Below are 55990 nucleotides of genomic sequence, written 5' to 3'. Positions count from 1 at the left end.
CGGTGCCGCGTCCTCCTTGGCGAGCCAGGCCTCGACGTGGTCGCGCAGGTCGCGCTCGATCTGCCGGATGCGCTCCCGGGTGACCGAGAACCGCTGGGCCAGGTCGTCGAGCGTGGCCCGCTGGGAGGCGTACAGCCGGTCCCTGGCGATGGCCCGCTGCCGCTCGTCCAGGGTGGCGAAGACCTCGTCGATCAGCTCGGGCAGCGGACGATCGGGCCGGGACGGGCGGATCCTGGCGACGCTCTCCTCGGTGACCGGTTCGAGCAACCGCTCCAGCACGCCGGTGAACAGCTTGTGCACGGTCTCGCGGCCGAGCCCCTCGGGGGTGCGGACGCTGGCGGCCGGGTCGGCGAACCTGAGCAGCGGAAGGACGTCGCCGAGCATCAGGTGGCCCCAGCAGGCCAGGGCGAGGTCGGTCAGGCGTCCGGCGACCTCGGAGGTCCCGATGGTGGAACAGGCCCGGTCGAGCGGAAGCGCCTGCCACCACGCCTCGGGGAGGCGGGGGTCGGTGGCGATCGGCGCTACCTGGCCGGGGGAGGTCCAGCGCAGGGGTGGCGCGATGTCGCTCAGGCTGAGGTTCATTGAGGTCCAACCGGCAAAGGGGAATATATCCGCAGTTCAGAGACTATGTGATCAAGTAGGAAGGAAGGGACTGGCCCGTCCGGAGTGGGATACGTAGAGAAGTTCTCTGGCCCGGGTGCAGGCCACGTACAGCAGCCCGCGTTCCCGCTGGAGGTCGTGCGCCCTGGCGGCCGGGTCCTCGCCGACGGGGGTCAGGGCGCCGGGGTCGGGCACGGTCCCGTCGCTGACGCCGATCACCGCGACCCGCCGGAACTCCAGCCCCTTCATGCCGTGCAGTGTCGTCACCCGTACTCCCAGTTCGCGCAGGGCGGCCCGTGCGTCGCGCACGAGGCCGGAGGTCCTGGCGGCCACCGCTATCTCCTCCGGAGGCACACCCTCGTCCACCCACTGTCCCACCTGTGCCACCAGCCCCGTCAGCTCATCCCGTGGAGAATCGTAGGCGCGGACCGTCGGCCGCGGCCCGTACCGGACCCCCCGGAACCCGTAAAGCTCCTGCACACCCTTGACGAGCCCGTCGGCGGGACCGCCCCCGCGCAGCCGGACCCCCCAGGACAGGATCTCTCGCGGGAGCCGGTACGACACCTGCAGCCGCTGCTGGATCGCGTCGATGCCGACGGCTCCGAGCGTCACCCGGGTGTCGAAGATGCGCTGGTGCGGGTCGCCCACGACGAACAGGTCGTCGGGGGCGTGCGGCACCGCCGCCCGCAGCAGCCGCCACTGCGCCGGGTGCAGGTCCTGCGCCTCGTCCACCACGATGTGCCGGTACGGCTCCCGCACCGGCTCGGTCTCCTCCAGCAGGTCCCCGGTCGTCCGGCCGAGCAGCGTCGACGCCTCGGAGGCCAGCTGGAGCAGGGTCCGCCTGCCACGCAGCCGCAACTGCTCGGTGACGTGCCCGACCGCGTCCCAGACGACGGCCCGCTCCCGCCGCGACAGCTCGACGCTGCGCCCGGGGCGGGGGGCCTCCAGGTACTCCTCCAGGGTCCGCAGGTTCTGCGCCAGCACCACCTGCTCCCACTCGCGCAGCAGGAACGCCGGGCTGTGACCGGTCGCGGTCTCCTCCCAGAGCGCGGTCAGCTCGGCGCCGCCGACCAGCGAGGGCGGCCGTCCCTCGGCCTCGGCCACGATGCGGTGCGCCAGCCGGTCGACGTTGCCGACCTCGACCCGCTTGCGGATCACCTCGTCCTCGATCAGGACGTCCAGCCGGGCCGCGAGGTCGGCGCTCAGCCCCTGGGAGAAGGTGACCAGCAGGACCTGTCCGGTGGCGCGGGAGGCCAGGTGGGCGGCCCGGTGCAGGGCGACGAGGGTCTTGCCGGTGCCCGCGCCCCCGGTGACCAGCGTCGGCTGCGGGTAGGAGTCCCGGTAGGCCATGCGGTGCTGGGGCGGGTAGAGGAACACGCACCAGCCGGGCGCCTCCAGCACCCGGTTCAGCTCGCGCGGGTGCGGGGTGAAGACGGCCCGGTCCGGGCTGCGCAGCAGCGCGGCGCCGAAGTCCTCGGGGTTGACCGGCTCGGGATCGGGGGCGACCGCGCGGCAGTTCTCCAGCTCCCGCCAGGCCCCGGCCATCGACTCGCCCCGGGCGAGCGCGGCCAGCGGCTCGTACTGCGTGGGGGGCAGCAGCGGTTCCAGGGCCTCCAGGGTGAGCTGGTCGGTGATCTGCCGCACCAGCGGCAGGAAGCGGCCGTCGACGCCCAGCTCGGCCAGGTCGCTGTCGCAGATGTCGGAGAACAACCGGGACGTGGTCGCCTCGGCGGCCCTGCGCACCGCGGGCCTGACCCGGTCCAGCGCCTCGGCGTCCCACATCTCCACCACGCCGAGCGCGGTGTTGACCCCGAACCGGTGGCGCTGCGCGTACGCCCACGCCTCGGCGTCCGGGAGCACGGTCAGCAGCCAGTAGACGTCCCGCTGCCTGACCACGACGCCCCGGTGCCGGTCGGCCAGCCTCAGGGTCGCCACCCTGGGGTCCCTGGCCCCCCTGACCCGCTCGGGATGCGGTGCGCCCGCCACGTTCTGCAGGAACCTGCGCGCCGACACCACGACGTCGCGCCGCACCGGCTGGGCCAGGGCGGCGAGTCCGGCCGGGAACTCGGGGGAGAGGGCGAGGCGGGGCACGGGTCAGGCCAGGAGCGCCAGGAGATCGCGGTCCCCGCGTTCTCGTAGCCGGGTGAGGAGGTCGGGCAGGGCCGCGGGACCGCCCATGCCGACCCGGGTGGCGATGACCCGTACGGCCTGCTCCGGGGTCCCGCCGGCCGCGGTGTAGCCGACCAGCCGCAACGCCCGCGCGGTCGTCTCCACCTCGTCCCCCGCGGCCGGCAGGTGCCTGGCGCGCAGGACCCCCTCGTCCGACAGGGTCAGGAACAGGTGGCTGCCCTCCTTGGCGCCCACGTCCGCGAGCAGCGTGCCGAGCGACTCCAGGACGGGTCTGTCCTGCCAGTTGAGGGCCAGCTCGCCGACCGCGCTGCTGACCGTACGGCCGACACCGGGCGCCATCCCGAGGTAGGCGGCGAACCCGCTGGGCAGCGGGCACTCGGCTCCCCGCAGGTGGTCGGCGGTGACGTCGATCCTCAGCCACCAGCGGCCGTCGGGCTGCCGGAAGCAGCGCCGGGTCAGCGAGACGTCCTTCAGCGGGCGGAACGGGGCCTTCGCCGGTTCCCCGGCCTTGTGCCCGTCGGCACCGCCGCCGTTCCGTCCCTCGGCACCGCCGTCGCCGCCGAGCCGGTCGCCCGCGCCGTCGCCGGGCTTCTCCGCGGTCAGCGAGGGGGCGCCGCCGCGCTGCGGGGGCCGCTCGCCCGCGCCGAGGATGCGCAGCTGCGGGACGTTCTCCAGCCACTCCTTGGACACCTCCGGGTGGATGCCCAGGGAGGAGACCATGTCGAGGGCCTTGTTGATGGTCAGCGGCGGCGTGGCGGCGCTGATCATGTCGCGGGTACGGTGCCGCAGCTCGGTGATGTCGCCCTCCACCAGCCACTCGTCGACCACGTGGTACTCGGGCAGTGAGGCCAGCACGAACTGCCAGGCCGGTACGTCGAGCGAGCGCAGCTCCCGGGTGTGCCAGTCGGCGGCGTTGATCAGCCGCTCCCGGGGCGCGGCCTTGCCGAGAAGGTCCTTCACGCTCTCCAGGTGCTCCCGGTACGGGGCGGCCTCGTCGGAGGCGATCCACTCGGCCAGCTCGCGGCGGAGGTCCGTCTCCAGGTCGCGGATCACGTCCGGCGACACGGCGAACAGCTTGGCCAGCGCCTCCACGGTCGCCGGGACGTCGCTGAACAGCCTGTTCTGGGCCACGGCCCAGCGCCTGTCCTCGGCGTCGGCGAAGACACCGTCGACCAGCGCGTGCAGGTCCGTCGCCCGCGTCCCGGGCTCGTCGCCGGAGACCGGTCCGGACGCCTCGTCGCCGGGCTCGGACGCGTCCCGCGGGAGGTGCGGCACGGCATCGGGGACGAGGTCGTCGTCGGCCCGGTCCCCGTGCCGGTCGTGGGCCCGGCTCTCGGCCTCGTCCCCGGCCTGATCGTCCGCTCGGTCCTGGGCCGGGTCGTCCGCACGGTCCTGGAGGCGGTCGTCGGCCTGGTCCAGGGGGCGGTCGTCGAGCCGGTCGCGGGCCTGGTCCTCCGGACGGTCCTCGGGCCGGTCCTCGGGGGCGTCCCGCGTTCCGTCCGGATCCGCGTGCTCCGCCTCGGGCTCGTCCTGCGGTCCCGTCCCGCTCGCGGGTTCACCGGTCTCGGCCACGTGCCCGGCGGGAGGTCCGGTCGTCAGGGGGGACCCGGCCACCGGGACGTCACCCGGTTCGGGACCGGTGACACCGGTCTCGGGGGCGTCCTCGGGAGCGGTCCGGGGCCCGTGTCCCGTCGTGGAACCGGCCTCGGAGCGGCTCCTTCTGGCCGCGGCGGGCCGGAAGAGGGACCCGGGCGCGGCGTCCTCCTCGGCCTCCTCCGCCCGGCGGTCCCGGAGAGCCTCGGCGGCCGACGCGGCCTCGACCTCGGCACCGTGCGGGAGGGCCTCGGAGGCGTCCGAGGCCGCCCGGGTCTCCGGGGCGTCCGGAACCTGCGGGGCGTCAGGAGGCTCGGGGGCGTTCACGCTGTCGGGGGTGTTCGGGATCTCCGCAGCGTCCGGGGTGTCCGGGGTGTCCGCGACCTTCAGGGCCTCCGGGGCGTCCGGGATCGCCTGGACCTTCGGGCCCTCCACGGCCCGGGTCTCCACGGCCGTCCGGCTCTCCGGGGTCCGTGAGACGTCAAAGGCCGCGCGGTCCCTCACGCTCCCCGGTTCCAGGACCTCTCGGACGTCCTGGGCCTCCTGGACGTCCCGGACGGGAGCCGGCCGGACCGCGACGTCCGCGGAGGGGGCGGAGGCCGTCAGGCGGGTGAGGACCGCCGCGAAGAGGGTGTGCAGCAGCGGGACCGGCTGGATGAACGGCTGGTCGCGCAGGTCGTGGCCGGTCAGCGCGAGCAGTCCCGGCCAGGATCCGGCGCGGTCGAGGGCGATGGCCGTGCACGGCTCGTCCGCGTCCTCGGGGTCCAGCACGTGCAGGGCGGGGAGCACGTCGCCCACGGCGGCGGCGGGCCAGTGCTTGAGGGCGATCTCGGTCAGGATCTCCGCCAGCCGCTCCGGGCCCAGCACGGCGAGCACCCGGGCGACCGGCAGGCTCCGCCACCAAGCGTCCGGTAGGTCGGGCTGGTCGCGCAGAAGTGGGATCGTGGCCGCGTCGCTCCAGCGCAGCGGCGGCACGAGGTCACTCAGACAGAAGTTCATCCGTTCCCTTCACCAGCCCCTCAAGCCGCCCGAGACACTCCGTGTGGCCGGGGAACGAGACTCATGGAACAGACCATAGTCTGGCAAATCGCCCCGGCGCATAGAGTCGGTTCAGCGGCGTACGGCCGCGAACCTCAGCCGTACGTAGTCGGCCATCCAGCCGGTCTCCCGCCGCAGGGCGGGGGCGGCCAGCTCGTTCACCCGGCGGAGCAGCGGATCGACCGTCTCCGCGGGCACCTCCTGCAGCAGCGAACGCGCGAACATCCGCACCCAGTCGGCGGCGCCCCCCGGGCACTCGTCGAGCCGGGTCGGCCGGTCGAAGTATTCCAGGAGGCGGACGACGAAGCCGCCCTTCTCCAGCCGCGAGGCGTACTCGGCGGGCGTGGGGAAGTACCACGGCAGGTCGGGCTCGCGCAGCCCGTACTCCCGCCAGGCGGTGGACAGCGCGGCCGTCAGCGCCGCGCAGTTGCCCGCGCCGCCCATCTCGGCCACGAACCGCCCTCCCGGCGTCAGGGCCTCGCGGACGCCCGCGATCACCGCGTCCGGCTCCCGCCCCATCCAGTGCAGCGCGGCGTCGGAGAAGACCGCGTCGTAGGGCCGGGAGACGGTGAAGTCACCGCCGTCGGCGACGACGAAGTCCAGCCCCGGGTACTCCGCCCGGGCCTTCTCGATCATCGCCGGTGACCCGTCGACCCCCAGGACGTACGCGCCCCGGGAGGTGATCTCGGCCGTCAGCGTCCCCGTGCCGCAGCCGAGATCCACGATGCGTTCCCCCGGCTGCGGGTCGAGCAGGTCCACCAGGGGGGCGCCGTGCGCCGAGACGTATCCGAAGCTGTTGTCGTGGGTGCGAGCGTTCCACCTCATCAAACCCGGGGTGTCGTATCGCAAGACGATCAGCTCTCATTCTGAGACGTCAAGGCCTCTTATCGGTACTCTCCAGACACTTTAGAGCCTCTGGGCGACCCTGACCTATCAGTCCCACCAGCCCCGCTCATCTCACCTTCTTGGCCCACTCCCGCTGGAGATAGGCGCGGGCCCGGTCGATCTCCGGAACCGTGAGGACCACGGGCCTGGCCTTGACCGGCGGGAGCTTGGCGGCCAGCTCCCTGTCCAGGGTGCCGCGCATCTCCAGGGCCTCCATCCGCACCGGGCGGGCGTAGCCCTTGAGGAAGAGGTTCTGTCCCCGGTCGGAGAAGAGGAACTCCTGCCAGAGCCGGGCCGCGGCCGGGTGCGGGGCCTTCTTGTTGATGGCCTGGATGTAGTACGCGCCGAGGACGGCGTCCTTGGGGACCGCGACCTTCCACCCCTTCCCGGCGGCCGCCCGCTCGGCGTTGTGGTAGTCCCAGTCGACGACGACCGAGGCCGCCTTGGGGGCGGACGAGAGGTTGCCCGCGCTCTTGAGGCGCTGGAAGAAGTCCACGCCCCGCTCCGCCCGCGCCTCACCGTCCTGGAGCGAGGCGGCCATCACCCCGTTGAAGGCGGCCGAGACCTCCCGGGGGTCGCCGGGCAGCGAGACGCTGAGCCCCGGCTTGAGCAGATCGGTGAAGGAGGCCGGGGTCGCCACCTTGGCGGGGTCGTACCCGATCGACATGTAGCCGCCGTACGCGGCGTACCAGGCCCCCCGGTGGTCCTTGAGGTGGTCGGGGATGTCGTGCCAGTTCTGGACCCGGTAGGGGGCGAACATCTCGGCCTTGGCCACCGCGACGTCCATGCCGAGGTCGAAGACGTCGGGCTTGAGCCGGTCGGCGGCCTCGATCTCCCGGGCGCTGTTCGCCTGTGGCTCCAGTTGCTCGACCTTGATCCCGTACTCGTCGCCGAAGGTGTCGATGATCTCGCCGTAGTTCACCCAGTCGCGGGGCAGCGCGATCACCCTGAGCGTGCCCTCCTTCTTGGCCGCCTCCACGAGGCGCTCCATCGTGGAGAACCCCTCCCGCATGGAGGCCGCCTGGGCGTCGATCGGCGGGAGCTGGGCGTTCTGGGTGGCCGGGGCGCCACATCCGGCGATCACGGTCACGAGGATCACGGCGGAGGTGCCGGTGCATCTGGTACGTAGGGTCACGGGCCGAATACTGTCCGTCCGCGACCTGTGAGGTCGAGCGGCGCGGCCCTTCCCATCGCACGGCTTACACGTGTCTTGGCGAGCGGCTTACCCGGGGGGCCCTTCGGAGGTCCGGCCGCGCGGCGGGTCCGGGACGACCTTCGCCGCGGCGAGCGTCTCCTCGGCGATCTCCACCAGGGTGCCGTCACGCTTGCGCACGCCCAGCACTCCGTCCCGCCAGAACTCCAGCTCACCCACGGCGTCGCGGAACCCCTCGGGCACCCGTCTGCGGGTGGTGACCCTTTTGCCCACGTCGGATGAGGTTAGGGTGACGTTCAGGCGAGCACTGAAACCAGGGGCCATCGACTTTTGCCCCCTCGCGTTTCAGACATGTGGCAGGCACGGCAATACTAGGGCTTAGCAACCCGCGGTCGAAGTCGTGCCTAGGTGCGTAAAGAAGAAGGAGCCCGAGGTGACCTACGTCATCGCGCAGCCTTGCGTGGACGTCCTGGACAAGGCGTGCATCGAGGAGTGCCCCGTCGATTGCATCTACGAGGGTGAGCGCATGCTCTACATCCACCCCGACGAATGCGTCGACTGCGGCGCGTGCGAGCCCGTCTGCCCGGTAGAGGCGATCTTCTACGAGGACGACCTCCCCGAGCAGTGGAAGGACTTCTACAAGGCGAACGTGGACTTCTTCGAGGACCTGGGATCGCCGGGCGGCGCCTCCAAGGTCGGCAAGATCGAGAAGGACCACCCGGTCGTCGCGGCCCTGCCCCCGCAGGCCGAGAGCCACTAGTGGCCGTGCCGGAGGGGGTGAACGCGCTTCCCCTCCGGCACGCGCCACCGGTCCGGCCCTCCCGGCCGGTCCCGCACGCGCCACCGCTCACGACCCGATCCAGCGAGAGACGACGGCTGATCCCGATGTACGCCATTCCCGACCGGTTCCCCGCCCCGGAGGCCCCGGAGGCCCCGGAGGCCCTGGACTCCCCGGGCACCCCGGTGAGGTCGCGGTGACCGGCCTGCCGGACTTCCCCTGGGACCGGCTCGTCCCGTTCAAGGAGCAGGCGGCGGCGCACCCCGGCGGAATCGTCGACCTGTCGGTCGGCACCCCCGTCGACCCGGTCCCCGCCGTCGTGCGCCAGGCCCTCGCGGACGCCTCCGACAGCCCCGGATACCCGCTGACCTACGGCACCGAGCGCCTGCGCTCGGCCGCGGCCGGATGGCTGCGCCGCAGGCACGGCGTGCTCCTGGACCAGGCGAACGTGCTGCCGCTGATCGGCTCCAAGGAGTTCGTGGCCTGGCTGCCGACCCTTCTCGGCGTCCGGCCGGGCGAGCGGGTGATCTTCCCGGAGCTGGCGTACCCCACCTACGACGTGGGCGCGCGCCTGGCGCACGCCGAGCCGTACGCCACCGACGGGCTGCTCGCCCTCGGGCCCGAGCGGGTGCCGCTGGTCTGGGTGAACTCCCCGTCCAACCCGACCGGCAGGGTCCTGCCCGCCGAGCACCTGCGCAAGGTCGTCGCGTGGGCGCGCGAGCGCGGCGCGGTCGTGGCCTCCGACGAGTGCTACATCGAGCTGGGCTGGGAGGAGCGGCCGGTCTCGATCCTGCACCCGGACGTCTGCGGCGGCTCGCACGAGGGCCTGATCGCCGTGCACTCGCTCTCCAAGCGCTCCAACCTGGCCGGTTACCGGGCCGGATTCGCCGCGGGGGACCCCGCGCTGATCGCGCGGCTGCTGGAGGTGCGCAAGCACGCCGGCATGATCATGCCGGCGCCGGTCCAGGCGGCCATGACCGCCGCCCTCGACGACGACGAGCACGCCGAGGAGCAGCGGTCCCGCTACGCCGCCCGTCGCGCCGCGCTCCGTCCCGCCCTGGAGTCGGCCGGCTGGAAGATCGAGCACTCCACCGCGGGCCTGTACCTGTGGGCCTCCGACGGGACGGGCTGCTGGGAGCAGGTCCGCGCCCTGGCCGGGCGGGGGATCCTGGTGGCTCCGGGTGACTTCTACGGCCGTGCCGGTGAGCGGCACGTCAGGATCGCCGTGACGGCGAGTGACGAACGCATCAGTGCGGCGGTGCGCCGCCTCCAGTAGGATCGCGCGGCATGACCCCTGCGGTCGCCGTGATACTCGGCCTGAGCGTCGCCACGATCGTCCTGCTGCTCGTCGCGTTCTTCACGACGACCCGCCAGGACAGGAACGGTCATGCCCCGGAGGCTCCCGGCGAGACACCCCCCACCCCGGTCGAGACCGCGCCGCCGCTGCCCGCGCCGACCGCGGGCCGCGTCGGCATCGACTACCCCGACCCTCGTACGATCAAGGTCGGCGACACCATCGAGTGCCAGGGAGTGCGCAGCCGCGTCCTCGGCGCGCTGTACCTGTCCTGGCAGGGAAACCAGTGGACCGAGTACCTGCTCGACGACGGCACCCGCCGCTACCAGTGGCTCTCGATCGAGATGCGCTCCGGTACCGCGGGCGAGCCTCCGCACCTGGAGGTGCTGCTGTGGACGCCGGTGCCGGCCGAGGGGATGATCCCCGCCAAGGCCACGCTGAGCGTCGAGGGCGTCGACTTCTTCCCGGTCGACCGGGGGACCGCGGCCTTCCGCGGTGAGGGGGTGACGTCGATGCCCGAGCGGGGCCTGCTGGACTTCGCCGACTACCGGGCCGCCGACGGCCGCCTGCTCAGCTTCGAGCGCCTCCAGGGCCAGCCCTGGACCTCCTCCTACGCCCAGCCGCTCGCCCCCGGCACGATCAGCATCGAGAAGGGGCAGAAGGGCTGACCGGCCTGCCGCGCCTGCCCGGCTCGTGAAGGTCTCCCGGGTTCGAACCCGGGAGAGTTCACGAGCCCCGGACTCAGAAGAGCCGCACCTTGCCGGCGGTGAACCGGGAGTCGGCCTTCCAGCCGTCGTGCCCGTCGGCCGACACCCACGTCCGGCCGTCGTAGCCGACCCTGGCGAGCCCGAACTCCTTGGCGTGGGCGACCGCCCAGCCGGCCATCAGCCAGCCACGGCCGCGCGAGGGCGCCTCGAACGCCGTCCCGGGCCCGAGCGCCCGGCCGAGCCTGCGCGCCGCCTCCTTGGTGTCGGGAGGTGGCGGCGTCCTGCCCTCGGGGGTCGGGAACCAGCAGTGCACGGCCCCGGGGACGCGTCCGGTGAACGCCGCGGCCAGGATCTTCCCGTCCTCCTCGTGCTGGGCGTACGCCGACCCGTCGGCGGAGCGCTGTACCGCCTGGGCCGCCTCGTGCAGCGGCATCTTCCGGTAGCCCTTCACCTTCACCAGCGCGGAGAAGAACTTCCCTGCGGAGTAGACGGGGTCGATGAGCTGGTCGGGCCTGCCCCACCCCTGCGAGGGCCGCTGCTGGAACGCCCCGACCGAGTCGCGGTCGCCGCCCGAGAGGTTCTGCAGCTTGGACTCCTGGATCGCGGTGGCGTACGCGATCACGACGGCCCGCTCGGGCAGCCTCCTGCGGGCCGCCACGGCCGCGATGACCGCCGCCACCTGCGCCTGCTCGATGTTCAGGTCCAGTGAGGCCGACGGGGTCGTGACCTTGCACCCCTCACCGAGATCGACCAGTGGTGTCCTCCTGAACAGGAGGAACAGGCCCGCGGTGACGATCACCACGAGCACGACGACGATCACGACGATCGCGATGACCCCTTTTGAGAACGGCCGTTGCACGGTCAAGAACCTACAGGCCCCCAGCGATTGCCCGGTCTGTCGCAAGGTCACGAACACTAAGCTCCGGGCCATGACCCAGAGCGATGCCAGCCCGCTGCCCGCGGCCGTCGACGAGCTGTGGTGGCGCCGGGACGAGCTCAGCCCGGCCGACGGCCAGGCCCGCGCCGTCGTGGTGGAAGCGGTGGACATGCTCGACAGCGGAAAGGCCCGGGTGGCCTCGGTCTCCCGGACCGGCGAGGTGGTCGTGGACGAGCGTGCCCGGCGGGCCGTCGCCCTGGCGTTCCGGGTCCTCGGCCTGGCCAGGTCCCAGGTGGGCGACTTCCACCACCGCGACCGGGTCCCGCTCAAGACCGCCGTGGACGGGGTGCGCGTGGTGCCCGGGGCCATCGCCCGCTGGGGCGCCTACCTGGCGCCGGGGGTCGTGCTGATGCCCTCGTTCGTCGACATCGGCGCCCACGTGGACGAGGGCAGCACGGTGGAGACGTGGGTCTCGATCGGCTCGTGCGCGCAGATCGGCAAGAACGTCCACCTGTCCGCGGGGGTCGGCGTGGGGGAGGCCGCCTGCCGGGACGGCGCGGAGGACCCCGAGGTCCTCGCGGAGCGGCCCGCGGTGGCGCCCGTGGTCGTCGAGGACGGGGCGCTGATCGGCGGCCGGGCGGTGATCTCCGAGGGGGCCCGCGTCGGCCGGGGCGCCGTGATCGGGGCCGGGACGATCCTGTCGGGCTCGACCCCGATCGTGGACGTGCGCACCGGCGAGGAGGTGGACCGGGGCCACGTTCCCGACCGGTGGGTGGCGGCCGGGGGCATCCGGAGCCGCGAGTTCACCGGCGGCGCGTTCGGCCTGCGCTGCGTCCTGCTGCTGGAGCGCCTGGAGGAGGGCCACAGGCCCGGCCGGGCCGAGCTGGGACGGATCCTGCACGGCCACGGACACGGATAGGGTCGCGGGCATGAGTACGCGTCTGGACCTCACGCAGGATGTCGGGGAGCTCACCGCCCGGATCGTGGACGTCGAGTCGGTCAGCGGCGACGAGAAGGCGCTCGCCGACGCCGTGGAGGAGGCGCTGCGCCCGCTGCCGCACCTGACGGTCGAGCGCGACGGCGAGTCGGTCGTGGCCCGCACCGGCCTGGGCCGCACCGAGCGGGTGGTGATCGCCGGGCACCTGGACACCGTCCCGGTCGCGGGCAACCTGCCCTCCCGGGTGGAGGACGGCCTGCTGTACGGGTGCGGCACCGCGGACATGAAGTCCGGCGTCGCGGTGGCGCTGAAGCTGGCCACCGCGCTCCCGGAGCCGTGCAGGGACGTGACGTACGTCTTCTACGACTGCGAGGAGATCGAGGCCGAGCGCAACGGGCTGCTCCGGCTCAGCCGCACGCGCCCGGACCTGCTCGCCGGTGACTTCGCGGTGCTCATGGAGCCCACCGACGGCATGATCGAGGGCGGCTGCCAGGGAACGCTCCGGGCGCAGGTCGTCACCCGGGGCAAGCGGGCGCACAGCGCCAGGTCCTGGTTCGGGGTCAACGCGATCCACGCCGCCGAGCCGGTGCTGGCCGTCCTGAACGCGTACCGGGCCAGGAGGCCGGTGGTCGACGGGCTGGAGTTCCACGAGGGCCTGAACGCGGTGGGGATCGGCGGGGGCGTCGCGGGCAACGTGATCCCCGACGAGTGCGTGGTGACCGTGAACTACCGGTTCGCCCCCGACCTGTCGCTGGAGGCCGCCCGGGAGCACGTGAGCGAGGTGTTCGACGGGTTCGAGGTCCGCTTCACCGACGGTGCCGCCGCGGCCAGGCCCGGCCTGACCCACCCGGTGGCGGCGGCCTTCGTCGACGCGGTCGGCGGCACGCCGAGGGCCAAGCTCGGCTGGACCGACGTCTCGCTCTTCTCCGGCCTCGGCGTGCCCGCGGTCAACTACGGCCCCGGGGACCCGAACCTGGCCCACCAGCGGGGAGAGTTCGTCGCGCTGGAGAAGATCGCCGACTGCGAGCGCAGGATGCTCGACTGGCTGTCCTGAGCGACGGCACCGAGCGGCGGTCCCGAGCGGCAGGTCCCGGTAGTCGTCCCGGGGGTGATCCCGATCGGCCCGTCCCGGTGGCCGGTGGCCGTCCCGGGCTGGGCGTCCCGGCAGGGGATCCCGCCGGGCGGGAGCGGAGAGGACCCGGACACAATGAAAGTGGCTTTCCTCGCCGGCCATTTGGCGGGGAAAGCCACTTTCAGTCCCGAGCAGCACCCTCGGCAGTTAGACGTGCACCGCTCAAAATCCGGTTCCACGTTTTCATGGAGATTTTTCAAGATTTTTCCAAGGGTGGCACCTGGGGCGGCAGTACGGTGACCGGCATGAAGAAAAAACGTCCCGAGCGCCGTCAGGGGGCCGCCGTGGTCCGTGGCGACCTCGTCTCCGATTCCACCCACGACCAGCGGCTTCTCGACAGGAGAGGCCCCGCCGACTGGCTGCACATGGACCCCTGGCGGGTCCTGCGCATCCAGGCCGAGTTCGTGGAGGGCTTCGGCCAGCTCGCCGAACTCCCCCAGGCGGTGACCGTCTTCGGCTCCGCCCGCACCCCCGCGGGCACCCCCGAGTACGAGATGGGCGTCGAGCTCGGCCGGAAACTCTCCCAGGCGGGCTACGCCGTGATCACCGGTGGCGGTCCCGGCTGCATGGAGGCCGCGAACAGGGGTGCGGTCGAGGCCGACGGCGTCTCGGTCGGCCTGGGCATCGAGCTCCCGTTCGAGCAGAGCATGAACGAGTACGTCGACCTCGGCATCGAGTTCCGCTACTTCTTCGTCCGCAAGACCATGTTCGTGAAGTACTCCTGCGGGTTCGTCACGCTGCCCGGCGGGTTCGGCACCCTGGACGAGCTCTTCGAGGCCCTCACCCTGGTCCAGACCAGGAAGGTCACCTCGTTCCCCGTGGTGCTGATGGGGACCGAGTTCTGGGGCGGCCTGATCGACTGGATGAAGAAGACCCTGGTGGACACCGGCAAGATCTCCCCGGCGGACGTGGACCTGATCCACGTCACCGACGACGTGGACGAGGCCGTCCGCATCATCGTGGAGGCCGACCAGAACCGGGGCGGGAGACTGGGGGACGAGGAGAGGTCGGCCATGACCACGGTCGGCGACGCCGAATAGGATCGCCGGGTGTTCATCTGCGTATTCCTCGCGTCAAGTCAGAGGATCGACCACAGGTACCTGGAGCTCGCCGAGCAGGTGGGGAACGAGCTCGCCAGGCGCGGGCACGCCCTGGTGAGCGGCGGGGCCACGGTCTCCTGCATGGGAGCGGTGGCCCGCGCCGCCCGCGCGGGCGGCGCCCACACCGTGGGGGTGATCCCCCAGGCGCTGGTGGACATCGAGATCGCGGACGAGGAGTCCGGCGAGCTGGTGGTCACCACCGACATGCGGGAGCGCAAGGGCGTCATGGACGCCCGCTCCGACGCCTTCCTGGTGCTGCCGGGCGGCATCGGGACGCTGGAGGAGCTGTTCGAGATCTGGACCTCCCGCACGCTGGGCCTGCACGACAAGCCGCTGGTACTGCTCGACCCCTGGGGCCTGTACGCGCCGTTGCGGGAGCTGGTCCTGAACATGCAGGAGGAGGGCTTCACCCGTCCGAACGTCTTCGACGCCATCTCCTGGGCCACCACGGTCGAGGAGGCGTTCGAGCTGCTGGAGAAGACGACCAGGCACCTGGAGCCGAGTCCCGAGGAGCTAGGCGAGGCCACGGCGGGTTAGCGCGGGCGGGCGCCTCCCGGCGAGGGACTCGGTCATCTCCACCGCCCGCCGTACCTGCTCGGGGCGGCCGGTGCGGAAGACACGGGCACCGAGCCAGGCGCAGATCGAGGCCGCGGCCAGCTCCGCGGCCTCGGCGTCCGGCCCGTCCCCGTGGGGGACCCCGGCCAGGTGGGCGGGGGTGACCACCACGGTGTGCCCGGCGCGGACGAGCTTCTCGACCTCCTCGGTCGAGGCTGCCTCGACCCAGCCGGGATCGCCCTCGTCACCGGGCCCGAGCACGACGGGGAGCGCCCCCGGTGCCGGCTCGGCGGACGGGGACGGACGGCGGCTCCCTTCGGGAAACGCTCCGGCCTCTTCGGGAAACGCTTCGGGAAACGGAGGGGTCACGAGCCGATCCTAGGCCAGCGGACTTGTGGCACGATTCGTATGTGCTGGTCGTCTTAGCCCTCGCTGCCATAGCCGTGATCGCCGGTGTCACGGCGGTCGCCATGGGGCGGGGAGGTGAGCTCAAGGAATTCCCCCCCGACGTGCCCCCCCTGGACCTGCCCGCGGCAGGCCGGCTCGGCGCGGTCGACTTCATGGCCCTGCAACTGCCGGTGAGCCTCGTCGGCTATCACACGCAGAGCGTCGACGAGACGCTGAACCGGGTCGCCGGCGCGCTGAGCGAGCGCGACACCAGGATCGCCGTGCTGGAGCAGCGGGTGTCCGAGCTGCTCGCGGGCAGGCTCCAGGCGCGCCACGAACCCGATCCGGCCCTGCCGGCCTCGAAGCGCCCCGGGCGCGAGGCGCCGTACCACGACCTGCCCGGTACGGGCGGGCCGGTGGAGGTCGAGGAGCTCTCCTCCGGGCCGGTGGCCGCGGACCCGTGGCGGCCGGACGCGCCGCCCTTCGCGCGGGAAGACCCCTCCCGGTCCGTCCTGGACCCGGAGCCCGCCTCGGACCCGAGCCCTGTTCCGGACCCGAGCTTTGTCCCGGACCCCGTCCCGGACCTGGAGCCCGCTCCGGATCCGGACCCTGCCCCCGACCCGGCGCCCGCTCCGGGCCTCGTGCCCGCCCTGGAGCCCGTTCCGGACGTCGCGCCGGACCCGGAGCCCGTCCGGGACGTCGCGCCGGACCCGGAGCCCGTCCGGGACGTCGCGCCGGATCCGGAGCCCGTGCGGGACCCGGATCCCACCCCGGTCTCGGGAACCGCCGCGGCGTCCAGGGTCACACCGATCCCGGAGAGGGCGACCGCGCTCCAGGAACCGGCCGTGATCTCACAGGCCCCTCGGAGCCCGGAACCGGTCGAGACCCACGGGCCCACGGCCCCGCGGGACCCCGCCGGGACGGGGAACCCCGACGACGACCGTCCCGAGCCGCGCGGGCCCGGGGGAGCCCGATGAGCGAGCCCTCGCGCCCGGGGGGGATCACACCCCTCCAGAGCGCCGAGGGCTCCGCCGGGACGGAGCTCGTACGCTGCGGCTGGGTCACCTCGGCCCCGGACTACATCGACTACCACGATCACGAGTGGGGTCGTCCGGTCACCGGTGACGACCGGGTGTTCGAGCGGATCGCGCTGGAGGCGTTCCAGTCCGGCCTGTCGTGGATCACGATCCTGCGCAAGAGGGAGAACTTCCGGGCGGCCTTCGCCGGGTTCTCCATCCCGGCCGTGGCCGCCTTCGGCGAGGCGGACGTCGACCGGCTGCTCGCGGACGCGGGCATCGTCCGCAACCGGGCGAAGATCGAGGCGACGATCGCCAACGCGCGGGTCGCGCTCGGCATCGGCCTGTCCGACCTCGTCTGGTCCCACGCCGACCCCGGCTCGCCCGTGCCCTCGACCCTGGCGGACGTGCCCGCGCAGACCCCCGGCTCCAAGGCGCTGGCCAAGGAGCTGAAGTCGCGCGGCTTCCGCTTCATCGGCCCGACCACCGCCTACGCGCTGATGCAGGCCATCGGCCTGGTCAACGACCACGTCGCCGACTGCTGGACGCGCCGGGGCCGCTGAGGGCCGGACCCTGGGTCCCGGTCACCCCTCGCGGCCCGGGATCACCGCTCCCAAGGGCCGGATCCCGGTCCCGGCCGTCCCCGGCGACCCCGCGATCACCGGAGCCGGCGGCCCCGGGTCGGCGGTCCTGGGAAGCCACGGGTCAGCGGCCCTGGAAGACGGGCCGTTCCTTGGCGAGGAAGGCACGGGTGGCGTTCAGGTGGTCACCGGTCTTGGCGCAGGCGTCCTGGAGGTCGGCCTCCACCTCCAGCGCCTCGGCCAGGGTGCCGGTGGCCGCGGACCGCAGGGCACGCTTGGTCGCCGCGTAGGCGCAGGTGGGACCCTGCGCCAGCCGTACGGCCATCGTCCGGGCCGCGGCGTCGAGCTCCTCGGCGGGGACGACCTGGGAGACCACCCCGAGTTCGAGCGCGCGGACCGCGCCCAGCGGCTCGCCGAGCAGCAGCAGCTCGGTGGCGCGCGCCTGCCCCACCAGGCGCTGGAGGGTCCAGGAGGCCCCCGAGTCGGGGGCGAGCCCGATACCGGAGAAGGCCATCGCGAACCTGGCCTTCTCCGAGGCGATCCGCAGGTCGCAGGCGAAGGCCAGGGAGGCCCCCGCTCCCGCGGCGACGCCGTTCACCGCCGCCACCACGGGCTTGTCCATCTCGGCGATCGTCCGGACGATCGGGTTGTAGTGGGCGCGCACGGTGCCGTCCAGGCTCCGGCCGGCCTCCAGGTTCGCGGCGTGCTCGCCCAGGTCCTGCCCGGCGCAGAAGGCCCGTCCCGCCCCGGTCAGCAGCACCGCCCGTACGGTGTCCGCCCGCGACGCCTCGGTCACCGCCTCCAGCAGGGCCTCCTTCGCGGAGGTCGTCAGCGAGTTCATCGCCTCCGGCCGGTTGATGACGATGACGGCGACGGCGTCGTCGACGGAGTAGAGAACGTCGCTCAACGTGTGCTCCTTCCGGATGGTTCGGCTCTGCTCGTCCGGGTCGTGACGTCGTCGACGCCGGCCCGGGTCCGCGTTCTCCCAGGATGCCCCTCAAGATGCGTCCTGAGAGCCCTGTACGGCCTTCTGAGGGGTTCTGGGGGGTTATGGCCTGTCCTTTACGGCACATCCTGCGTTGTCGCTCTCCGTGTCCCCTGGGGCGGCCCCTCCCGCGGGCCGTCCCACGGCTCGCCGAGGTGGCGGTCGACGAAGGTGGCGGCGGCCGGGAGCAGCCGCCCGGCCTCGCGCTCGAAGTAGATCCTGGCCCTCTCCCCGGGCCAGCCCCGCGGCAGCAGCTCCGCGGGGAGCCCGGGATCGCGGAAGAGGAAGTTGCGCCAGCCGTGCAGCAGCCTGCTCCGGGTGGCGAAGACCTCGTCGCAGCCCGCGTCCGCGGGCAGGGCGTCCACCAGGTCCCGCGCGCGGGCCAGCCACTCCTCGTAGGCCGCTCCGATGCCGTCCAGGTCCCACGTCCTGGCGACCAGCGCGGCGGGGTCGCCGTCGAGCACCGCCTCGAACCGGTCCGCGCGGACGCCCTGGCCGCCCAGGATCGCGTCCAGCTCCAGGGAGGGGCGCGGCCCGATCCAGGTCGTCTCGGACATGGGCGCGTACCCGATGAAGGAGAGCTCGGCCCGCAGGCGTTCCCGCCTGGACCGCTCGCGCACGGGGTCCACCACCAGGACGTGCCACCGGCCGTTCCAGGTGATCGTCCCGACTCGGTAAATTCTCAGGGCCGCCTCGTCCAGGCGGCGCACGCACTTGGGCGTGACCTCGTACCCGGGCCCCCTGGGCAGCCGGGTGGGCGAGAGCCAGCCCTGCCGCACCATCCGCGAGACGGCGGTGCGCACGGCCGGGGCGGCGATGTCCAGGGGGGCGAGCAGCCGGACGAGGGCGGCGACGGAGGCACGGCCGCCCCGGGACCGGAGATGGTCCCCGTACAGATCGAAGAGAGCGGCGCGGGCGTTCACGAGGACAAGTTTGGTCGTCCGAGGGGGCTCGGACAACGGTCTTGATCGCCGGATGAGCCGACGCTGATACTGATCGTTCCCATTCTCCGTGCGGAGGCGGGATAATAGGACATCACAGAAGACGTGAATGCGTCGGCCACCCTCGGGTCAGTCGGAGATCCGGAGCCCGAAGCAGGAAGGGATACACGCATGGCGGCTATGAAGCCGAGGACCGGTGATGGTCCGCTGGAGGTCGTCAAGGAAGGCAGGGGCATCGTCATGCGGGTTCCTCTGGAGGGTGGCGGACGTCTCGTCGTCGAGCTCTCGGCGGACGAGGCGAGCGCCCTTGGTGAGGAATTGAAGAAGATCGTCGGTTGATCCCGATCTGACGACAGTGGTGGAGCCGGGCCCTGTTTTGAGCTTGCTCGGGGAGCATGACACCTGCGACGGCCCGCGCGACCGACGATGAACACGGCCCTGGCCGTCGGACCGCCTCACGGCGGCTCGCGCCAGGGCCGCGGTGTTCTCCGCGGACCCCTCCGTGACGTCGTCGACGGTGTTCGAGTGTCCTCCCCGTGTCCTCCCGGTGTTTTCCCCGGCGTTCTCCCTTCCGCCGGACCCGATGACTGGAGTCGCCCCATGCCCATCTCCCCCCACCTGCTCCTGCCCCGCGAGCCGTACGCCCGCGGGCTGTGGGTCACCGCCCCCGACGCCGACGCCGACCCCGAGACCGCCTCCGGAGACGCCGGCCCGTCCTTCGGGGACGCCGAGCTGCTGGCCGTCCCCTTCGACGCCGGCCTGGCCCCCGAGATCGACCTGCCGCTGCCCGCGGCGGCGCTGCTCGCCCACCACAGGTCCAAGGGCGAGGCCGGGGAGATCGTCGAGGTTCCCGTCGCCACCGGCGACGCCGTGGGCCGGGTGCTCCTGTACGGGATCGGCGACGGGTCGGCGACGGCCCTGCGCAAGGCCGGCGCGGCGGTGGCACGCCGCGGCAAGGGCAGGGACGCCGTCAGGATCGTGCTGCCCGCCGGTCCGGTGGCCGCCTTCGTGCAGGGCGCGCTGCTGGCCACGTACGCCTTCCGTGCCGGGGAGGAGCAGACGCCGGGGGTGACGCTGGAGTTCGTCGGCGACGAGTCCGAGGCCGAGGTCGACGACGCGCGGGTGATCGCCGAGGCCGTGGCCCTGGCCAGGGACCTGACCAACACGCCGTCCTCGGTGAAGTCCCCGGCCTGGCTGGCCGAGCGCGCCGGCGAGCACGTCGCGGACCGGGACGTGACCGTGCGGGTGTGGGACGAGCGGGAGCTGGCCGACGACGGGTTCGGCGGGATCCTCGCCGTCGGCAAGGGGGCGCAGAGCCCGCCCCGGCTGATCCGGCTGGACTACCGGCCCGAGGGCGCGAGCGGCCACGTGGTCCTGGTCGGCAAGGGCATCACCTACGACACCGGCGGGATCTCCCTCAAGCCGACCGGCAACATGGTCTTCATGAAGACCGACATGGCGGGCGGGGCCGTGGTCATCGCGGTCCTGGGCGCGCTGGCCGCGCTCGGCGTGCGGGTCCGGGTCACCGGCCTGGTCGCCACCGCCGAGAACGCCTTCTCCGGCTCGGCCCAGCGCCCCTCCGACGTGATCACCCAGTACGGCGGCCGGACCGTGGAGGTGCTGAACACCGACGCGGAGGGCCGGCTGGTGCTGGCCGACGCGCTGGCCTACGCCGACGCCGAGCTGGACCCGGACGTCATGGTCGACGTGGCCACGCTGACCGGGGCGATCGGCATCGCGCTCGGCAAGGGCCTGGGCGCGGTCTTCGCCTCCGACGACGCCCTGGCCGAGGCGCTGACCGCGGCCGGGGAGGCCGGTGGGGAGCCGCTCTGGCGGATGCCGCTGATCGAGGACTACGTCCCGGCCCTGGAGTCGTCCGTGGCCGACCTGGCCAACATCGAGACCGGATCCACCTACGGCGCGGGTTCGGTGACCGCGGCGCTGTTCCTGCGAGAGTTCACCGGCGGACGGCCGTGGGCGCACCTGGACATCGCGGGCGTCGGCCGCAGCGGCGCCGACGAGGGCCTGCTGAGCAAGGGCGCCACCGGGTACGGCGTGCGCCTGCTGCTGGAGTGGCTGGCGGGGCTGCCGGAACGGTGAGGGCACGCCGCCACCGGTGTGTCCCCGGCCTCGGGGTCCCGGAAAGCGGCTCCCGGCGCCGGCCCGGCTCGTTACCGGTCCCGGCCCGGGGCCGGCGGTCAGTCGGCGAGCTTGACGGCCGCCAGGATGCCGTCGCCCAGGGGTATCATCAGCGGGCGGAGCCGCTCGTCGGAGCGGACCAGCTTGCCCAGCTCCCTGATGGCGACGGTGTCCGGGTCGCGCTGCACGGGGTCGGCCACCCGGTTGCCCCACAGGGCGTTGTCGAAGACCACGACGCCGCCGACCCTCAGCAGCCGGATCGACTCGGCCAGGTAGTCGGCGTACTCGTGCATGGCGCCGTCGCAGAAGACCAGGTCGTAGCCGCCGTCGGACAGGCGGGGGAGCACGTCCAGGGCGCGGCCGGTGATCAGGCGGATCCGGCCGCCGGAGAAACCGGCCTGGGCGAAGCTCTGCCTGGCCAGCCGCTGGTGCTCGGGCTCGACGTCCACGCTGGTGAGCGTGCCGTCCGGGCGCATGCCGCGCAGCAGCCACAGGCCGGAGACCCCGCAGCCGGTGCCGATCTCCACGACGGCGCGGGCGTTGACCGCGGTGGCGAGGAAGCAGAGGGCGGCGCCGCCGCCGGGCAGGATCGGGGGAGCCCCCACCTCGGCCCCGCGCAGGCGCGCGGCGCGGAGGATGTCGTCCTCCCGGTGGAACTCGTCGGCATAGGCCAGAGTGGCCTCCAACGGACTGGGCGGCGTCTCTGCCATCGGCCTCTCCTCCCGCTTTCTCCGTACACCGTCATATAGACGCTCGGTCGCAGCCTAAGGGAGGCAGGCCCGATCGGGAACTCATGTGACCCCCGGTGCGTTGCACGGTTTAAGCGGCCTTTGCCGGTCCGGAGGACAGTCGGTGCGCACGGAGGGACGAAACCAGGCACTATGGCGATAGCGGTGGTCCCGGAGAGAGGAGTGCTGGTGGACGAGCCCGACCACCAGTCAGGAGCTCCCGTGTCTGATTGGACGCCTCCCACGTGGGAGGAAGTGGTCCGGACGCACTCGGCGCGGGTGTACCGGCTGGCCTATCGGCTGACCGGCAACGTGCACGACGCCGAGGACCTCACGCAGGAGGTCTTCGTCCGGGTCTTCAGGTCGTTGTCGAACTACACGCCGGGCACGTTCGAGGGCTGGTTGCACCGCATCACCACGAACCTGTTCCTGGACATGGCGCGGCGCAAGCAGCGCATCAGGTTCGAGGGGTTCGCCGACGACGCCGCGGAGCGGCTGCGCGGCCGCGAGCCCTCCCCGGCGCAGGTGTACGACGACGCCCACATGGAGCCCGACATCCAGGCGGCGCTCGACGCGCTCGCGCCCGAGTTCCGCGCGGCCGTCGTGCTGTGCGACATCGAGGGCCTGTCGTACGAGGAGATCGCCGCGACGCTCGGCGTGAAGCTCGGCACGGTCCGCAGCCGGATCCACCGCGGGCGCGCGCAGCTGCGCGACGCGCTGGAGCACCGCGCGCCGCGGAACGACCAACTCCCCCCGAGCGTTACTCACGGGGAGGAGTTCGCATGAGAAACCACAGTCATGACGAATGTCACGACGAGCCTCTTGGCAAGGAGTGCGCATGAGTCATCTCGGAGAGCGTGTATCAGCACTGGTCGACGGTGAGCTCAATCACCATGAGCGCGACCGTGCCCTGTCGCACCTGACCTTCTGCGCCCCGTGCCGGGCCGAGGTCGACGCCGTGCGGGCGCTGAAGAGCCGGCTGCGGTCCCTCGACGGGCCCGCGATGCCGACCGACCTGACGATGTCCCTGCTGCGGATGGCCGAGCCGGGTGGGCCGCTGCCCCCGCGCGAGCGTCCCTTTCCGCCTCCGCGCACCTTCGCGGGGGCGCCCATCCCGAGCATGCACAGCGTCGCTCCCCCCGACAACCGGCCCCGTGGCCGCGCCGGGGGCCGTCCCCGCCGCGCCCGGCGAGCCGGGTACGTCGCGGTGGGCGTCGCCTCGGCGGCCGTGGCGATCGGGACGCTGTTCGTGGTAGGCGGCACCGACCCCAACCCGCGCGTGGTGCCGCCGGTCGACATGTTCGCCAACCAGCACAGGAACACCGCGCCCTACGGCGGGTCGGCGACGCCGACCTACTCGCCCACTCCGTGATCCGGCTGCCCGTCACCCTGCTCCTGGCGGCCTTGATGCTGCTGGGGCTGGTGACGGGTGGTCCGGCGCACGCCGTCCGCTCCTCCCAGACCGGTCCGCCGGACGACGCGGAGAGCGAGGACACCGGCCTGGCCCTGCTGCGCGACGCCGCGATCGCCGGTCGCACCCGGGGATACTCCGGCACCCGGTACGTGACCGTCTGGGGCGCCTCGGGCTCCGCCTCGGTGGTGCAGGAGGTGCACAACGCCCCCGGGGTGGGGCTGACGGTACGCGCCGAGCCCTCGGGCCTCACGCAGAGCGCCGATCCCGGCACCCTCGCCGGAGGCATGTCCAGCCCGTCCGAGACGATGCTGGAGGTGCTGGCCCGCAACTACCGGGTGGTGGACGCGGGCGAGGGCCGGGCCTGCGGGCGCCCCGCCCGCCTGGTGCACGTGCTGCGCTCCGACGGCACCGTCGCGGCCCGCTACTGGCTCGACCGCGCCGCCGGGCCGGTGCTGCGCCGGGACCTGCTGGACGCGCGGGGCCGGATCGTGCACACCGCCGCCTTCGTCGACCTGACCGTGCGACCGGCCACCCCGGCACGGCGCACGGTGCCCGCGATGCCCGCGGGCGGCCTCGACCTGGCGGAGATCCCCCGCCTGCGGGCCGCCGGCTGGCACTTCCCCACCGCCCTGCCGGGCCGCCTGGAGCTGTTCGCCGCGCACCGCGCCGCCGCCGGTCACGTGTATCTCGGGTACTCCGACGGCCTGTCGGTCGTGTCGGTTTTCATCCAGCCTGGGATGCTTGATGAGGAACGTCTCCGTGATTGGCATGCCGAGCGGCGTAACGGGCATACGATCTGGGTTCGAGACCCGGCGGGGCAGGAGACGATCTGGGCGAGTGGGGGTCATGTCTACACCGTCTTTGCGGACGCGCCGGCCGACATGGCCGACGCAGCCGTCGCGGCTTTGCCGCACGAGCCCGTCCCCGATCTCTGGGCGAGGCTCGGCCGCGGTGCCGCACGCGTGCTCTCCTGGGTCAATCCCTTCGAATGACGCGTGCTTTACACATCTCGTATGCCGCTCGGGGGAAGATTGCCGGGTCGACTCGGTGAGCGGCCGCCTGCGAGGCAAGGAGTGGTGAGTATCCGATGACCGACGAGGCCCGTACCCACGAGGCGCACGATGCTGAGGGGCGTACGCCGTCGGAATTCGCCGACGGCGGACACGGCGTCGAGCAGTCCCGCCGCGCCGGCCCCTCCGGCCCCGAGTTCTCCCGCCCGGAGTTCCTGCCCGCCGGGGAGACCGCCCCCGCCGGCACGGAGCGTCCCCGCGACGACGTCTGGAACCGGTCCGACGACCCCTACGGCCACGGCACGTGGGACCGTGAGCGGCACGGGCAGCCCGAGCTGCTCCGCCACGACGCCTCCACGGCACCGGGCGAGGGCGACCCGGCCTCCTCCGACCCCGGCCGGCGGCCCGTCCAGGGGTTCGCCCAGGGGCCCGGCCCCGCCCACGGCTCCTCACCGGCCGGGGAGGGCTGGGGCGACCCCTCCGGCAGGACGCGGCAGGAGACGGCGGTCTTCGGCCCGCCGATCGGCCCGCCCCCGCCCGCCCAGGCCGCGGGCATGGGTCCCGGCTGGGCGCCGCCCCCCGGAGGTCCCGGCCTGCCCGCGGGCTTCGGCGGCACGGCGCCCGCGGCGGCCCGGCGCGGACCCCGTACCCCCACGCTGGTCATCCTCGCCGTGGTGATCGCGTTGCTGGCCTCGCTGCTGGGCAGCGTCGGCACCTACCTGCTCACCCGGCCGACGGACTCGGGCCGCGACCCCTCCTTCAGCCTGGACAAGGCCCCCTCGGGCTCCAACGTCCGCCCTCCCGACTCGGTCGCGGGCGTGGCGTCGAAGGTCCTGCCCAGCGTGGTCTCGCTGGCCGTCGAGGGCGGGGCGAGCTCCAGCACCGGATCGGGCTTCCTGATCAAGGGCGGGTACGTGGTGACCAACAACCACGTGGTCGCCGCGGCGGCCCCGAACGGCCAGATCCAGATCCAGTTCAACAACCGCAGGTCCACCTCCGCCGTCATCGTCGGCCGTGACCCCGAGTCCGACCTGGCCGTGGTCAAGCCGAACGAGACCTTCGGCGCGCCGGAGATCACCCTCGGCAACTCCGACAACGTGGTCGTGGGCGACCCGGTCATCGCCATCGGCTCCCCGCTGGGCCTGACCGGCACGGTCACCTCCGGCATCGTCAGCTCGCTCAACCGTCCCGTCCAGGCGGGCGAGGAGAACAGCTCCGACACCACCTGGCTCAGCGCCGTCCAGACCGACGCGGCCATCAACCCCGGCAACTCGGGCGGGCCGCTGGTCAACACCAACGGCGAGGTCATCGGCGTCAACTCGGCGATCGCCACGCTGGGCAGGTCGGTCGGGGGCCAGAGCGGCAGCATCGGCCTGGGGTTCGCCATCCCGGTGAACCACGCCCGCCGGGTCGCCCAGGAGCTGATCACCACCGGCAAGGCCAGGAAGTCGCGGATCGGCGTCGCCATCGACCCGAGCTACCAGGGCGTCGGGGTGCGGATCGCCACCGAGGTCACGCGGGGCACCCAGCCGATCGAGCCGAACGGCCCGGCCGCCCAGGCCGGTCTCAAGCCCGGCGACGTCATCCTGGAGGTCGAGGGCGTCGTCCTGCAGGACGGCAACGAGCTGATCGCGATGATCCGCAACAGGGCGCCCGGCGAGAAGCTGACGGTCAAGTACCAGCGGGGCGGTCAGGAGAAGACCGCGACCGTGACCGTCGGCGCGGCGCCGGACCAGCCGACGCCCGAGCCCTCCTGAGCCCTCGTCGCCCCCCGGCCGCGGGCGCGTGCCCCTGGCCGGGGTATTAGTGTGGGACCTCTCCGGCGTGCCGCCGGAGAGGTGCTCATGGCATCGTCCCGGTAGGAGATCACCGTGTTCGGACTCGGCTGGCCTGAGATCGTGGCGCTGGTGGTCATCGCGCTTCTCGTCTTCGGGCCGGAGAAACTGCCCCAGGCCGCCTCACAGGCGGCCAGGACGCTGCGCAACCTGCGCCGGATGGCGAACAACGCCAGGGACGACCTGCGGACCGGCCTGGGGCCGGAGTTCGCCGACTTCGACCCGGCCGACCTCAATCCCAAGAACTTCGTCCGCAAGCACCTGACCGCGGACCTGGAGGACGACTGGAAGAGCACGACGGCGACGGCCACGGCCGAACCCGCCACGTCCTACCCGGCCGGTGAGCTGGGCTACGGGGAGATCCCCCCGTACGACTCCGAGGCCACCTAGACCGGCCGGGCCACCCAGGCTCCCGGGCCTTCGGGTCGCCGAGGCCGGTGGCCCCGGTGCGCGGCCGGGCCGCTGGACCACCGGGGCGGGACGCCGTTCCGCCGACCGCGGCGCGGTCAGCCGCGCCGGGTCGGCGAGATGCCGAGCTGCATGCCCCTGAGGCTTCCCGACTTCTTGCCGAGGGCGGCGGCGATGCGGCCCAGCTCGGCCGCGGCCGGGGCGTCCGGGTCGGTCAGCACCAGCGGCTTGCCCTCGTCGCCGCCCTCGCGCAGGCGCATGTCGATCGGCACCTGGCCGAGCAGCGGGACGCGGGCGCCGAGGGTACGGGTGAGCGCGTCGGCCACGGTCTGGCCGCCGCCCTCGCCGAAGACCGAGATCCGCTCGTCGCAGTGCGGGCAGGGCAGCCACGACATGTTCTCGATGACGCCGGCGATCTGCTGGTGGGTCTGGACGGCGATGGATCCGGCCCGCTCGGCGACCTCGGCGGCGGCCTGCTGCGGGGTGGTCACCACCAGGAGCTCCGCGGACGGCATCCGCTGCGCGACGGAGATGGCGATGTCACCGGTGCCCGGGGGCAGGTCCATCAGCAGCACGTCGAGGTCGCCCCAGTAGACGTCCGCGAGGAACTGGTGCAGGGCGCGGTCGAGCATCGGGCCGCGCCAGACGACCGGGGTGTTGCCCTCGGGCTTGAACATCCCGACCGAGATGACCTTGATGTCATGCGCCACCGGCGGCATGATCATGTCCTCGACCTTGGTGGGTCGCTCGGAGACCCCGAGCATGCGGGGGATGCTGTGGCCGTAGATGTCGGCGTCGACCACGCCGACCTTGAGGCCGCTCGCGGCCATCGCCGCGGCCAGGTTGACGGTGACCGAGGACTTGCCGACGCCGCCCTTGCCCGAGGCGACCGCGAAGACGCGGGTCAGCGAGCCGGGCTGGGCGAAGGGGATCTCCTTCTCGGGTCCCTTGCCGCCGCGCAGCTTGGTCTGCAGCGTCTTGCGCTGCTCGGGGCTCATGACGTCCATCTCGACCGAGACGCCGGTCACTCCGCCGACCTTGGAGACGGCGCCGGTGACGTCCCGGGTGATGGTGTCCTTCATGGGACAGCCCGACACGGTCAGGAAGATCGCGACACGTACCGCTCCCTCGGGGGAGATGTCGACGCTCTTGACCATGTCGAGTTCGGTGATCGGCCGACGGATCTCAGGATCGTTGACGGTCGCCAGGGCGGCCATCACCAGTTCCGGGGTAGGTGCCATCGAAGTGTCGGCAATACACCGCCACCTTGAGGCGACGGGGATGCCGTCCCTCCTTGTCTGTTATCGAAGAGGCGTGCGGCGGGCGGGACCGCCCGACGCGGTGCCGTCATGGCGTGCGAGAGGCTGATCCGGTCGGAAAAGGCCGACGTTGTGGATCCATGGTAAGAACCCGGGAACGGCGGAGGTAATTCCGGTTCCGACGACGGTCTCCGGATCCGGACAATTCACGTGTAGATGCGCGTGCAACGTTCTAAGGTTACTCCGTGACCCTGACGGCGGGCGAGCCCGGAGAGAGTGTCGGCTCACAGGGGCTTGCGGTCTGGCGCATGCTCCAGCAGGCCCAGGTCCGCATCACCCGCGGCCTGGAGGCCGACCTGCTCGTCGGGCACGACCTGGCCCTGGCCTCCTACGACGTGCTCCTGCGGCTCTCCGAGGCGTCCGAGCGGCGGCTGAGGATTGAACGACCTGGCCGAGCGGGTGCTGCTCTCGCGCAGCGGCCTGACCCGTCTCGTCGACCGTCTCCAGCGTGACGGGCTGGTCGAGCGCGAGGCCTGCGCCAGCGACGCGCGAGGACTGTTCGCGGTCCTCACCGACGCGGGCGAGGCCCGGCTGGCCGAGGCCGGTCCCACCTACCTGCGCGGGTCCGCGCCCAGTTCCTCGACCTGCTCGACCCCGGTGAGCTGCGACAGTGCGAGGCCGTGCCGGCCAAGCTCCTCTCCGCCGCCCGCGCCCCGGAGGCCGGCCCCGTCGAGGGCGGCCTTACCCCGCAGCCCGGCCCGTGTCGTCCCCGGATCCGGCCCCGGTGCGGATCCACGCCCTGGGGGCCCCGCGTACCCCCGGATGTTCTTTTCCGGTATTCACCGGCCCTCCGCCCTGTGACGTCCGGCGGTCAAAGGAGGCGGGGGCAGTGTCACATGCCAGACCCAGGGTGATGTCAAAGGTATAAAGAGATCTTCCGAATATATGGACATTCATGGAGATTGCGGGTGTTTCCCCAATTTCCTGGAGGCTCCGCTTGCGGAAGTCACGAGCAGCCCTCATCGCCTTCGCCGTGCTGGCGGCGGGCGTCACCCCCCCGGCCCACGCGGCCGCACGGCCCTCGATCACCGTCGAACAGGGGAGGACCCAGCCGGTCTTCTCCTACGCCGACGCCGTCCGCGAGCACGTCTACGTCGAGTCGAGCCTCGACAGCGACGCCGACGGCCGTCTCGACCGGGTCCGCGTCGACATCATCAGGCCGCGGGAGTCCGGCCCCGGCCTCCGGGTCCCGGTGATCATCGACGAGAGCCCGTACTACGACAACTCGGGCCGGGGCAACGAGTCCGAGCGGAAGGTCTACGACGACGCGGGGAACGTGACGAAGTTCCCGCTGTACTACGACAACTACTTCGTGCCGCGCGGCTACGCGGTCCTGCACGTCGACATGATCGGCACCACCCGGTCCGACGGCTGCCCCGACGTCGGGGGACGGGCCGACGTGATGGGCGGCAAGGCCGTCATCGACTGGCTGAACGGCCGCGCCACCGCCTACCGCGCCGACGGCACGCCCGCGGCCGCGGACTGGACCACCGGCAAGGCCGGGATGATCGGCAAGTCCTACGACGGCACGCTGGCCAACGCGGTGGCCGCGACCGGCGTGCAGGGGCTGGAGACGATCGTGCCGATCTCGGCGATCAGCTCCTGGTACCGGTACCAGCGCTCCAACGGGGTGGTCTACAACTACGACTACATGTCGTGGCTGGGGAACTACGTGGACACCGACCCTCCGGCCAAGTGCGCCGCCACCTGGTCGCGGCTGGACGCCGAGGACGGTGACGACACCGGGAACCACAACCCCTTCTGGGCCGAGCGCGACTACATCGCCGGTTCGATGGCCGACGTCTCCAAGGTGCGCGCCAGCGTCTTCGCGGTGCACACGGTCAACGACCTCAACGTCAAGCCCGACAACTTCTCCAAGTGGTGGAAGGCGCTGGGCGACCGGAACGTCCCCCGCAAGATCTGGGTCGGGCAGTACCAGCACGTGGACCCCTTCGACTTCGAGGGACGCCGTGACGCCTGGGTCGACACGCTGCACCGCTGGTTCGACCGCTGGCTGCACGGCGTGGACAACGGCATCATGCGCGAGCCCCGCGCCGACGTGCAGACCAGCCTCGACCGCTGGATCACCCAGCGCGACTGGCCCGCGCCGCTCTCGGTGAAGATCCCCTTCCGCCCGGCCGCGAACGGCTCCTTCGGCCTGGTCCCGGCCCGGAAGGGCCAGACCGCCGCCTTCGCCGACCTGCGCCTGTCCGAGGACGAGATGGTGGCCGACGTCGGCACGGCCAAGCCGGGCAGGGTGGCCTTCACCACCGGCGCGCTCCCGCTGGACCTGCGCATGTCCGGCACCCCCGTGGTGGACCTGCGCGTCGCCCTGGACGCGCCCACCGCGAACCTGACCGCGCTGCTCGTCGACTTCGGCGAGGACAGCCGCATCGACTGGAGGCGCGGCCAGGGCATCAGCACGGTCACCGAGGAGAGCTGCCACGGCGAGAGCACCGCCGCCGACGACGCCTGCTACCGCAAGGTCGTCACCAACCGGGCCACCCGGCCGCTGGAGATCGTCGCCCGCGGCTGGATCGACGCGCAGAACCGCGGCTCGCTCAGCGACCCCTCGCCGATGACCCCGGGCGCCTACGCCAGGATCGCCTGGGAGACCCTGCCGCAGGAGTACGTCTTCAGGAAGGGACACCGGCTCGCCCTGGTGATCGCCGGAACCGACGCCACCTACAGCGACGAGGCCGCCACCGGCGCGAACGTCACGGTGGACCTGGCCGCCAGCAAGGTGCTGGTCCCGCTGACGCTCAGCACCCTGAGCGCCCGCGACGTGCCCTCCGACGCCGCCCGCTGGCGCGGCCCGGCACTGGTCGACCTGCCGGAGCCGGAGAACCTCTTCTACTGATCGATCCCTGCCGACCGATGACCGCCCGGGGCCCACAGGGGTCCCGGGCGGTACGGGTCGAGGCCGGAGGGCCCGCGGGCCCGGCTCACCTCTCCGCGGGCGCCTGCGGCTCCTGGAGGTCCTCCTGAAGGTCCTCCTGGAGCCGTTGCAGCTCCGAGCGGATGTAGTCGCGGGTGGCCACCTCGCCGAGCGCCATCCGCAGGGCGGCGATCTCCCGGGTGAGGTACTCCAGGTCGGCCTGGTTGCGCTCGGCGGCCCTGCGGTCGTGCTCGTTCTGGACCCGGTCCCGGTCGTCCTGCCGGTTCTGGGCGAGCAGGATCAGCGGCGCCGCGTACGAGGCCTGCAGCGACAGGATCAGCGTCAGGAAGATGAACGGGTAGGGGTCGAACCGCACCGAGGCCGGGGCGAAGACATTCCACAGCACCCACAGGGCGACGAACCCCGTCATGTACACCAGGAACCTGGCGGTGCCCAGGAACCGGGCGATCTTCTCCGACAGCCGCCCGAACGCCTCGGGGTCGTAGTGGGGGCGCAGCCGCAGGCCGGGCTGCCTGGGCTGGTCGAGGCGGTCAGGCATTCTCGTCCCTCTCCGGCCGGTCGTCCCGCTCGCGCCAGTCGGCCGGCAGCAGGTGGTCGAGCACGTCGTCCACGGTGACGGCGCCGACCAGGCGGCCGGCCTCGTTCACCACGGGTACCGCCACCAGGTTGTAGGTGGCCAGGTAGAAGGTGACCTGGTTCAGGGTGTAGGAGGGCCTGATCGGGTCCAGGGAGGTGTCCAGGATGCTGCCGAGCAGCGTGGACGGGGGCTCGCGCAGCAGCCGCTGGAAGTGCGCCAGGCCGAGGAAGCGGCCGGTGGGCGTCTCGACCGGCGGCCGGGCCACGTAGATCTGCGCGGCCACCGCCGGGGTGAGGTCGGTCTGGCGGATGTGGGCCAGCGCCTCGGCGACCGTCGCGTTCGGCGGCAGCACCACCGGCTCGCTCGTCATGATCCCGCCCGCGGTGTTCTCCGGGTAGACCAACAGCCGCCTGACCGGCGCGGCCTCCTCGGGCTCCATCAGCGCCATCAGCGCCTCGGCCTGCTCGATCGGGAGGTCCTGCAGCAGGTCGGCCGCGTCGTCGGGGTCCATCTCCTCCAGCACGTGCGCGGCCCGCTCCGGGGCGAGCCTGCTCAGGATGCCGATCTGGTCGCGTTCGGGGAGCTCCTCCAGCACGTCGGCGAGCCGTACGTCGTCCAGGGCCGCGGCCACCTCGGTGCGGCGCTTGTCGGGCAGCTCGTGCAGGGCCCCGGCCAGGTCGGCGGCGCGCATCGACTCGAACGCGACCAGCAGGTTGGCCGCGCCCTGGTCCTGCTGGACCGCGCCGAAGCCGCGGACCTCGGCCCAGTCGACGATCCTGGTCTCGCCGCGCCGGCGCAGCCCGATGCCGGGCGGGCTGCCCAGCACGGCCACCTTGGTGATCAGCCACTCGGCGCGCCGGGTCTCCTCCATGGCCAGGTCCAGGACCGTCGCCCGGCTGCCGTCCACCTCGACCCTCAGGTCGAGCAGCTCGGCGATGGCCAGGGTCTCGGTCGCCCGCTGCTCGAACCTGCGCATGTTGAGCGTGCCGCTGAAGACGACCGCCCCGGCCTTGGCCGAACGCACCCGGGTGATCGGCAGGAAGACCCGCCGCCGGGGCTGTACCTCGACGACCAGGCCGTGCACGTGCGGTGGCGTGCTGCCGGCGATGGCCACCACCACGTCACGCACCCGGCCGATCTGGTCCCCGGCGGGGTCGAAGACCGGGGTGCCGGCGAGCCGCGCGATGAAGATCCTCACATCCGAAGCGTAGGCGGCCCCCGGAGAGAGCTCGTGGTCGGCACGCTCCCGGCGCGTTCACCGAATCCGGGTTGCAGCCCGCTCACCAGCATGACAGCATCAAAACGGCTCGACGGTAATTACAGAAAACGGTGGCCCATGAGACGTGCCGGAGTGCTGATCGCGCTCTCCTCCTCGCTGTGCTTCGCCTTCTCCGGCCCCATGGCCAAGTACCTGGGCGCGGCCGGGCTGGTCCCGCTGGAGGCGGCGTGGATCCGGATGGCGGGCGCCGGCCTGCTGCTCGCAGGCATCCTCGCCGTCGCCCGGCCCGCGGCCCTGCGCATCCCGCGCTCGCGGCTGCCGTTCTTCGCGGCGTACGCGGTGATCGCGGTCGCCGGGGTGCAGGCGCTCTTCTTCGCGGCGATCACCCGTCTCCCGGTCGGCGTCACCCTGCTGATCGAGTTCACCTCCCCGGTGCTGGTGGTCCTGTGGGTGCGGTTCGTCCGCAGGGCCCGCCCGCCGCGGACGGCCTACGTCGGCGCGGTCGTCGCCGTGCTCGGTCTCGGCGTGGTGGTGGAGATCTGGTCCGGTCTCACCCTCGACCCGCTCGGCCTGCTCCTCGCGGTGAGCGCGGCGGCCTGCTGCACCGGGTACTTCCTGCTCAGCGAGAGCTCCGGCGCCGACATCGACCCGCTCGGCCTGGTCGCCTGGGGCCTGCTGGGCGCCGCCGTGGTGCTCACGCCGATCTCCCGGCCGTGGGACATCCCCTGGGGGGTGCTCGGCGGTACGGCCACCCCGGTCCCGGGTCACACCCTTCCCGCGGTCGTGGCGCTGGTCTGCCTGATCGTGGTCGCCACGGTGATCGCCTACATCCTCGGCGTCCTGGCGGTGCGCCGCCTGTCGGCCGCGATCGGCTCCACGGTCGCCTCACTGGAGGTCATCGCCGGGGCCGTGGCCGCCTGGATCCTGCTCGGTGAGGCGCTCGGCCCCTTCCAGATGGCGGGCGGCGCGATCGTGCTGGTCGGCGCCTACCTGGCGCAGCGGGCCACCGCGGCTCCCGTACCGGCACCGGACGCGGCCGTCGTGCCCCGGGGCCTCCCGGTGCCGGACACGGCTCCCGAGCCCCGGGCTCCGCGCCCCCGGTACTCGTCCCCGACCCCGTAGGGCGCCCCCGCGCCACGCGGTGGTCAGGAGACCGGCCCGGCGTCGGGGGACCGGCTCGCATGGCCCCGGTGGCGTCAGGGGACCGGCTCGCGGGGCACCGCCGGTCAGGAGGGGACCGGTTCGCGCGGCACCAGGCGGATCACCCGGGAACCGGCGGCCCAGCGCTCCACCAGCCGCCCGGCGTCGGGGGCGTTGAGCCGCTCCTTGGCCAGCGCGGCCACCGCACCGGGCGCCTCGGCCTGGTCGACCACCTCCACCAGGGCGTCGAAGGCCACCAGGCGCCCGCCGTTGTCCTTGCTGCGCAGCGTCACCCGGACCTCGCCGGCCTCGGCCAGCCCCGGCAGCGACTGCTCGCCCCCGCCGGTGACCAGGTAGATCGCGTCGTCGTGCCAGGTGTGCCAGGCCAGCCGGGGCCGGTCCAGCGACAGCCACAGAACGCTCGACTTCTTCGCGCCCTCCTCGATCACGCCCATGAGACGAATGTACGGCCTGTGCCGCCCATGGCGAGGGCACAGGCCGTACGCGCCGCGAGGTCAGTGCCGCGCGAGCCTCCAGGCCGCGGGGAGCAGCCCGGCCGCGACGGCGATCTTCAGGGCGTCACCGAGCAGGAAGGGCAGCACTCCCAGGGCCAGGCCCTTGACGAGGTCCACCTGGGCGACCGCGATCAGGACCGGCAGGCCGAAGGCGTAGATGACGAGGTTGCCCAGGACCATCGTGCCGACCGTACGCGCGACGGTGCGGTCCCCGCCGCGCTCGGCGAGCCTGCCGACCACGGCCGCGGCGGCGATGAAGCCGATCACGTACCCGAAGGACGCCCCGCCGAAGCCGGAGGCGCCGTCGGCGAACCACGGCACGCCCGCGACGCCGGCCATCAGGTAGAGCAGCATGCTCAGCACGGCGCGGTTCATGCCCAGGGCGGCGCCGACGAGAACGACCGCGAAGGTCTGGCCACTGACCGGGACGGGCGAACCGGGCAGCGGAAAGCTGAGCTGCGCGGCCAGGCCCGTCAGGGCCGCGCCTCCCACCACCAGTGCGGCGTCGCGGACGCGGGAGCCCGGGATGAGATCGGACAGGACGGCGGGCCTGGCCATCGAAGAAGCGTTTGCCATCGTGCGTGTCTCCCTTAGCCGATTCTTGATGCCATTCTCCTGACACCTCCGGTAAGGGTCCTACGAGACCCCCACCAAGAACAGACCGGGGTCTTTGTACGAACGCCATAGCCCCACCCCGGGACGCGCCCCACGACGAACCACCTCTCGGGGACCCCCTCATGAAGACCACGCCATGAAACAGCCGCCATAAGCTCTACTCATGCGTTCCCGACGTTCCTGTCTCGCGGTCCCCGGTAGTAACCCCCGCTTCCTGGAGAAGGCCCAGGGCCTTCCCGCCGACGAGGTCTTCCTCGACCTGGAGGACTCGGTCGCGCCGTCGGCCAAGGAGGGGGCGCGCAAGAACGTCGTGGCGGCCCTGCGGGAGGGCGACTGGTCGGGCAGGACGAGGGTGGTCCGGGTCAACGACCTGGGCACCCGGTGGACCTACCGCGACGTCATCGAGGTCGTGGAGGGCGCGGGGGAGTTCGTCGACTGCCTGATGCTGCCCAAGGTGGAGGACGCCGCCCAGGTGATGTGGCTGGACACGCTGCTCACCCAGATCGAGAAGGCCAACGGCCTGCCGGTGGGCCGGATCGGCATCGAGGCCCAGATCGAGAACGCCAGGGGCCTGGTCAACGTGGACGCCATCGGCGGCGCGTCCCCGCGCCTGGAGACGCTGGTCTTCGGCCCGGCCGACTTCATGGCCTCGATCAACATGCGGACCCTGGTGGTCGGCGAGCAGCCGCCCGGCTACACCGAGGGCGACGCCTACCACTACGTCCTGATGCGCATCCTGATGGCCGCCCGCATGCACGACCTCCAGGCCATCGACGGCCCCTACCTGGCGATCAAGGACCTGGACGGCTTCCGCCGGGTGGCCGGCCGGGCCGCCGCGCTCGGCTTCGACGGCAAGTGGGTGCTCCACCCCTCCCAGATCGAGGCCGCGAACGAGGTGTTCTCACCCACGCAGCAGGACTACGACCACGCCGAGCTGATCCTCGACGCGTACGAGTACCACACGACGGTCGAGATGCGCGGCGCGGTCATGCTCGGCGACGAGATGATCGACGAGGCGTCCCGGAAGATGGCGCTGGTGGTGGCCGCGAAGGGCAGGGCCGCCGGTCTGGAGCGGACCACCGCCTTCACGCCGCCTACAGCTTGACCCCGATGGTGGTGAAGAACCAGAACGAGGAGGTCAGCCAGAGCCCGGTCAGGGCGACGAAGGTCAGCCCGCCCAGCACCGGGAGGGTCCAGCCGGGCAGCCCCCGCTTGGGCAGGGAGAGCATCTTCGCGGTGAAGACGCCGTAGAAGAAGCAGCCGAGCAGCGAGTGGATCATCACCCGCGGCACGTCGAACTGGCTGCCCAGCGCGTACAGGCAGTGCACTGCCACCGGGATCGTCAGCACGAACGCCAGCCGTCCCGACCAGCGGTGCAGGGTCCCGATCCACGGTACGTCCAGTTTGATCCGGCCCCACATGACCAGGGCCGAGAACAGCTGGACCAGCGCGAGCAGGAACGCGCCGGTGGTGAGCCAGGACTTCATGGCCAGCGCACCGGAGAAGCCCGCCACGCCGATCGCGTACCCGGTGGGCGCGTGCAGGCGTCCGTAGACGCCCAGGCCGACCGCGACCAGCCCGCCCACGACGAGCGGGACCAGGAGCGGGGTGAGGTTCTGACGCTGCGGGACCGGTGTGATCTGTGTGTCACTCATCAGAAGCCCTCGATGAACTCGTCGACGTCCTGGGGGTCGACCTCGACACCGTCGACGACGGCGTTCTGGCCCGGCTCGGGTATCGCCACGTCGGCGACCTCGTCGTTCACCACGGTCAGGCCGACGCGGGTGCCGTCGTCCAGGTAGATCCACCCGGCGCGGACGTTCGCGCCGCGGACGACCGCGGTGGCCCGGTAGAGGCCGGAGGGCTTCTTCACGACCGGGGCGTTGAAGGTCCACTTCCTGCCGTTGAACGCAAGGGTCCCGGCGGCCTTGCCGCCGCCGAGCTTCGCGGTGATCGAGGCGTCGTTCCGGCCGGACAGGGTGACCTTGCCGTCGGCGGCCTTGCCCTTGAGCCAGGCCTCGATCCTGCCGTCGCAGAAGTACGCGACGGCCTTGCCGTTCCGGATGGAGATGGCGATCAGCCCGCCGTTGCCGGTGACCCGCCCGGCGTAGTCGGCCTTGACGGGGGTGGGCTTGACGGTCTTGGCGGCATCGGGGGTGGCCGTGGGCGTGGCCTCGGAGGTGGCCTCGATCACCGCCGCGGCCGTGTCGCCCTGAGCTGCGGCGTTCTGGGCGGTGGGTGTGGTGGTGGCGCTGATCGTGCCGAGGGCGACGGCCATCGCCGCTCCGGCGGCCAGTGTGTATACGGGCCCCAGCCGTTTCATGTCTGCTCCCTGGGGTGGTGGGTTTCAGGCTCAGGTCTACATGCCGCCGCCCCCGGCAGTCTGTGAACTAATGCGCACAGGGTGGCACGAAGCGAACCCCAGCGTCCGGAAAAGATGGCCGAAATCTTTCGTACAGGTTCTTGGCCGACCGGTGAACCCAAAATTATGCGGACAAACCATCGCAAGTCCGGCGCTCGCTCGATAAATCTGACTAGAGAGGTCTCGTCATCGCGGCCCGGACGTGTTGCTCTGGACTGTGGGCGACCGGCCTCAGGCGGCGGATCGCGGGAGGTGATCGTTTACGGGGAACGGGGTAGGAGTAGGGTCGCGTTCGATTTGCCGCATCCGTAGAGGTTGCGGCCTACCGGCGCGGAGATGACTGGAACGATCCGGGGTGGTGACCCCGGGCCGAAACGGGCTTCCTACGAGGAGGTGCTGAGCGTGGCCTCGGGCTCCCACGACCCGCGCTCGAGAGAGTGGCCGGAGGGCGACGGCGGCGTCCACGGCGACGGCGCGCACGGCCACGGCGTTCAGGACGGCATCCACGACGGCGCGCACGGCCACGGCGTCCACGACGGCGTCCACGACGATGCGTACGGCGACGACGTCCGCGACCCCGGCGCGCACCGGCACGGCGACCGCGACGACGCCACGAACCAGGCGGGACGGCGGCACCCCCACACCCCGGACCCCCACACCTCCAGCCCTCACGCCCCGGACCACCCTCACACCCCGGACCCCCACGCGCCCGGCTCGTACGACTCCCCGCCCACCCTCCAGCACTCCCCGCCCGGCCCCTCCGGCGAGGACCCGCGAGGGGTGCCGCTGGCCTCCCCGTGGATGCTCCCGCCGTTCTCGGCGCCGACCCCGGACGACGACGAGCCGCCCCGGGCCCGTCCCGAAGGGCTCGGTGGCGAGCGCCGCCGTCCCTACAGCAGGCCCTACGCGCCCGCTCCCGGCCCGGCCGGGCCCTCGGCCTCCGGGACGCCGTCCGAGTCACCCCCCGCCACCCCGCCGACGCCACCGCCCGCGTCCCCGCAGGCACCCCCGCCCGTGTCCCCACCCCCTCTGCCGGCCTCCGGCCTCCCTGGCCCGGCATCCGGCCCCTCTGACCGGGCCTCCGGCCCTCCTGCCCCGGCCTCCGCCGAGGGTGGGCCCTCCGGTGACCGGCCGCCGGGGCCGGGACGTCACGCCGTGCCCGAGGGCGGCCGCCCGCGCCTGGTGGACCGTCCCGACCTGCTGGTCGCCTCCGGCCCTGCGCCCGAGCGCAGGGGCAGGAGGCGGGCGGAGCGGCCCGACCTCCTGGTGGCCTCCGGCCCTCCCCGTGAGCGGGCCGGGAAGGAAGACGCGGCCCGGGAGCGGACCGGGAAGGAAGGCGCGGCCCCACTGCCCGTCCCGCCCCGTGAGCGGGCCGGAGAGGACGCGGCCCCGCCGCCCGTCCCGCCCCGGGAGGGGATCAGGGTGGGACCGAGCATCCCGGCGACCCCCGAACCCGCACCGGAGCCGGAGCGGCCCGCCGCGGCCGTACCGGAACCGGAACGGCACGCCGGACCGGAACGGCACGCCGAGCCCGACCGGCATGCCGAGCCCGACCGGCATGCCGAGCCCGACCGGCACGCCGAGCCGGTCGAGGACGACTTCGAGCCGGTACGCCGGGTGGGCCGCCCGCCGGGAGGAAGGCCCGCCAGGCCCGACCTGCTCGTCGCGCAGGGCCCGCCGGGCAGGCGCGGCCCCAACGGCGGACGGCACCACCGGCCGGCCGCCGCGCCCTCGGCCGTCCGGCGCTCCAGCCCGACCAGGCGCAGGCGCGGCCGGGGCCTGGTGCTCCCGTTCCTGATGGTCGTGGTCCTCGCGGTCACCGTCGGCGGCGGCCTGGTCTACTGGGGCTGGGTGAACAGCCCGTTCGCCACCGGGCTCCAGCTCGTCGGCGACGAGGTCGGGACGGGCGACGACGACTTCGTGCCGCAGGCCGGTGTCGGCGGCAACGGCTCCAACCAGGTGCTCAACGCGGTGAGCGCGGTGGGATCGGTCATGGTCGCGGTCGGCAGCGACACCACCAGCCCGGTTCCCCGGCCGCTGTTCCTGGTCTCCTCCGACTCCGGCGCGACCTGGCGGCTCGGCAAGGTCACCGGCCCGGCGGGGCAGGAGACCGGGCCGACCACGGTGGGCCGGGTGGCGGGCGGCGACGGCCGCTGGCTGGCCGCGGGCAACGACCCCCTCGGCTCCGGGCACGGCCTGTGGACCAGCACCGACGGCGAGGAGTGGACCCTCGTCGACCCGGCCGGGCTGGCGGACGCCTTCTCACGCGGCGACAAGATCATGGACCTGGCCAGGACCCGGTCCGGTTTCGTCGCGGTCGGCGCGACGGTGCTGCAGGACGGCGGTACCGGCGCCGTCGCCTGGGTCTCCCCGGACGGGCGGACCTGGGACCGGGTGGAGACCCGGGAGATCGGCACACCGGACAAGGTCCGGGGCATCAAGGCGGTCGTCGCCGCCGGGGACACCGTCGTCGCGCTGGCCGATCCCGGACAGGGACAGTCCACCTCGGTCGTCCTGCGCTCGACCGACGGGGGCAGGACGTGGCAGCGGACCGGTGCCGCCCTCGACGGCGTCGTCCCCGAGCCGGGCGCGCTGGCCGTGGCCGGGAACGGGTTCGTGCTCGTCCCGACCCAGCAGCGCGACGACAAGGGCGAGGTGCGCGTCCACTGCTCGCCCGAGGGCGCCGACTGGAAGGCCTGCGGGACCATCACCGGCCTGGGACCCGACGGCTCGGGCGTCAAGCGCCTGGCCTCCTCCTCGGCCGGGGTGGCCGCGGTCGTCGAGTCGGGTTTCGAGCGCTACACCGTCCACACCAGCACCGACGGCCGTGACTGGCGCAGGACCACCGACCTCGGCACGGTGCCGGGCTCGCTGCGGGCCCTGGCCCTGTCCGACGCCGGAACGCTCGTCGTCGGAGGCGACGAGCGCGCCGCCGACGTGGACAACCGGGTGGTCCTGATCACCGCGCCCAAGGGCGGCGAGCCGCGGCCGGTCACCCTGGACGGGATCGAGGGCCTGACCAGGGCCGCCAGGGAGACGGCCAGGGTCGCCGCCGGGGACGGCCGGTTCGTCGCGGTCGGCTCCGTCTCCGGCGACGCCGGCATCTGGAGCATGGGGACCGGCCGCCAGAACTGGACGTCGGGCGGCCCGGCACGGCTGCTGGGCGGCCCGTGGCGGCAGGCGCTCGCCGACGTCGCGCACGGCGAGCGGGGATGGCTGGCCGTGGGCGGCACGATGACCGACGCCTCCTCCACCGAGCCGCTGCTGGTCACCTCGACGGACGGCGAGAGCTGGCGCAGGGTGCCGCTGCTGGGCCCGCTGGCGCCCGCGGCCGACCACGACTTCCTCGCCCCGCACGCGGTGGCGGCGGGCGCGTCCGGCTACGTCATGGCGGGCGAGGACCGTGGCCCGGCCGCGACCGTGCCCGTGCTGTGGTTCACCCCCGACCTCAAGCGCTACACCCGCGCGGCCAGGCTCCCCGCGGGCGGCACGGGGGTGCGGCTCCACGACGTCTCCGCGACCTCGTCCGGGTACGTGGCCGTCGGCGGCACCGGCACGGCCGAGCGCGAGACCGGGGTGGTCTGGGTCTCGGCCGACGGGGTCACCTGGAACGCGCGCAAGCCGGTCCTGCCCCCGGGGGCGACCTCCGCGGGACTGCGGCACGTGGTCCTGTTCGGCGGGTACGTCGTCGTCGGCGGCACCGCCCGTACCGAGGACGGCGTCCGGGCCTTCGGCGCCGTCTCCACCGACAACGGGATGAGCTGGGAGTTCTCCTGGCTCCCCGCCGACCGGGCGTCGGCGGTCCACGACCTCGCCGCGACACCGGAGGGTGTGATCGCGGTCGGCTGGCAGGGGGTCCCCGGCTCCGGTGACAGCGTGGCCTGGATCTCCGAGGACGGGCTGACCTGGAAGCGGCACACCCCGGGCCGGGGCGGGCCGGACGGCCTGGACGGCGACGGGGCCCAGTGGCTCGGCGCGGTGGCGGTCTCCGCGGGGCAGGTGCTGGCCCTGGGGCGTTCCACGACCTACAGCGCCGACCACCTCATCCTGTGGCGCTCCACGCTCACCTCGGCCCGATGACGCCCCACCCGGTCAGCGCGTCCAGCAGGCCGGGGACGAGGGGGAGCGAGCCGAACTCGGCCGGGGCGACCCACCGGGCGTCCACGGCGTCGTCCCCGGGGGTGAGCGCGCCGCCGGTGACCTCGGCCAGGTAGTCACGGATCTCGTACACGGCCCCGTCGACGCCGGGACGGTCGACGGTCCCGGCGAGGGGGCCGGGCGCGACGGTCAGGCCGGTCTCCTCCAGGACCTCCCTGGCCACCGCCTCGGGATCGGACTCCCCGGGCTCGACCCGGCCACCGGGGATCGACCACAGCCCCTCGCCGGGGGGACGGCCGCGACGGACCAGGAGCATTCGTCCGGAGGCGTCGACGACGATCGCCCCGACACAATTTACGCGCACCTGAACAACATTACAGTGTGATAACGGACAGACCTCTTGACGACGGGCGCCGGAAGAAGCAGCGTGGGTAGGCGTGAAAGCCGCCCCTACGTGCCCACGGTGTTTCGGTCCGCTCCGCCCGCCGGGTGCCTGGTCGAGTGCATGGAGCTGCGGTCCGCACGGCGACGTCCTCCCGCTCCGGCCGCCCAGATCCCCCTCCGCGGCCTCGGTGGAGGCCGTCACCCGCCTGTCCCAGGTCCCCGTCTGGGTCCCCTGGCCGCTGCCCGCGGGCTGGCTGGTCACGGGGTTCGCCGACGTGGGCGACGAGCGCGACGGCGCGCGGGCGACCGTGACCGCGCTCTCCGGCCCCTCGCTGACCCACGGGCCCGCCGACCTGCTGATCGTCGCCGAGGAGCCCGGTGTGGGGCTGGGCGCGGCCCTCGCCGGGCTGGAGGGCACCGATCCGGGGACCGGGTTCGACAAGGGCCCGCCGCACGCCAAGGTCGACGTCAGAGGACACCCGACCGCCCTGTGGTGCGTCACCGCGGCCCCCGACCGGGCCGTCTACGCCGGGGAGGCCCTGGGGAACTGGCTCTGGGCGATCGTGTGGCCGGTCGAGGCGGGCCATCTGATCACCCTGGCCGAGCTGTCCCTGCGCGACCTGCGCGAGCGCGACCAGGCCCTCGACCTCCCCTTCGGGGCGTTCTCCCCGCGCCTGGCGGCCCTCGGCACCCCGGAAGGCTAGCGGAACGGTTCCTCCCGACGGCCAAGGCCGGTGTCACCGGCTCCCGGACGGCCGGGGCCGGTCGCGGGCTTCCCGGACGGAAGGCCGGCGCCGGCTCCCGGTGCGGTCAGGAGACCGGTCGCCGCTCCCTCAGGTGGGCGTGACCGGCCTCCAGGCCCGCCAGGGCGACGACGCCGGCCGCGCGAGAGGCGAAGTCGGCCTCGTCGGTGACCACCACGTCGCCCTCGACGGTCACGCCCGGCGGGGGCTCGTCCCAGCCCACCGGGGCGGCGTCCCAGAGGTTGCCGCGCAGGACGACGTTCTCCAGCGGCGGCCACACCTGCAGGGTCGCGGTGTTGTCGGCGCGCTGGACGGCGTTGCCCTCGACGGTGACCCAGGCGGCGCCGTAGTCGGTGTAGAGCGCGAAGTTGTACGGCGTGAGCGTGTCCCGCACGACGTTGCCGCGGATCAGCGCGCCGTCGTCGTGGGAGCCGCCCTGCGGGCCGGACAGGTAGATCCCGCCGCCGTCGGCCAGCACCTTCAGCGTGTTGAAGACGAGGTTGCGCAGGATGTGGGTGCCCCGGCCTGGACCGGCCACGATGCCGCAGTGCGGGACGTCGTTCACCTGGTTGCAGGCGATCACGCAGTCCTCGCCCCCGGCCACCGCGATACCGGGCGAGCCGGAGTACTCCAGCCCCGTGTCGCGGACCAGGTTGTTCTCGATCGTGACCGCCCGGCTCCCGGTGACGGTGAGCCCTCCGCCGCAGACCTCCTCGAACACGTTGCCGCGGACCAGGACGTCCGCGCCGCCGGAGAACCGCAGCGCCGTGGCGCCCAGCCGGGTGAAGCGGCACCCCTCGACCGTCACCCGTACGGCGTCCTCGAACACGACGTTGGCGGGGATCGTCAGGGACTCCGCCGGGACCGTCACCCACGCCCCCTCGGCGAACGACACCTTCTCGATCGGGCCTCCGTCGTAGTAGCCGGTGCCGTGGTAGTGCAGGAAGCCCTCGGGACGGTTCGGCCGCAGCCAGGTGGCGTCGGCGAAGGTGATGCCCTCGAAGGCGACGTCGCGCGCGCCCGTGACCCTCACCAGGGTCTCCAGGGCGGACGCGACGACCTCGGTCCGCCCCGGATCCTCGCCGGGGCGGGGCCGGTAGCGCAGTACGTGCCCTCCCGGCAGGGAGGTGTCCAGGACGAAGGTGCCCGGCTCGGTCAGGAACCCCGTGCCGTTCTCCACCCGGGTCGGCAGGCCGGGGCCGTAGGACTCGCCCCCGCCCTCCCAGGGCACCACCGAGTTGTAGAGCTCGACGGCCCAGCCGAAGGCGGGCTCGGCCATGGTGACGACGGTCGAGTCCCCGTCGGCCTCGACGGCGGCGACGCCGAGGCGGGCCTCGGTCCACGGGTAGACGCCGCGCAGCACGAACTCCACGTCGGCGGGATTGCCCCAGCTCAGCGGCTCCGCGCTGTCGGTGACGTACCCGGTGGCGGTCCTGACGGCGTTGCCGGGGAGGCCGTCGATCCAGGCCCGTTCCACCCTGCGTCCGCCGACGTGCAGGCCGCGGGTCTCCAGGTCGCCGACCTCGGCCGTCCAGACGCCGTCCAGCCCGTGCCGGACGGTGATCCGCCTGCCGCCGCTGACGACGGTCTCGCCACCGTCCCCGCCCCGGTAGGTCACGCCGGAGTCGGCCTCGGTGAGTTCCAGGGTCTCGGTGAGCCGGTGGACGCCGGGGAGCAGGTGCACCACGACGGGCGCGTCACGTGCCGGGTCCCGCGTCCGATCCCCCGCTCGATCCTCCGCCCGATCTCTTGCCAGGTCGCGTGCCAGGTCGCGTGCCAGGTCGCGTGCCAGGTCGCGGGCGCGGGCGAGGGTCGCCAGCGGCCGCCCGGAGGTGCCGGGCCCGGCGTCGTCACCGGAGGGGGACACGTAGAGTTCGTTCAAGAAGGGCTCCTTGTTTATGCTGTAAACAAATCTATACACTATAAACAGATGCCGGGGCCGAGCGTCAAGGGAGGAGGACGGTGGCCGCCCAGGAGGATCCGGACCGGACCGTCGAGCTGCTGTGGCGGGAGCCGCGGGACGCCGCGTCCAGGCAGGGGCTGAGCGTCGGCGCGATCGTGCGCGCCGCCGTCGAGATCGCGGACGCCGAGGGGATCGAGGCGCTGTCCATGCGCCGGGTCGGCGAGCGGCTCGGTTTCACCGGCATGTCGCTCTACCGGCACGTTCCGGGCAAGACGCAGCTCGTCGACCTGATGTGCGACGCGGTGCTGGGCGAGACCGTGGCCGAGGCGGAACCGCCGGCCGGTGCGGGCGATCGGGACGGGTGGCGCGAGGCCCTGGAGGCGTGGGCACGGCGCCACCGGGCGCTGTGCCACCGCCATCCCTGGCTGGCCGGGGTGCGCGGCACGCGGACCGTCCCCGGGCCGAACGCGGTCGCCGGCTTCGAGCACGCGCTCGCCACCGTGGCGGGGATCGGCCTCGGCCCCGCCGAGATGGTCGCCGTGGTGGGCCTGGTCGGCCGTTTCGTGGAGGGCGAGGCCGTCAGGGAGGCGGAGGTCGCCAGGGTCGAGCGGCGGACGGGCGTCTCCGAACAGGACTGGTGGGGGGCCAGGGAGTCCCTGTACGCGGAGCTGTCCCGCTATCCGACGCTGACCGCCGTGTGGGAGGCGGGCGGCTACGACGAGCCCGAGGACCCCTTCGAGTTCGGCCTGCGGCGGGTGCTGGACGGCGTCGAGGTGCTGGTCCGTCAACGTGACGAAAGACGTGATGAAAGCCTCTCGTGCGTGGTGTGCGGCACCGCCATGGAACGCGGCGGGACGGGGCGCCCGCGGGCGTACTGCTCCAGAGGTTGCCAGCAGCGCGCGTATCGCGGACGCCGCTCCGGACCGCGGGGCGGGATCAGGCAGTAAAGTTCGGAAGCGTGACAGCGCGTATCGAGCGAGTGGTGACCGAGGGCGTCGTCGATGTCGACGGCGTCGAGCACAAGGTCGAGAACAACACGTGGATCCTGGGCGACGACGAGGACGCCATCGTCATCGACCCCGCGCGCGACGCGGAGAAGATCCTGGAGAAGGTCGGGGAGCGTGAGGTGCTGGCGGTCATCTGCACCCACGGCCTGCCCGACCACGTGGGCGCGGCCATCGAGGTGGCGGCCAGGGACGAGGCGGTGATCGCCCTTCATCCCAAGGACCGGCCGCTGTGGCGGCTGACCTGGCCCGACACCTGGCCCGACATCGACATGGAGGACGACGGCCTGTTCGAGGTCGCCGGCGTCCAGCTGGAGGTCATGTCCACCCCGGGCATCTCCCAGGGCGGCGTCTCGCTCTACTGCGAGGGCCTGGACGCGGTCTTCACCGGCAAGACCCTCCAGGCCGACGGCCCGGGACGGATCGGCGGAGAGTACCCCGCCCTGGCCGACCAGCTGACCGCCATCGGCGGACGGCTGTTCACCCTCCCCCACCGCACCCGGGTGCTGCCCGCGCACGGCGAGGAGAGCACCGTCGGCGACCTGGAGCCCCAGTTCGACGCCTGGCTCTCCGGTTCGCTGACCCGTGGTGCGGAGGCCCCCGAGGAGGAGGGTCCGCTGACCGACGGCACGCGCGCGGCGGGAATCCGGCTGAACCTGCGGGACGAATAGTCCTCGATGGACCAGCTTCCCCTGGAGGGCATGCCGCGGCGGTTGTACTCCTGCACGCCGTCGCGGCTGAACACCTGGCTCGACTGCCCCCGGCGCTACCGGTTCACCTACATGGACCGGCCGGCGCCGCAGAGGGGCCGGCCCTGGGCGCACAACAGCGTGGGCGCCAGCGTGCACAACGCCCTGGCCGCCTGGTGGCGGGAGCCGCCCGAGCGGCGCACGCCCGAGGTCGCCGGACTGCTGCTCGACCGGGGGTGGATCGGCGAGGGGTTCCGTGACGCCGAGCAGTCGGCCACCTGGCGGGACAGGGCCCGGGAGATGGTCTCCGGGTACGTGGCGAGCCTGGACCCCGCCGCCGAACCGGTCGGCGTCGAGCGCACGGTGGCCACGCGGACCGCGACCCTGGCCCTGTCCGGCAGGATCGACCGGCTCGACCGGCGCGGCGAGGAACTGGTCGTGGTCGACTACAAGACCGGCCGCCGCCCGCTGGACACCGACGACGCCCGCTCCTCGCTCGCCCTGGCGGTCTACGCCATCGCCTCCTCGCGGATGCTGCACCGGCCCTGCCACCGCGTCGAGCTCCACCACCTGCCGACCGCCTCGATCGTGGAGTGGGAGCACACCGACGAGTCCCTGGCCCGCCACCTCGGCCACGCCGAGGAGATCGCCGAGGAGGCGTCGCGGGCCGACGACGGCTACCGGGCCTGGGCCGCCGAGGCCCGCCCCGCCAGCGGGCGGACCTCCGCGCGGGCCGCGGGCGCCGACCGGACCCCGCCCGCCGTGCCCCCCGAGATCGACGCGATCTTCCCGCCCCGTACCGGACCGCTCTGCTCGTGGTGCGACTTCCGCCGTCACTGTCCCGAGGGGCAGGCCGCGGGCGAGGACCGCGAGCCCTGGGCCGCGCTGGCGGACTAGGGACGCGCCCGTCCGGCCCCCGCACACGCGGTGCGGGCCGAGACGTCCGTGCACCCGGCGGGCAGGCGCGGTGGGGGAACCGCCGCACCGCGCCCGGCGGGACACGTCGTCCCCGTGCCGGATCAGCTCCTCAGCGGGTTCTCGGCGGCGTTCCAGAAGCGGATGAGGGCGGCGGCGGTGGTCTCCGGGGCCTCCACCGCGGGGGAGTGGGCCGCCCCGGGGACGACCACGCAGTCGGCGTCCAGCCGGTGGGCCATCTCCGCCTGCATGTGCGGGGGCCAGCCGTCGTCGTGCTCGCCGTACAGCACCAGGGTGGGGACCTCGACCTGGGTGAGCTCGTCGCAGCGGTCCACCGCGGAGAGCACCTCCTCGGTCATCGCGAACATGCCGGTGACGGAGTTGGCGAACAGCCGCTTGCGCAGGAAGGCGACGATCTCCTCCGACACGCCGGCCGCCATCGCCTCGGGCTCCATCCGGGTGTGCCACATGTGCTCCAGCCCCTGCTCGGGCAGCTCGGAGATCATGAAACGGCCCGCCCGCGCCCGGGGACCGACGATCGCGGCGGGCCCGGAGCTCATCAGCGTGTAGGAGGCGAAGCGGGTACGGCCGTCGATGACCGCCTCCCGGGTGACCAGGCCGCCGAAGGAGTGGCCGACCAGGTGGACGGGGGCGCCGTGACCGATCACCTGGGCCAGCACGTCCACGTCGTTGCCGAGCGCGGCGCAGGTGTAGGCGGACCGGTCGTCAGGGCCGCCGGTCTCGAACTGGCCCCGCATGTCGATCGCGACGACCTGGCGCCCCGACTGGGCGAGCGTCTGCAGGACCGCGATGAAGTCCTCCTTGCTGCCCGTCAGGCCGGGGACCAGCAGTGCGGGCCGGCGCTCGGGGATGCCGCTGACGGGTACGGCCTCAAGCGCGGCGAAGGCGCCGACGGCCGTCTCGATCCGGCGGGAGCGGACGCCTGGAGGCAGGGTCAGAAAACGCGGCGTACTCACGTGGCCCCACGATACCTCTCTTGTTGGGATCGCTCCGTGCGTGCGGGAACGCGAAAAGGGGCGCCACCGGTACGGTCGCGCCCCTTTCCGGCACCGGCACCGTCAGCTCGGACGGCGCGGTCCCCGCTGCTGCTGGCCGCGCACCTGCGGCCGGCGACGGCTCTGCACACGCTCGGAGGCCGCCGAAGGGGCGATCTCGTCGTCCTCCGAGGCCAGGTCGGGCGACTTGAAGATCACCGAGAACGGGCTCGGGGGAATGATCTTCTCGGGCTGCGGCCGGGGCGCGGGGGCCTCCGCCACGGGCTCGTCGTCCCAGCGCTCGGCCATGGTGTCGTCGTCCTCTCTCAGATCCGTCACCGGCTCCTCGGCCCACGAGGGGGCCTGGGCCGTCTCGGCCACCTGCTCGCGCCTGCCGCGGCGCCGGCGCGGGGCCGTCTCGTCCTCGGCCGGCTCGGCGTGGGCCTGCGTCTCGGGTGTGCCGACGAGGCTCACCTCCGGGTTCAGGCCGGCCTTGCGGGCCCGGCCCCGGCGGGGCGCGGACTCGGCGTGCCGGTCGTCACGGATGTCGTCACGGATGTCCTTGCGGCGTGCCACGTCCGTCTCCACCTCGGCGATCTCGACGACAGGGGGCTGAACCTCACGGACCGCCAGGACGTCCTGGGCCGGCAGGGCGTCCTGCACCGGCTGGACGTCCCGGACCTGCCGGGGCTCCTCGGACGTGATCGGCGCGGGGGTCTCCTCGCCGGTCCGGCCGCCACGGGTGCGACGGCGCTCGCGGGACGTGCGCGCGGGGCGCTCGCGGCGCTCCTCACGCTCGTCGTCGCGTCCCCTGCGGGAGTCGTCGCGTCCCCGGGGGGAGTCGTCCTCGCGTCCCTTGCGGGGGGAGCGGGAACGGATCCGCCCGGTCTCGCCGAGGTCCTCGACCTCCTCGGCGGCCAGGCCCGCGCGGGACCGGTTGGCGCGCGGCAGCACGCCCTTGGTGCCCGGGGGGATGTTCAGGTCGCTGAAGACGTGCGGGGAGGTCGAGTAGGTCTCGACCGGCTCGGGGAAGGAGAGCGACAGCGCGTTGTTGATGACCTTCCAGCGGGTCATGTCCTCCCACTCGACGAAGGTCACCGCGATGCCCGTCTTGCCGGCCCGGCCGGTGCGGCCGATCCGGTGGACGTACGCCTTCTCGTCCTGCGGGCAGTCGTAGTTGACGACGTGGGTGACGTCGTCGACGTCGATGCCGCGCGCGGCCACGTCGGTCGCGACCAGTACGTCGATCTTCCCGTTGCGGAAGGCCCGCAGGGCCTGCTCGCGCTGGCCCTGCCCGAGGTCGCCGTGGACGGCCGCGGCCGCGAAGCCGCGCTCCTTGAGCTGCTCGACGACCATGTCGCAGGCGCGCTTGGTCTCACAGAAGATCATCGTCAGCCCGCGGCCCTCGCACTGCAGCAGGCGGCCGACGATCTCGATCTTGTCCATCCGGTGCGTGCGCCAGACGAACTGGGTCGTCTGCGGGGTTGCCTCGGCCTCGATGTCGTTGTTCTCGGCCCGCACGTGGGTGGGACGGGTGAGGTAACGCCGGGACAGGGCGACGATCTCGCCCGGCAGGGTCGCGGAGAACAGCATCGTCTGCCGCTCCGCCGGGATCAGCTTGATGATCCGCTCGATGTCGGGCAGGAAGCCCAGGTCGAGCATCCGGTCGGCCTCGTCCAGGACGAGGGTCCCGATCTGGCTGAGGTCGAGGTGCTTCTGCTTGACCAGGTCGAGCAGACGGCCCGGGGTGCCGACGATGACGTCGACGCCCTGCTTGAGCGCCTCGATCTGGGGTTCGTAGGCCCGCCCGCCGTAGACGGTCAGGATCCGCGAGCCGAGCTTGCCGGCCGCCGTCACGAGGTCCTCGGTGACCTGGACGGCGAGCTCGCGGGTCGGCACGACGACCAGCCCGCGGGGCTTCTTGCGGTTCTTCCTGGGCTTGCCGACACGCTGCAGCATGGCCACGCCGAAGGCGTAGGTCTTGCCGGTGCCGGTACGCGCCTGGCCGATGATGTCCTGGCCGTTGAGGGCCAGGGGGAGTGCCATCTCCTGGATAGGGAACGGCGCGATGATGCCCTCGGTCTCGAGGGCATCGGCGATCTCTGGGGTGACTCCGAGGTCTCGGAACGTCGTCAGCTTGGCCTGCCTCATTCTCCGTTGAAGGCAGGCCTGCCGGGACCACGGGCAGAAAACGTGTTCCCCGTGCCGGGTCCTCGCGGAAGGTCCAGCCCTCTCATGTCATCAGCGACCGCTGCGGCGTCACGCCGACTGTTGGGGGCGTACGGGAGTGGATATCCCGGATTAACACGGTGCGGTCGCACTTTCAAGAGCAGTGTACTCGATACCACAACGGAGAACCGATTTCTTCGTATTCCCGGTGAATCGTGAGGTCGGAGAGCTCGTAGGCTGCCCTCATGAGTGACTCCCCTCCGGGCATCGCCGACCTGCTCGGTGTCCTCGCGTACGCCGAGCTGACAGCCTTCCTCAGACTCGCCGAGGACGCCACCCGCCACGCCCCCTCGCTGACGGATCGGGCCGCCCTCGGCGGCCTCGCCGCGGTCGAGTACGCGCACTTCGAGCTTCTGCGCGACCGGATCGCCTCCCTGGGCGTGGACCCGGAGGAGGCGATGGCGCCGTTCGTCGGGCCGCTGGACGCCTGGCACGCCAGGACCACGCCGGGAGACTGGCTGGAGGCCCTGGTCAAGGCGTACGTGGGCACCGGCATCGCCCTCGACTTCTACCGCGAGGCGTTCTACCGCGAGGCCGCGGCCGGGATGGGCGAGGAGACGCGCAGCCTGGTCGACGAGGTCCTCGCCGACGAGGAGCGCTCGCAGTTCGCGGTCGAGCGGGTCCGCGCGGCGCTGGAGGAGGACCCGAAGCTGGCCGGGCGGCTGGCGCTGTGGTCCCGGCGGCTGGTGGGGGAGGCGCTCAGCCAGGGCCGGTACGTGGCCGAGGCCAGGCCCGCGCTGGCGGAGCTGCTGGCCGAGGCGGCCGGAGGGGAGATCGGCAAGATGGTCACCCGGCTGACCGAGGAGCACGGCGAGCGGATGGCCGCCCTGGGCCTGACCCCGGGTCCCTGAGCGCCGCCCCGGGAGCCCTCAGGGCCTCGTGGGAGCCGCGCGAGGGCGTCGTGGGCCTGGGGGGCCTCGGGTCCGTCGGCGGACCGCGAGAGGCGGACCGGCGGGCCGGTCCGTGGATCGGGGAGCGTCCGGCGACGAACCGCTGTAGCGTGCCAGGCATGAGGGCCTCGCGCCGCTATGGCAGTTCCTTGACGAGATGTGGACCGAACCGCTGGACCTCGCGTCCGGTGCTGCGCAGGGAGGGCGCGACCTGCCCGGCCGTCGGCCGGGGCCGGGAGCATCTGCGCCGCGTCCGGCGCCCCCGCTGCTGCGGGTTCGGCGAACGGGACGAGTGCCCGGGCACCTGAGGGCCGTCGTGCCGGATCCGCGGACCGCGCCACGCCGGTGAGGGGCGACGACCTGGCGCGAGCCCGGGATCCGTCAGAGCGTGCCGCCGAAACCGACGGGACGCGCCTCCTCCTCGCCGATCTCGATGAAGCCGAGCGAGGCGACGGGGACGATGACCTTGCGGCCGTTGACGTCGGTGATGGTGAAGACGCCGCCGCTGGACGCGAGGGCCGCGCTCAGCTCGTTCTCGACCTGTTCGGCCGTGAGGTCGGTCTCCACCACGAGTTCACGGTGCACGGAACGTACGCCGATCTTGATTTCCATCCTGCTCCCTTTCGATGAGGGTTGCTCGTCCCATGGTCGCCCCATCGGGGATCCGACGCGCCGTCTGATCGCGTCAAGCGAACAGTGATCGCGGCGGGTGAACGGGGACGGGCCGGTCCCGGGGGTCCGGGGGGCTTCGGGGCGGACGGTCGTAGGAGAGATCGCGCCGGTGAGGGACGGTTCCGTCGCTCCGGGACGCTTCAGGACGGCACGACGGCGCCCCCGAAAGGACGCGGGGCCGTTCCTCAGTGGTCGGCGACGGTGCGGGGGAAGCCGGAGATGCCGCGCCAGGACAGCCGCGCGATGAGCTGGGTGGCCGCGTCCTTGGGGATGGAGCCGTTGCTGGTGATCCAGTAGCGGGCGCTGACCTCGGCCATGCCGACCAGGCCGACCCCCAGCAGGCGCGCCTCGTCGCTGGAGCAGCCGGTGTCCTCCTGGATGACCTGGCTGATCATCTCGGCGCTCTCGCGGAGGTTGCGCTCCATCCGCTGGCGGACCGGGGCGACGTTGCGCAGGTCGGACTCGAACACCAGCCGGAACGCCTCACCCTGGCTGGAGACGAAGTCGAAGAAGGCGCCGATCGCGGCCTGGACGCGCTGCTTGTTGTCCGTGGTGGAGGCGAGCGCGTCCCGGCAGCGGGTGATCATGTCGTCCACGTGCAGGTCGAGCAGGGCCAGGTAGAGCTCCTGCTTGCCGGGGAAGTGCTGGTACAGGACCGGCTTGCTGACCCCGGCCCGCTCGGCGATCTCGTCCATCGCGGCCGCGTGGTAACCGTTCTCCACGAACACCTCCTGCGCCGCGCTGAGCAGCTGGCGGCGGCGGGCCGTCCGGGGCAGCCGGGTGCCCCGGGGCTTGGCGTCCGGGGTAGCGGTCACGTGGGTCTCCTCGGGTGATGCTCCTGGCGTCTGGGGTCATCCTACGCGTGGGTAATGCGCGTCAGCGATAGTCGTCCTCGTCGAGTTCGACCGTGCGGCGCTGCTCGAAGGCGTCGGCCGGGTCGGCCTCCAGGGGGATGACCTCGGGCCACTCCGGGTCGTCCTCGCGCGGCGCGCGGCTCTGCTCCACGACGTCGGAGGGGTCGGCCTCACCGTCGGCGGACGGGCTCAGGGGTGAGGCGGAACCGCCTTCGCGCACCGGCCGGTGCTGCTCGGCGGCGTCGGCCTCGGGCGTCTCGACCGGCAGCTCCTCGGCACGGTGGTCGGCCGTTCCGTCACGCTGGGTCTTGCCGTGCACGTCCATGATCTGACATCCCCTGTCGTCATCCGGGCTACGGCACCTTCCATCTCCCGTGCCGGTTCCCGCAAACGTCGGACACGGCCCAGCGTACGACCTCCGGTGCCGCACGCCGGGAAGGACGCGGCACCGGAGCGGCGGGGTGGCGGGGGTCGTGAAGGGGACGGGGACGGGGGACGGCCGGGAAGAAGGGGAAGCGGGGAGAAGAAGGCGGACGGCGCGGGGCGAGGACACCGCGGTCCGAGAACCGCGCTGCCCCCGCCCGTGTTCGTGAGAAATGAGAACTCGCACTGTGTCGAGAGTCAGGACTCCGGGAAAGTCGCTCCCGGATTCCCGCCTTCACCGTCCGGGTCGCGTCCCTCTGGAAGAAAGCGATCTGGGCGGATGCGGAATTCCTGTCCCTCCGTCACGGTCCGGATCGCGGAGAGCCGCGGATCCTTCCGTGATTTTCACGACGTTCCGAGGTCGCGTCACACCGGATCAGGATGTGGCCGCGATTCGGCGACTAGCGAACCGGCACGACCGGGTTGGTGGCGACGAGCGGCACCACGCGGTCGGTGCGGTTCTCCAGCTCGTTGTTGTTGTCGTTGTTGTTGTTGATGATCAGCTTGAAGCGCTTGTGGTGGTGACGGTACCGGTCACCACAGCAGTGGCGACGGTGACCCCAGCCGTAGCCGCAGCCGTGGGTCGGGAAGGCGGCGGCGGTCACCGTGGTGACCGAGGCGGCGGCGGACGTGACGGTGGTCGCTGCGCCCATACCGACGACTCCACCGGTCAGCGCCGTGCTGATCGCGAGCCCTGCGATGACACTGTTGAACTTGGGCATTGCGTTTCCCCCTTGAAAGGTTCGGTTACCCGATTTTCGGCATTTTCTGGTCAAGCCAGAAATTGTCGGAGATGACCAGCAATCAGCCATCCCTGCTTGTCATGGTTTCCTCGCATCTCTTACGACAAACGAAGATCGCGGGCTTTTGCCCTTTCCTTGGCTGGCCATTATCGAACTTAGATAATAAACGTAACTTATATTATGAAATGTCTTTAATGTCGTATTTGTTCTGGGGTTCTGGCGTGAGAAGGAGGTTGTCGACCGTCCGCCGTCCGGGCGAGAATCCGGGGGAGGCCGTCCACCTAATGGCGATAAATGCTGTAATAAAAGGCATTAGATGAAAATGGTCTTATGTGGCTTTTGTCGGTCCCGGGGGGGCTCTCGCGGGCCGCGGGAAGGCGTCTCCGTCCGGCCGTGAGCGCGGACTTCCGGCGGCTCCCCGGCCGAACCGCCGCGGGCCGAACTATCGTGGAAGGAGGCCGGACGAGTAGGAGGAACAGTGGCGCGTATCCCGATCCCCCACTGGCCGGGGGAGATGGTCGACCTCGGCGAGCAGCGGGTCCACGTACGGTCCACGCCCCGGGACGCGGCGGAGACCGCCGTCTACGTGCACGGGCTGGCGGGTTCGGCGACCAACTGGACCGACCTGATGGGCGAGCTCTCCGACCTGGTGACCGGCCACGCCCTCGACCTGCCCGGCGCCGGGTACTCGCCGGAGCCGCCGGACGGCGACTACTCCGTCGACGCCCACGCCCGGATCGTCGTCGCGCTGATCGAGCGGGTCTCGGCCGCGCCCGTCCACCTGTTCGGCAACTCCCTGGGCGGGGCCGTCTCGGTCCGGGTCGCCGCCACCCGCCCCGACCTGGTCCGCTCGCTCACCCTGATCTCACCGGCCATGCCCGACCTCGTCCCCCGGTACGGGCCGGCGCGGGTGGCGCTGACCACGGTGCCCCGGCTCGGCGAGTGGGCCGCGGACCGGCTGACCATGCTGCCCGCCGAGCGCAGGCTTGGCGCCACCATGGCCATGTGCTACGCCGACGTCGGGCGGATCCACCCGGACCGCCTGCGGGAGGCGGCCGAGGAACTGCGGCGCAGGGACGGGCTGCCGTACTCGGGGGCGGCACTGGTCAACTCGGCCCGGGGCATCGTCGCCGAGTACTTCCGGCGCGGCGAGGCGAACCTGTGGCGCCAGGCGGCCACGGTGAACGCCCCCACGCTGGTGATCCACGGCCGCCACGACCGGCTCGTCAACCCCCGGATGGCCGCCCGCGCCGGGCGGACCTTCCCCCGCGTACGGCTGGTGCTGCTGCCCGACGCCGGGCACGTGGCCCAGATGGAACTGCCCGAAAGGGTGGCCCGCGAGGCCAGGCTCCTGATCCGTGAGGCGCTCCTCGCGCCGGTCGGGGAATGAGCCGGGCACCGGTTTGGTTTGTGCAGGGAGCGTGCTGTGCTAGCCGCTAGCCGCATTCGCCGAGACCCCCTGAAACGGGAGCAGAACTGTGTCGTTGCCACCGCTGGTAGAGCCGGCAGCCGAGCTGACCGTCGACGAGGTGCGCCGCTACTCGCGCCACCTGATCATCCCGGACGTGGGCATGGCCGGGCAGAAGCGCTTGAAGAACGCCAGGGTGCTCTGTGTGGGCGCCGGCGGCCTGGGCTCGCCCGCCCTGCTCTATCTCGCCGCCGCGGGAGTGGGCACGCTCGGCGTCATCGACTTCGACGTGGTCGACGAGTCCAACCTGCAGCGCCAGGTGATCCACGGCCAGTCCGACGTGGGCCGCCCCAAGGCCGAGAGCGCCGCCGACAGCGTCCGTGAGATCAACCCGCTGGTCGACGTGGTCGTCCACAACGAGGCGCTGACCACCGACAACGTGATGGAGATCTTCTCCGGCTACGACCTGATCGTGGACGGCACCGACAACTTCGCCACCCGCTACATGGTCAACGACGCGGCCGTCCTGCTCGGCAAGCCGTACGTGTGGGGCTCGATCTACCGCTTCGACGGGCAGGCCAGCGTCTTCTGGGCCGAGCACGGCCCCTGCTACCGCTGCCTCTACCCCGAGCCCCCGCCGCCCGGCATGGTCCCCTCCTGCGCCGAGGGCGGCGTGCTCGGCGTGCTGTGCGCGTCGATCGGCTCCATCCAGGTCAACGAGGCCATCAAGCTCCTCGCGGGCATCGGCGAGCCGCTGGTCGGCCGTCTGATGATCTACGACGCCCTGGAGATGAACTACCGCTCGGTCAAGGTCCGCAAGGACCCCGAGTGCGTGCTGTGCGGCAAGAACCCCACGGTCACCAGCCTGCTGGAGGACTACGAGGCGTTCTGCGGCGCGGTCTCCGAGGAGGCCCAGGAGGCCGCCTCCGGCTCCACCATCACCGCGGCCGACCTCAAGTCCATGCAGGACCGGGGCGAGAACATCTACGTGATCGACGTCCGCGAGCCGAACGAGTACGAGATCGTCTCCATCCCGGGCGCCGTGCTCATCCCCAAGGGCGAGTTCCTCAACGGCTCCGCCCTGGAGCGGCTCCCGCAGGACAAGAAGATCGTCCTGCACTGCAAGTCCGGCGCCCGTTCCGCCGAGGTGCTGGCGGTCGTCAAGAACGCC

Annotated in this window: 56 protein-coding genes (2 of these 56 only partly in view); 30 read left to right on the top strand and 26 right to left on the bottom strand. The window is 72.6% G+C overall.

Translation table 11 applies throughout. The annotated features are described in order from the left end of the window. The 6 genes from ACIBCT_RS13105 to ACIBCT_RS13080 form a co-directional block, all read right to left on the bottom strand. On the bottom strand, window positions 1–582 hold the start of the coding sequence (locus tag ACIBCT_RS13105; RefSeq protein WP_344902441.1) for a sigma factor-like helix-turn-helix DNA-binding protein. It extends 1260 nt beyond the left edge of the window; the window shows 582 of its 1842 coding nt (coding positions 1–582); its start codon is at window positions 580–582; its stop codon lies beyond the left edge, outside the window. A gap of 51 nt (window positions 583–633) precedes the next feature. Beyond that, window positions 634–2691: a UvrD-helicase domain-containing protein gene (locus tag ACIBCT_RS13100; RefSeq protein WP_399187948.1), complete on the bottom strand. Its 2058-nt coding sequence runs from the start codon at window positions 2689–2691 to the stop codon at window positions 634–636. A 3-nt stretch (window positions 2692–2694) separates the two neighbouring features. After that, a complete protein-coding gene (locus ACIBCT_RS13095) occupies window positions 2695–5322 on the bottom strand; it encodes a hypothetical protein (protein ID WP_399187946.1) in 2628 nt (875 codons plus the stop codon). Window positions 5323–5433: 111 nt separating this feature from the next. After that, a complete protein-coding gene (locus tag ACIBCT_RS13090; RefSeq protein ID WP_399187944.1) occupies window positions 5434–6186 on the bottom strand; it encodes a class I SAM-dependent methyltransferase in 753 nt (250 codons plus the stop codon). 127 nt (window positions 6187–6313) lie between these two features. Continuing rightward, complete coding sequence (locus ACIBCT_RS13085; protein ID WP_399187942.1) at window positions 6314–7381, bottom strand: ABC transporter substrate-binding protein; 1068 nt, start codon at window positions 7379–7381, stop codon at window positions 6314–6316. A gap of 87 nt (window positions 7382–7468) precedes the next feature. Continuing rightward, on the bottom strand, window positions 7469–7672 hold the full coding sequence (locus ACIBCT_RS13080) for a hypothetical protein (protein ID WP_344902426.1): 204 nt from the start codon (window positions 7670–7672) through the stop codon (window positions 7469–7471). A 160-nt stretch (window positions 7673–7832) separates the two neighbouring features. Between ACIBCT_RS13080 and fdxA the strand changes: the two genes are divergently transcribed. From fdxA to ACIBCT_RS13065, 3 genes are all read left to right on the top strand, one after another. Then, a complete protein-coding gene (gene fdxA / locus ACIBCT_RS13075; protein ID WP_344902423.1) occupies window positions 7833–8159 on the top strand; it encodes a ferredoxin in 327 nt (108 codons plus the stop codon). Window positions 8160–8373: 214 nt separating this feature from the next. Continuing rightward, complete coding sequence (gene dapC, locus ACIBCT_RS13070) at window positions 8374–9453, top strand: succinyldiaminopimelate transaminase (protein WP_399187940.1); 1080 nt, start codon at window positions 8374–8376, stop codon at window positions 9451–9453. Between the two features lie 11 nt (window positions 9454–9464). After that, window positions 9465–10139 (top strand): DUF4178 domain-containing protein, encoded by a 675-nt coding sequence (locus ACIBCT_RS13065; protein WP_399187938.1) that lies wholly within the window; start codon window positions 9465–9467, stop codon window positions 10137–10139. 73 nt (window positions 10140–10212) lie between these two features. Here ACIBCT_RS13065 and ACIBCT_RS13060 read toward each other — a convergent pair whose 3' ends face one another. Beyond that, complete coding sequence (locus tag ACIBCT_RS13060; RefSeq protein ID WP_399187936.1) at window positions 10213–11037, bottom strand: hypothetical protein; 825 nt, start codon at window positions 11035–11037, stop codon at window positions 10213–10215. Between the two features lie 70 nt (window positions 11038–11107). Between ACIBCT_RS13060 and ACIBCT_RS13055 the strand changes: the two genes are divergently transcribed. The 4 genes from ACIBCT_RS13055 to ACIBCT_RS13040 all read left to right on the top strand — a co-directional run bounded on the left by ACIBCT_RS13055 (window position 11108) and on the right by ACIBCT_RS13040 (window position 14761). Further along, the gene (locus ACIBCT_RS13055) at window positions 11108–11974 is read left to right on the top strand and encodes a 2,3,4,5-tetrahydropyridine-2,6-dicarboxylate N-succinyltransferase (RefSeq protein ID WP_399187934.1); all 867 of its coding nucleotides are present in this window, start codon (window positions 11108–11110) and stop codon (window positions 11972–11974) included. Window positions 11975–11984: 10 nt separating this feature from the next. Then, entirely contained in the window at window positions 11985–13046 is a 1062-nt protein-coding gene (gene dapE, locus ACIBCT_RS13050; RefSeq protein WP_399187932.1) for a succinyl-diaminopimelate desuccinylase, read from the top strand. Window positions 13047–13369: 323 nt separating this feature from the next. Then, window positions 13370–14164, top strand: a complete 795-nt coding sequence (locus tag ACIBCT_RS13045; RefSeq protein WP_399187930.1) for a TIGR00730 family Rossman fold protein — start codon at window positions 13370–13372, stop codon at window positions 14162–14164. A gap of 9 nt (window positions 14165–14173) precedes the next feature. Further along, entirely contained in the window at window positions 14174–14761 is a 588-nt protein-coding gene (locus ACIBCT_RS13040; RefSeq protein WP_399187928.1) for a TIGR00730 family Rossman fold protein, read from the top strand. On the opposite strand, the gene ACIBCT_RS13035 is transcribed toward ACIBCT_RS13040, so the two are convergent. Further along, window positions 14738–15040 (bottom strand): hypothetical protein, encoded by a 303-nt coding sequence (locus ACIBCT_RS13035; protein ID WP_399187926.1) that lies wholly within the window; start codon window positions 15038–15040, stop codon window positions 14738–14740. The genes ACIBCT_RS13040 and ACIBCT_RS13035 overlap by 24 nt on opposite strands. Before the next feature lie 149 nt (window positions 15041–15189). Between ACIBCT_RS13035 and ACIBCT_RS13030 the strand changes: the two genes are divergently transcribed. Together ACIBCT_RS13030 and ACIBCT_RS13025 are read left to right on the top strand one after the other, a co-directional pair. Then, complete coding sequence (locus tag ACIBCT_RS13030; protein WP_399187924.1) at window positions 15190–16143, top strand: hypothetical protein; 954 nt, start codon at window positions 15190–15192, stop codon at window positions 16141–16143. Continuing rightward, the gene (locus tag ACIBCT_RS13025) at window positions 16140–16745 is read left to right on the top strand and encodes a DNA-3-methyladenine glycosylase I (protein ID WP_399187922.1); all 606 of its coding nucleotides are present in this window, start codon (window positions 16140–16142) and stop codon (window positions 16743–16745) included. The genes ACIBCT_RS13030 and ACIBCT_RS13025 overlap by 4 nt, the downstream gene beginning before the upstream one ends. A gap of 142 nt (window positions 16746–16887) precedes the next feature. Here ACIBCT_RS13025 and ACIBCT_RS13020 read toward each other — a convergent pair whose 3' ends face one another. Beyond that, window positions 16888–17670, bottom strand: coding sequence for an enoyl-CoA hydratase-related protein (locus ACIBCT_RS13020; RefSeq protein ID WP_399187920.1), 783 nt, complete (start codon window positions 17668–17670; stop codon window positions 16888–16890). Window positions 17671–17825: 155 nt separating this feature from the next. Beyond that, a complete protein-coding gene (locus tag ACIBCT_RS13015; RefSeq protein WP_399187918.1) occupies window positions 17826–18671 on the bottom strand; it encodes a PaaX family transcriptional regulator C-terminal domain-containing protein in 846 nt (281 codons plus the stop codon). Between the two features lie 189 nt (window positions 18672–18860). Here ACIBCT_RS13015 and ACIBCT_RS13010 point away from each other — a divergent pair, with 189 nt between their 5' ends. Together ACIBCT_RS13010 and ACIBCT_RS13005 are read left to right on the top strand one after the other, a co-directional pair. Continuing rightward, window positions 18861–19028: a DUF3117 domain-containing protein gene (locus ACIBCT_RS13010; protein WP_084195322.1), complete on the top strand. Its 168-nt coding sequence runs from the start codon at window positions 18861–18863 to the stop codon at window positions 19026–19028. A gap of 261 nt (window positions 19029–19289) precedes the next feature. Beyond that, complete coding sequence (locus ACIBCT_RS13005; RefSeq protein ID WP_399187916.1) at window positions 19290–20789, top strand: leucyl aminopeptidase; 1500 nt, start codon at window positions 19290–19292, stop codon at window positions 20787–20789. A gap of 98 nt (window positions 20790–20887) precedes the next feature. On the opposite strand, the gene ACIBCT_RS13000 is transcribed toward ACIBCT_RS13005, so the two are convergent. After that, window positions 20888–21538, bottom strand: coding sequence for an O-methyltransferase (locus ACIBCT_RS13000; protein ID WP_399187914.1), 651 nt, complete (start codon window positions 21536–21538; stop codon window positions 20888–20890). A 171-nt stretch (window positions 21539–21709) separates the two neighbouring features. Here ACIBCT_RS13000 and sigE point away from each other — a divergent pair, with 171 nt between their 5' ends. The 5 genes from sigE (at window position 21710) to ACIBCT_RS12975 (ending at window position 26205) form a co-directional block, all read left to right on the top strand. Further along, window positions 21710–22342 carry an RNA polymerase sigma factor SigE gene (gene sigE / locus ACIBCT_RS12995; protein ID WP_344902381.1) on the top strand — a complete coding sequence of 211 codons (633 nt, stop codon included), beginning with the start codon at window positions 21710–21712 and terminating at the stop codon, window positions 22340–22342. Between the two features lie 52 nt (window positions 22343–22394). Further along, the gene (locus ACIBCT_RS12990) at window positions 22395–22928 is read left to right on the top strand and encodes an anti-sigma factor family protein (protein WP_399187912.1); all 534 of its coding nucleotides are present in this window, start codon (window positions 22395–22397) and stop codon (window positions 22926–22928) included. After that, complete coding sequence (locus ACIBCT_RS12985; RefSeq protein ID WP_399187910.1) at window positions 22925–23962, top strand: sigma-E factor regulatory protein RseB domain-containing protein; 1038 nt, start codon at window positions 22925–22927, stop codon at window positions 23960–23962. Before ACIBCT_RS12990 ends, ACIBCT_RS12985 begins: the two co-directional genes overlap by 4 nt. Before the next feature lie 95 nt (window positions 23963–24057). After that, window positions 24058–25737 (top strand): S1C family serine protease, encoded by a 1680-nt coding sequence (locus ACIBCT_RS12980; RefSeq protein ID WP_399187907.1) that lies wholly within the window; start codon window positions 24058–24060, stop codon window positions 25735–25737. A gap of 114 nt (window positions 25738–25851) precedes the next feature. Then, window positions 25852–26205: a sec-independent translocase gene (locus tag ACIBCT_RS12975; RefSeq protein WP_344902368.1), complete on the top strand. Its 354-nt coding sequence runs from the start codon at window positions 25852–25854 to the stop codon at window positions 26203–26205. Window positions 26206–26321: 116 nt separating this feature from the next. Here ACIBCT_RS12975 and ACIBCT_RS12970 read toward each other — a convergent pair whose 3' ends face one another. After that, window positions 26322–27464 (bottom strand): Mrp/NBP35 family ATP-binding protein, encoded by a 1143-nt coding sequence (locus ACIBCT_RS12970; RefSeq protein ID WP_399187905.1) that lies wholly within the window; start codon window positions 27462–27464, stop codon window positions 26322–26324. Between the two features lie 263 nt (window positions 27465–27727). Between ACIBCT_RS12970 and ACIBCT_RS12965 the strand changes: the two genes are divergently transcribed. From ACIBCT_RS12965 to ACIBCT_RS12955, 3 genes are all read left to right on the top strand, one after another. Further along, window positions 27728–27994, top strand: coding sequence for a hypothetical protein (locus ACIBCT_RS12965; RefSeq protein ID WP_399187903.1), 267 nt, complete (start codon window positions 27728–27730; stop codon window positions 27992–27994). Then, complete coding sequence (locus tag ACIBCT_RS12960; protein WP_399188349.1) at window positions 27942–28343, top strand: MarR family winged helix-turn-helix transcriptional regulator; 402 nt, start codon at window positions 27942–27944, stop codon at window positions 28341–28343. Before ACIBCT_RS12965 ends, ACIBCT_RS12960 begins: the two co-directional genes overlap by 53 nt. A gap of 136 nt (window positions 28344–28479) precedes the next feature. Then, window positions 28480–30402 carry a Xaa-Pro dipeptidyl-peptidase gene (locus ACIBCT_RS12955; protein WP_399187901.1) on the top strand — a complete coding sequence of 641 codons (1923 nt, stop codon included), beginning with the start codon at window positions 28480–28482 and terminating at the stop codon, window positions 30400–30402. Window positions 30403–30487: 85 nt separating this feature from the next. Here ACIBCT_RS12955 and ACIBCT_RS12950 read toward each other — a convergent pair whose 3' ends face one another. Both ACIBCT_RS12950 and ACIBCT_RS12945 read right to left on the bottom strand, forming a co-directional pair. Then, a complete protein-coding gene (locus ACIBCT_RS12950) occupies window positions 30488–30979 on the bottom strand; it encodes a DUF1003 domain-containing protein (RefSeq protein WP_399187899.1) in 492 nt (163 codons plus the stop codon). Next, window positions 30972–32216: a magnesium transporter MgtE N-terminal domain-containing protein gene (locus ACIBCT_RS12945; RefSeq protein ID WP_399187897.1), complete on the bottom strand. Its 1245-nt coding sequence runs from the start codon at window positions 32214–32216 to the stop codon at window positions 30972–30974. Before ACIBCT_RS12945 ends, ACIBCT_RS12950 begins: the two co-directional genes overlap by 8 nt. Before the next feature lie 138 nt (window positions 32217–32354). On the opposite strand from ACIBCT_RS12945, the gene ACIBCT_RS12940 reads away from it, so the two are divergent. After that, a complete protein-coding gene (locus ACIBCT_RS12940; RefSeq protein ID WP_399187894.1) occupies window positions 32355–33359 on the top strand; it encodes an EamA family transporter in 1005 nt (334 codons plus the stop codon). Window positions 33360–33463: 104 nt separating this feature from the next. Here the strand turns inward: ACIBCT_RS12940 and ACIBCT_RS12935 are convergent, their stop codons facing one another. Further along, a complete protein-coding gene (locus ACIBCT_RS12935; RefSeq protein ID WP_344902352.1) occupies window positions 33464–33832 on the bottom strand; it encodes a hypothetical protein in 369 nt (122 codons plus the stop codon). A 60-nt stretch (window positions 33833–33892) separates the two neighbouring features. Then, entirely contained in the window at window positions 33893–34468 is a 576-nt protein-coding gene (locus ACIBCT_RS12930) for a biotin transporter BioY (RefSeq protein ID WP_399187891.1), read from the bottom strand. A gap of 202 nt (window positions 34469–34670) precedes the next feature. Between ACIBCT_RS12930 and ACIBCT_RS12925 the strand changes: the two genes are divergently transcribed. Continuing rightward, entirely contained in the window at window positions 34671–35612 is a 942-nt protein-coding gene (locus ACIBCT_RS12925) for an HpcH/HpaI aldolase/citrate lyase family protein (protein ID WP_399187889.1), read from the top strand. Here the strand turns inward: ACIBCT_RS12925 and ACIBCT_RS12920 are convergent. Together ACIBCT_RS12920 and ACIBCT_RS12915 are read right to left on the bottom strand one after the other, a co-directional pair. Beyond that, window positions 35602–36162 carry a DUF6529 family protein gene (locus ACIBCT_RS12920; RefSeq protein ID WP_344902344.1) on the bottom strand — a complete coding sequence of 187 codons (561 nt, stop codon included), beginning with the start codon at window positions 36160–36162 and terminating at the stop codon, window positions 35602–35604. The two genes, ACIBCT_RS12925 and ACIBCT_RS12920, sit on opposite strands and share 11 nt — an antisense overlap. After that, entirely contained in the window at window positions 36162–36830 is a 669-nt protein-coding gene (locus ACIBCT_RS12915; protein WP_399187887.1) for a hypothetical protein, read from the bottom strand. The genes ACIBCT_RS12920 and ACIBCT_RS12915 overlap by 1 nt, the downstream gene beginning before the upstream one ends. Window positions 36831–37205: 375 nt before the next feature. Here ACIBCT_RS12915 and ACIBCT_RS12910 point away from each other — a divergent pair, with 375 nt between their 5' ends. Beyond that, a complete protein-coding gene (locus tag ACIBCT_RS12910) occupies window positions 37206–40949 on the top strand; it encodes a hypothetical protein (RefSeq protein WP_399187885.1) in 3744 nt (1247 codons plus the stop codon). On the opposite strand, the gene ACIBCT_RS12905 is transcribed toward ACIBCT_RS12910, so the two are convergent. Beyond that, window positions 40933–41331: an NUDIX hydrolase gene (locus tag ACIBCT_RS12905; RefSeq protein WP_399187883.1), complete on the bottom strand. Its 399-nt coding sequence runs from the start codon at window positions 41329–41331 to the stop codon at window positions 40933–40935. The genes ACIBCT_RS12910 and ACIBCT_RS12905 overlap by 17 nt on opposite strands. Before the next feature lie 73 nt (window positions 41332–41404). On the opposite strand from ACIBCT_RS12905, the gene ACIBCT_RS12900 reads away from it, so the two are divergent. Further along, window positions 41405–42055: a DUF6758 family protein gene (locus ACIBCT_RS12900; RefSeq protein ID WP_399187881.1), complete on the top strand. Its 651-nt coding sequence runs from the start codon at window positions 41405–41407 to the stop codon at window positions 42053–42055. Between the two features lie 106 nt (window positions 42056–42161). On the opposite strand, the gene ACIBCT_RS12895 is transcribed toward ACIBCT_RS12900, so the two are convergent. Next, on the bottom strand, window positions 42162–43976 hold the full coding sequence (locus ACIBCT_RS12895) for a right-handed parallel beta-helix repeat-containing protein (RefSeq protein ID WP_399187879.1): 1815 nt from the start codon (window positions 43974–43976) through the stop codon (window positions 42162–42164). An 80-nt stretch (window positions 43977–44056) separates the two neighbouring features. On the opposite strand from ACIBCT_RS12895, the gene ACIBCT_RS12890 reads away from it, so the two are divergent. Genes ACIBCT_RS12890 through ACIBCT_RS12880 form a run of 3 tightly spaced genes read left to right on the top strand, consistent with a single transcriptional unit; the run spans window position 44057 to window position 46587 of the window. Then, the gene (locus ACIBCT_RS12890) at window positions 44057–44944 is read left to right on the top strand and encodes a TetR/AcrR family transcriptional regulator (RefSeq protein WP_399187877.1); all 888 of its coding nucleotides are present in this window, start codon (window positions 44057–44059) and stop codon (window positions 44942–44944) included. 11 nt (window positions 44945–44955) lie between these two features. Continuing rightward, a complete protein-coding gene (locus ACIBCT_RS12885; protein WP_399187875.1) occupies window positions 44956–45672 on the top strand; it encodes an MBL fold metallo-hydrolase in 717 nt (238 codons plus the stop codon). 6 nt (window positions 45673–45678) lie between these two features. Continuing rightward, window positions 45679–46587, top strand: a complete 909-nt coding sequence (locus tag ACIBCT_RS12880) for a RecB family exonuclease (RefSeq protein ID WP_399187873.1) — start codon at window positions 45679–45681, stop codon at window positions 46585–46587. Between the two features lie 122 nt (window positions 46588–46709). Here the strand turns inward: ACIBCT_RS12880 and ACIBCT_RS12875 are convergent, their stop codons facing one another. Further along, on the bottom strand, window positions 46710–47582 hold the full coding sequence (locus ACIBCT_RS12875) for an alpha/beta fold hydrolase (protein WP_399187871.1): 873 nt from the start codon (window positions 47580–47582) through the stop codon (window positions 46710–46712). Window positions 47583–47684: 102 nt separating this feature from the next. Continuing rightward, a complete protein-coding gene (locus tag ACIBCT_RS12870; RefSeq protein WP_399187869.1) occupies window positions 47685–49751 on the bottom strand; it encodes a DEAD/DEAH box helicase in 2067 nt (688 codons plus the stop codon). 263 nt (window positions 49752–50014) lie between these two features. On the opposite strand from ACIBCT_RS12870, the gene ACIBCT_RS12865 reads away from it, so the two are divergent. Both ACIBCT_RS12865 and ACIBCT_RS12860 read left to right on the top strand, forming a co-directional pair. Beyond that, window positions 50015–50680 (top strand): ferritin-like fold-containing protein, encoded by a 666-nt coding sequence (locus ACIBCT_RS12865; RefSeq protein ID WP_399187867.1) that lies wholly within the window; start codon window positions 50015–50017, stop codon window positions 50678–50680. Between the two features lie 188 nt (window positions 50681–50868). Beyond that, entirely contained in the window at window positions 50869–51027 is a 159-nt protein-coding gene (locus ACIBCT_RS12860) for a hypothetical protein (protein ID WP_399187865.1), read from the top strand. 73 nt (window positions 51028–51100) lie between these two features. Here ACIBCT_RS12860 and ACIBCT_RS12855 read toward each other — a convergent pair whose 3' ends face one another. The 4 genes from ACIBCT_RS12855 to ACIBCT_RS12840 form a co-directional block, all read right to left on the bottom strand. Next, window positions 51101–51331, bottom strand: coding sequence for a DUF3107 domain-containing protein (locus ACIBCT_RS12855; protein ID WP_344902309.1), 231 nt, complete (start codon window positions 51329–51331; stop codon window positions 51101–51103). Window positions 51332–51576: 245 nt separating this feature from the next. Beyond that, window positions 51577–52206 carry a TetR/AcrR family transcriptional regulator gene (locus ACIBCT_RS12850; protein ID WP_399187863.1) on the bottom strand — a complete coding sequence of 210 codons (630 nt, stop codon included), beginning with the start codon at window positions 52204–52206 and terminating at the stop codon, window positions 51577–51579. A 61-nt stretch (window positions 52207–52267) separates the two neighbouring features. After that, window positions 52268–52570, bottom strand: coding sequence for a hypothetical protein (locus ACIBCT_RS12845; RefSeq protein WP_399187861.1), 303 nt, complete (start codon window positions 52568–52570; stop codon window positions 52268–52270). Window positions 52571–53069: 499 nt separating this feature from the next. Beyond that, a complete protein-coding gene (locus ACIBCT_RS12840; protein WP_399187859.1) occupies window positions 53070–53390 on the bottom strand; it encodes a hypothetical protein in 321 nt (106 codons plus the stop codon). A gap of 499 nt (window positions 53391–53889) precedes the next feature. Here ACIBCT_RS12840 and ACIBCT_RS12835 point away from each other — a divergent pair, with 499 nt between their 5' ends. Both ACIBCT_RS12835 and moeZ read left to right on the top strand, forming a co-directional pair. Then, on the top strand, window positions 53890–54801 hold the full coding sequence (locus ACIBCT_RS12835) for an alpha/beta fold hydrolase (protein ID WP_399187857.1): 912 nt from the start codon (window positions 53890–53892) through the stop codon (window positions 54799–54801). An 88-nt stretch (window positions 54802–54889) separates the two neighbouring features. Further along, window positions 54890–55990: the 5' portion of an adenylyltransferase/sulfurtransferase MoeZ gene (gene moeZ, locus ACIBCT_RS12830; RefSeq protein WP_399187855.1), read on the top strand. Its footprint extends 81 nt past the window's final position; 1101 of the gene's 1182 nt are visible here — the first part of the coding sequence; its start codon is at window positions 54890–54892; the stop codon falls past the right edge of the window.

The sequence above is a fragment of the Streptosporangium sp. NPDC050855 genome (genome assembly GCF_044456585.1).
GTDB lineage: Bacteria > Actinomycetota > Actinomycetes > Streptosporangiales > Streptosporangiaceae > Streptosporangium > Streptosporangium longisporum.
This window is presented reverse-complemented; position numbering and strand designations above follow the sequence as displayed.

Coding starts and splice junctions, on each gene's coding strand:
- ACIBCT_RS13095 (WP_399187946.1), bottom strand. CDS start 5,322: ATGAACTTCTGTCTGAGTGACCTCGTGCCGCCGCTGCGCTGGAGCGAC.
- ACIBCT_RS13090 (WP_399187944.1), bottom strand. CDS start 6,186: ATGAGGTGGAACGCTCGCACCCACGACAACAGCTTCGGATACGTCTCG.
- ACIBCT_RS13065 (WP_399187938.1), top strand. CDS start 9,465: ATGACCCCTGCGGTCGCCGTGATACTCGGCCTGAGCGTCGCCACGATC.
- ACIBCT_RS13055 (WP_399187934.1), top strand. CDS start 11,108: ATGACCCAGAGCGATGCCAGCCCGCTGCCCGCGGCCGTCGACGAGCTG.
- dapE (WP_399187932.1), top strand. CDS start 11,985: ATGAGTACGCGTCTGGACCTCACGCAGGATGTCGGGGAGCTCACCGCC.
- ACIBCT_RS13045 (WP_399187930.1), top strand. CDS start 13,370: ATGAAGAAAAAACGTCCCGAGCGCCGTCAGGGGGCCGCCGTGGTCCGT.
- ACIBCT_RS13025 (WP_399187922.1), top strand. CDS start 16,140: ATGAGCGAGCCCTCGCGCCCGGGGGGGATCACACCCCTCCAGAGCGCC.
- ACIBCT_RS13010 (WP_084195322.1), top strand. CDS start 18,861: ATGGCGGCTATGAAGCCGAGGACCGGTGATGGTCCGCTGGAGGTCGTC.
- ACIBCT_RS13005 (WP_399187916.1), top strand. CDS start 19,290: ATGCCCATCTCCCCCCACCTGCTCCTGCCCCGCGAGCCGTACGCCCGC.
- ACIBCT_RS13000 (WP_399187914.1), bottom strand. CDS start 21,538: ATGGCAGAGACGCCGCCCAGTCCGTTGGAGGCCACTCTGGCCTATGCC.
- sigE (WP_344902381.1), top strand. CDS start 21,710: ATGGCGATAGCGGTGGTCCCGGAGAGAGGAGTGCTGGTGGACGAGCCC.
- ACIBCT_RS12990 (WP_399187912.1), top strand. CDS start 22,395: ATGAGTCATCTCGGAGAGCGTGTATCAGCACTGGTCGACGGTGAGCTC.
- ACIBCT_RS12980 (WP_399187907.1), top strand. CDS start 24,058: ATGACCGACGAGGCCCGTACCCACGAGGCGCACGATGCTGAGGGGCGT.
- ACIBCT_RS12970 (WP_399187905.1), bottom strand. CDS start 27,464: ATGGCACCTACCCCGGAACTGGTGATGGCCGCCCTGGCGACCGTCAAC.
- ACIBCT_RS12950 (WP_399187899.1), bottom strand. CDS start 30,979: ATGCCTGACCGCCTCGACCAGCCCAGGCAGCCCGGCCTGCGGCTGCGC.
- ACIBCT_RS12940 (WP_399187894.1), top strand. CDS start 32,355: ATGAGACGTGCCGGAGTGCTGATCGCGCTCTCCTCCTCGCTGTGCTTC.
- ACIBCT_RS12935 (WP_344902352.1), bottom strand. CDS start 33,832: ATGGGCGTGATCGAGGAGGGCGCGAAGAAGTCGAGCGTTCTGTGGCTG.
- ACIBCT_RS12930 (WP_399187891.1), bottom strand. CDS start 34,468: ATGGCAAACGCTTCTTCGATGGCCAGGCCCGCCGTCCTGTCCGATCTC.
- ACIBCT_RS12925 (WP_399187889.1), top strand. CDS start 34,671: ATGCGTTCCCGACGTTCCTGTCTCGCGGTCCCCGGTAGTAACCCCCGC.
- ACIBCT_RS12920 (WP_344902344.1), bottom strand. CDS start 36,162: ATGAGTGACACACAGATCACACCGGTCCCGCAGCGTCAGAACCTCACC.
- ACIBCT_RS12915 (WP_399187887.1), bottom strand. CDS start 36,830: ATGAAACGGCTGGGGCCCGTATACACACTGGCCGCCGGAGCGGCGATG.
- ACIBCT_RS12910 (WP_399187885.1), top strand. CDS start 37,206: ATGACTGGAACGATCCGGGGTGGTGACCCCGGGCCGAAACGGGCTTCC.
- ACIBCT_RS12880 (WP_399187873.1), top strand. CDS start 45,679: ATGGACCAGCTTCCCCTGGAGGGCATGCCGCGGCGGTTGTACTCCTGC.
- ACIBCT_RS12870 (WP_399187869.1), bottom strand. CDS start 49,751: ATGAGGCAGGCCAAGCTGACGACGTTCCGAGACCTCGGAGTCACCCCA.
- ACIBCT_RS12865 (WP_399187867.1), top strand. CDS start 50,015: ATGAGTGACTCCCCTCCGGGCATCGCCGACCTGCTCGGTGTCCTCGCG.
- ACIBCT_RS12855 (WP_344902309.1), bottom strand. CDS start 51,331: ATGGAAATCAAGATCGGCGTACGTTCCGTGCACCGTGAACTCGTGGTG.
- ACIBCT_RS12845 (WP_399187861.1), bottom strand. CDS start 52,570: ATGGACGTGCACGGCAAGACCCAGCGTGACGGAACGGCCGACCACCGT.
- ACIBCT_RS12840 (WP_399187859.1), bottom strand. CDS start 53,390: ATGCCCAAGTTCAACAGTGTCATCGCAGGGCTCGCGATCAGCACGGCG.